The following is a 55,552-nucleotide window of genomic DNA, read 5'->3' as shown; positions in this document are numbered from 1 at the left end:
TGTGGCTTTTACTTTCGGATTTCAAATCGGAAAATGTCATACAGGCGTTAGGTTTAGACGCTAAATCGGTGTCGATTTTTCGCTAACGATTTCAAATGAAGCCCCTTGCCAAAGCGATTTCACGATCGAACCTTGCCGGCGGATCGCCCGATCTCGGACGAGCAGTGGTCGATGGCGCGTCGCATTGCCCGCGAGTTGGACAAGATCCTCGACGGTCGCGGCCCGAGGCAGGCTACCATCACGCGCGCGGCGGCTGAACTGCGCCTAACCACACGGCAAATCTACAATCTCCTCGCCCGATATCGCGCCGATCGGACGGTGACGGCCCTGCTGCCTCGCACTGCGGTCAGTCGGCGCAAACGGCTGTCGGAACAGATCGAGGAGATCATCGCGACCACACTTCGGGAGAAGTGGCTGACGCTCGAGCCGACCGGACTTGCTCCCGTGGTCGACGAGATCCGCGCGCGCTGCGAGGAAGCCGGTCTTGCCGTGCCGTCCTATGTGACGGTCGCTCGACGCATCCCGGTCTTGTTTTCGCCTGAAGAGATCGCCAAGAAGCGTTCGGCCAATCCGAAGCACTTTTTGCGGCTGAAGCCGCGACCCGGCTATATCCATGCGCCGCACCCGCTCGCCGTCTGCCAAATCGACCATACGCCGACCGATATCAATTTCGTGGAGGTTGTTGACGGGGCTGGTGTGTTCGTCGGCCGCCCTTACCTGACTGTCATCACCGACGTGGCGACACGATCCATCCTCGGCTTCTGCCTCACCTTGGAGAAGCCGTCGGTGCTGTCTGTCGCGCTATGCCTCGCCCAGGCCATGTGTCCGAAAGACGCATGGCTTGCCGCGCGCAATCTCAATCACGCCTGGCCGATGTTCGGTCGACCGCGGCTGCTGGTCGCGGACTCGGCGATGGAGTTCAAGGGGCATGCATTCCAACAAGGCTGTGAGGATTACGGCATTCGGATCCGCCCCCGCGATCGTGGCAGGGTCCATCACGGCGGCGTGGTTGAACGGCTGTTGGGCAAAGTCAACGGAGTTCTCGCTACCTATCCGGGCTCCTCGGGGCGTTCCGTCGCCCACCGCGATGAATATCCATCCGAGCGGCGCGCCTGCCTGAGCTTCGCCGATCTCGAGCGCTGCGTCGCGCTGGCCGTGATCGATCACAATCTGCAGGAAAATTCCAAGACCCTGAAGGTGCCGCTGACCGAATGGCAACGCAACGGTTCGGCATTGCCGGTCTTCGGCGACGATCCGCAACGCGTGCTGCTGTCGTTTCTACCAAGAACGGAGAGGCAATTGTCGCCGCAAGGGATCAGCATGTTCGCCCTGCACTATTATTCGGCGTGGCTGGGCGTCTTCGTTCCAGAGCGGGACCGGCTCGGAAAGCTCGAGGTGCGATACGATCCCCGCGACATCAGTCATGTCTATGTCCGCGACCCGGAAACAAGACAGTTTCGGCCGGTCGAGCGACGCGATGGCCAGTTGTCGCCAGTGACCCTATGGGAACATGCGGCCGAGCGCACCCGTCGGCGCACAACCAATCGACGCTCAAACGTCGAGAAGGTGGCGGTCCGCCGCGAGATCGCAGCCATAGCGGAGACCGCAAAGGCTTCCAAGCGCCAGTTGCGCGACGCTGTCCGCAGCGCACATGCCGCCACAGCGGACAAGCCTTATGCGGTCATGCGGCCGCCGGCGCCTCTACCGGCAGAGCATCCGCCGCGCCAAAAGAGCCGGTTGCCGGTCGAGGATTGGTAGCCATGTCGGATCATTTGCTCGAGCATGTCCGGCCATATCTCGGCCGTGATCGGGAAGAGCGGATCGCCTATATCCGCGCACCCCGTTGGATCGGGCATCATGTCGCCCAGGACAGCCATCGGCGGCTGGCCGAGCTCCTGGAACGACCTCCGTCTTTGCGAACCCAGGGGCTGATGTTGGTCGGCCCCTACGCCAACGGCAAGACGATGATCGCCGAACGCTTCGCCGTCGAGCACCTGAGAGCCGCGCCCGCGCAAAAAGTCTGGATGGTCCAGACACGCGAAGGCGCCGGCCTCGGCCATTTCTATGCCAGTATTCTGCAGGCGCTGCGCGCTCCCGGCGGCGATATGTGGGATGTCGGTCGCAAGGCGGAGCAACTCGACCACTTGCTGGAGAGCCTCAAGCCGAAGGTGCTGATTCTCGACGAGTTCCACAATGCGCTGCGGGGCCGTGCCCGCGACGTCGAAGCCGTCTTTGCCTTCCTGCGGCGGATCGGCCGCCAGTACGACATCTCGCCGGTGCTGATCGGCGAGGTGGCCGTCTGCGATTTCATCAACGCCACCAGCGAGATGGCGAGCCGCTTCGAGCTGGTCGCGGTCCCACGCTGGCAGTATGACGAAAACTATCTCATGCTGCTCGACAGTCTCGAGGCCGCATTGCCGCTGGCCAAAAGCTCCGATTTGTCGAACGAGCCGTTGGCGCGTCGGATATTCAGCCTCTCGGAAGGCTTGATCGGCGAGATCGTCACCATCGTCACCAAGGCGGCCGTCGCGGCGATTGGATCCGGAACCGAACGCATCAGCAAGGCCAGCATCGACGAGCTCCGCCACGTGCCGGTTTCTAAGCGGCGCAACGCGGCTCTGCGCGAGAGCCTTCTATGACGACGGTCGACGCGCCTGCACCGACGATCAGCATCCGTGAACACTATCGTGACGTCGCGTCCGACCGCTGGCCGGTCACCGTCGTGCCCCAGGCAGACGAGTTGCTGTCGAGCTGGCTACACCGGCTTGCACATGCCAATGGTGTTCCGCCGCGAGCCTTCGCTCGCGTGCTCCGGCGCAATGCGGTAATGTGGTCGCCAGCCCTTGATTTCCGGCTGCCGGGTGAAATCGCAAAGCTGCTGAGCGCCAACACCGGTATCGCGCCCGATGAGCTGGCGGCGATGATGTTGCCGCACGCCCTGCCGAGGCAGCTTCTGCTGCCGCTTCGCAACGGCGGACATCGGACAGAGTCAACCTGGCTGCAGTTTTGTTCTTACTGTCTCGCCGAGGATGCACAGCCCTATTTTCGGCGGAGATGGCGACTGGCAACCCGGGTTTCATGCTCGAAACATAGCTGTCGATTGCGCGACCGATGTCCGTCCTGCCAAAGCTGCATCGCGGTCTTTGACCAAGCTGAACTGGTGCCGCAACATTACTGTGCCCGCTGTGGCTACGACCTGCGTCGCGCATCGAGAATTGGCATCAGTCCAGCGGCAAGACAACTCGATCGCTGCATCGACGACATCTGTCGATTGGAAGGGATGAGAAATACGCCATCCAGCCGTTCGCTCATTCGACGCCTTTTGAACCTGCCCGATGGCATCTATTCGACGGCGAACCTGATCAGCCTGTCCACGGCGGCACGGGCGCACTGCATTGCGTGGGCAGCAAACCGACCGGACGACGACTGGCTGACGGCCGGCGACGAAACGGCAGCCGCGCAGTGGCGACTTCTGATCTTGGCGGCGAAGGGCCACCGGAGGCTCATCGAGCGTTTTGCGGACTGCCTCGAGAAACGAAGAGAACTCCGGGAACGCCAGGCTAAGACGACTGTCCAGCCAAAGCCCGTGGACGTGGCCGCCCTGCTCGGAGCGTATGCGCGTGTGATGGAGCGTGGTCGACGTCGTCGATCGGCGTGAGACAGGCCGAAACATAGCTCTTGGATGAATCAGTCGTTCTCCGATGCTTCGCTCTCGCGCATCGGCAGTGCATCCCCCTCGAGCGCCTGCCGGCTGAGCAGTCCCGCGTCCTCCAACCGTTCGAGGTCGGGAAGATCGCGTAGCGTCTCGAGGCCGAACGCCGACAGGAAATGCCTGGTGGTCACATAAGTATAGGGCGCGCCGGGTGTCGGGCTGCGCGGCCCGGAGCCAAGAAAGCCGGCGTCGCGCAAACTGGCGATCGTGTCGCGGCTCACCTCTTTGCCGAACATCTTCGACAGCTCGCCGCGGGTCACCGGTTGCAGGTAGGCGATGGCCGCCAGCACCGCGGCTTCGTGCTCGGACAGCGACACCGGAGACGACCGCGTCGGCGCCTGCGACGCGCGGATCGCGGCCGCATAGGCCGAGCGGCTTCGGTGCTGCCAGCCGCCGGCGACCGTAACGATGTCATAAGGACGCGACCGCAGGTCCTCGCGCAGATCATCGATGAGCAGCTCGATGCTGCAGCTCTTTCCGACCACCCGCGCCAGCGTCTCGCGGCTAACCGGTTCCACGGCGGCAAAAATGACCGCCTCCACCCTCAGCATCCATTCGCGCCAGCGCAGCTCCGGCGGTAGATCCTCAAGTTCCCGGTCATAGAGGATTTCATCCTCCGACCTCGATTTCCTTCCTCGATGTGTCCTGGTTGCCCCCGATCCGGTCATCGTCACAATCCAAAAATCCGGAAGGACGTGCGGCCGGAGAGTTCGCGCACCGCGCCAAAACTCTCGAGCCGCTCGAACAGCCGCGTCGCCGCCCAGCGGGAAAGATCGCTGCCGGGCGCGGAAGCCGGCACGGCATCCTCGTCGAGCAGCTTTTCGAAGACGACACCGGCGCCCTTCGTCCGCACCTTCGGCGCCGCCGCCAGCAATGCCTCGGCGCGCCGGCCGATGTCATTGGCCTGCCGCAGGGCCTCGGTCGTCCCTGACACGAGCGCCAGGCACACTGCCCGCGCAAAGCCAGGCTCGCCGGACCGCACCCGTCCGCGGCCGCCGATCGTCTTAAATGCGGCGCCATAGCGTTCGGCCATCAGCAGCGGCACGCCGCACGCCCAGCCGAGTTTTTCCGCCAACAGCCGATCGGCCAACCACCAGGCGAGGATTTCAGCGTCGGGCCGGGCGGCGCAGATTTTCGCCACCAGCTCGGCGACGGCGAAGGGTGCTGTGCGCGGCGACTGCAGCGCGGCGTCGAACAGATCGGCGAGCTCGTCCAGGCCGTCGCGGCGCAAGCCGATCAGTGCCGCCAACCCCTGCAGAACCTTGCTGCCGATCGTCCGCTTCTTCGCCGCCAGCCTTTGGAAGGCCAAAACCATTGTGCCGGCCGGTCCGGGATCGTCGTCGGGTGTGGTGAGCAGCAGCGCATCGCGCAAGGCCGGTTCGCTCTCGGTGCGGCCGATCAGCTGCACCGCCGATTGCGCGCATCTGAGCGCCAGCCGTTGACGCCAGCAGCCGGCCCAAGCGGGTTCGGTGCGCACCAGATCGTCCAAGGATTTCAGGGCGATGCCGGCGGCGAAGGCGGCGTCCGCCTCACCCAGCTCGCCGCCGCGCGGCAAAACCCAGGCCGGCAGGGGCGGCACGGCCGTGGGCGGAACTGGGGTGACGAGAGGCGAGCGGGAGCGCGAATCCATGCTGCCGAGCATAATCGAAGCGTGCAGTTTATGCCATGCGGTTCTGCCGAAACCGCACGGCCCGTCAACACTGTTTTATGTCCGGTAACCTTCCATTACCGGACATAAAGTGATAGCATCCCGAACCATGGAAAATCCCCCGGCAAACACGCCCAAAATCGACGATTCTAGCACCAACGTCGTCGATCCCGGCAGCGAATTGGGCGCTTCACCTCCCGCCCCCGGGCCGACACCCCGTGTCCCGGCGCGGCTGGAAGCCTTGGTCGAGACCGCGACAGCTTATGCCAACGCCGCCAGTTCCGAAAACACCCGCGATGCCTACGCCAAGGACTGGCGGCATTTCACCGCCTGGTGCCGCCGCGAAGGTTTTGAACCGCTGCCCCCCTCAAGCCAGGTGATCGGCCTCTATATCGGCGCCTGTGCTTCGGGCATCTCTGCCGAAAACCCGAAACGCAGTGCCCCTGCCCTCTCGGTGGCGACGATCGAGCGACGTCTCTCCGGCCTCGCCTGGAATTTTACCCAGCGCGGCGTGCCGATGGATCGCACCGACCGGCATATTGCGACGGTGCTCGCCGGCATTCGCCGCAAGCACGCCAAGCCGCCGCGACAGAAGGAGGCCGTGCTTGGCGACGACATCAAGGCGATGGTCAACACCCTCGGCCACGATCTGAGGGGCCTGCGTGACCGGGCCATCCTGCTCCTGGGCTTCGCCGGCGGCCTGCGGCGCTCCGAGATCGCCGGCCTCGACGCTGTCCGCGACGACAAGAGCGATGGCCATGGCTGGATCGAGATTTTTCCCGACCAAGGCGTCCTGGTGACGCTGCGCGGCAAAACCGGATGGCGCGAGGTCGAGGTCGGCCGCGGCGCCTCCAGCGAGACCTGCCCCGTGGCAGCCCTCGAGAGCTGGATCCGCTTCGGCCGGATTGCGCGCGGCCCCCTCTTCCGCCGCATCTTCAAGGACAACAAGACGGTCGACGTCGAGCGGCTTTCCGACAAACATGTCGCCCGTCTGGTCAAGCAGACCGCACTCGCCGCAGGCGTCCGTTCCGATCTTACGGAAGGGGAACGTGCGTTGCTGTTCTCAGGCCACTCGCTGCGCGCCGGCCTTGCCTCCTCAGCCGACATCGAGGAGCGGTATGTTCAGAAACAGCTGGGTCACGCCTCGGCGGAGATGACGCGTAAATATCAGCGGCGGCGCGACCGCTTCCGCACCAATCTGACAAAGGCGTCAGGGCTTTAAGAGGCCCCTCCCCTCGCCCGGCATGAAATCGTTAGGTCAAAATTGCGTGCCGGATTTTCAGCTTAGCGCTTCAATTGAAATCGGGAAGCAAAAGCCACAGCGGCATCCGAAATCGGCCGCAGCAGGCTTGTGATAGGCAATTTGGAAAAATCATAACGCATTGAATTTATGATAAATGATTTGGTGAACAGACGCTATCTGATAGTTAGTGTCCGTCACTGGGTAATGTCACGGACACGTGGCTCACCTCAGATACGTAGGGCATATCGAATTGAACAAAGCGCCCTGGACGGAACGCTTCTTGGCCAAGGAATCCCTGCTTTCCAAGGCATTCAGGCCAGCCCGCTGCTGGAGAAATTGCGCTAGAGACGTTTACAAACGATCGTTTTCTCACGCATTCCTTATCTGTACAAAGCAAGATAAAAAGGCGCGCAAAAAATATGGCAAAACGTCAAGCCGACAATCGGTCGCCAGCGCCGAGACGCCTTATCGGTTACGCGCGCGTCTCTAGCGACGATCAGGTCCACGATGCTCAGATGGACGAGCTGCGCGCCGCCGGCTGCGAGAGAATTTTTCAGGAGCACGGATCGGGTACATCACGAGCGCGGCCCGTTTTGACGCGGCTGCTCGGTGAGCTTACCGCCGGCGACGTGCTTGTCGTCGTCCGTCTGGATCGCCTCGCCCGGTCGGTCAGCCATCTATTGCAAGTGATCGAAGATCTCGAAGAGCGCGGCGTCCACTTCAGGTCCATCCGCGATCCGATCGATACGGCCACACCACAAGGGATGTTTTCTCTTCAGGTTCTTGGTGCCGTCGCACAGCTCGAGCGAGCGCTGATCGCTGAACGAACCAGGGCTGGTATCAAAGCAGCTAAAGCCCGCGGCAAGCTGCCAGGAAACCCCGGACTTCGAGAACGGCGACCAGACGCGATCAGGGCGGTGTCGAAGGCCCGGGAAAAACTCTATCTCGACGAGCTGATCTCATCTGCCCAAACCTGGCTTCCTACCGTTCGGCAAATGCGTCCGCAGCACACCTGGGACAATGTCGTGTGGGTCCTCAATCGCCGCGGCCATGACTGGACGGTGGAAAGGCTGCGTCGCGCCGTGCATCGCATGGTCCGCGAGAAACTGGCCGAACCCGAGCTCCTGGCTCGCTCGCCGCGCCGCGCGCCAGAGGATCATCTCATGAAGCTAGTCGCGGCGATTGCCATTGCCGATCCCGACCTGTCGCTGCGTGACATTGCCACCCAGCTGGATCAGATGGGAGAGCGGCCGGCGCGCGGTGGACGCAAATGGCAGCCATCGTCCGTTCGTCACCTGCTGGATGAGGCGCATCGGTTCGGCCTCATCCGGCATTGAGAGCATGGAGCACGCTTGGGTCCACCACCCCTGATCTCCAAACCACTTCACCGATGCAGGTGACGTAAGCCTTGAGACTCCGTCCAGAACTCGAAAGCCGGCAGCTCGCCAGCGACATCATCCAAAGCCAAGGCTGGAAATCTCTACCGAAATCAGGGCGCGCAGGAAACCGCGCAATCGGCAAGTTGATGCGTTCCTCGAAAGGCAGAAAATCCACGCTGAAACGGTGTTCGTCGTAGGGGAGCCGCAAAGGCTTGGGGCGCGCGCAAGGACGGCATCCTCCCAAGCCAGGTTAGGCGGGATTCTCAGAGCACGATGAATGTCGGCATGATAGCGGCCAACAATCTCCAGGGTAAGCCAGCGCTCAAGCTCGTCGAAGACCATGACAGCATGCTTTTGAGGATCGTAATCGCCGCGGCGACATCGCTTGACGTAGAGCCTGGCAAGAAATGAGCGGCGCCCATCATTGCGCCGATGAGCCGCTCGATGTGCCCGCCAAAATGCGACGGGCGACTGGTCGGTGGATAAGGTTAATGCCGTGCTCAGCCGCCCCCCCACGCGAGGGCTCTTCCCCGCTCCAAGGCCTCGTCGGGATGGTCACCGAGATCGTAGTAAGCGGCGAAGAGATGATCGAAGATCAGTTCAAAATCGCGCCCCGCTTCGACAGAGTATTCAAGACTCCACATGAAGAGCTCTCTGCTTGCGCGCGATCATATCGTCGACCGCGCCTGCCATTGCCTCTTCAGACATAGACGCTCCGCTGAGCCGCCGGTGGATCAGCTCCCGCAGGGCTTCCGTCTCAGCAGGGTGGCGATGGCTGGGTTGGAGCCCCGGGATTTCTCCTCGCACGGATTGCGGTCGGGGTATCTGACTGAGGCGGCTAATCGTGGCGTCCCTCTGCCCGAGGCAATGGAGCAGTCACGGCAACAGTCCCGTCGAGCTATTACAACAACGCGTCGCGGCGCAGCGGGCGCGCCGCCCGCCTGCTCTAGGACCACAACCAACACCAAGATGACGTTCGATTGGGCGTTAAAGGACCTTCTGAACCAGTTGATTCGCCATCTGCCAGCCTGCCTGTCGCTCGACGCGAAGGCGGACTCGTCCGGAGACGGCTCCGAAGCCTTGGCCTCCTTCCTTGCTTCGCCATTTGGCTTCAGCTGCTTCCGTCCTTGACCATCAATATATGCTGCAAGGTGCACCACGATCCTGTGGGTTGCCTGCCGCAACCCGTTGTAGCCTCCAACGAAGTCGACGATGCTGGCCCGGAATCAGAGGGGAACTCACAATGCAATCCGGCCTGGCGACGATTACAATTGCTGACGATGGCCACAGCGAACACGTCGCATTCGAGCTTTCAGGCCGCTCGGGACTTCTCTTTGCACAGCAAGAGCTCCTGGTGCGGGCCAAGAATGCAAAGGCCGTGCGACTAGCATTTCTGACGGCAAGGTCCGAGCATCTGATCCGGATCGGAAATGTAGACGCGAGCTGCGCAAATTTCTCCATCCTCCAGGACCTCAATCCGTCCTGACAGCAATTTCGACGGGCAATTGCTGCGAAGGTCGTCCTGCATCAAAGGCGCTGACGGTTCGCGCCGCGGGGCGCCCAATCGCGATGGTCACGACAGTGCCGCACCGGTTTGTCGATCCGATCTCGGAACAACGACTTTTCACCTCCGTTTCAAAGTTAGTTGCAATCACGCAGCGGTTTTATGGAGGCAGTCATGCATCTGAAATTAGTCGCCACGTCGCTCCTGGCCATCGGACTTGCCAGTTCGGCCTTTGCACAGTCAAACCCGGCTCCGGCGGGCTCCACCATGGACAAGAACCATGGCGCCGCCACAAGCACGACCAAACCCATGAAGATGAAGAAGGTTGATAAGTCGACCACCGGCAGCACGACCCAAAACGTCAACAAGGAAAACTGCAAGTCGATCAAAGGAAAGAATTCGTTGCAGACCCAGGGCGGCAACAGCAACACAGAGAATGCCGAAGACACTTGCGCGGACAATAACAACTGACCTGCCGGTCCGGCTTTTGGAAGGATGGCGTAGTTTGAGACTTCGCCATCCGGTGTCCTTCAATGCCCTCTTGTTGATCCCAGGCTCTGACGGGCGATAGGTCTAGGGTTAGCAGCGGAGATCCTTGGGCAGGCATTGTCGATCGCACGCCCCGCCGGTCGCTGCCGAATTGCTCTCTGAACAATTTTCGGTGGACAACACCGATTTCTTGAATTGCGCGGCCGCGAATCTTTTGACAGCCGTGCAAACACCAAAAATATCTCGCAAAATCAGCAGGTTGATTCGCTTTTGGCGGCTCCGCTGTGCGCACTTCGCCATTGGAAGGCGTTTCTGCCGGAGAACCGGGCATATTAAGCCTTTGTTAACTAAAAACTTCTTGCGCCATTCAGAGAATCGCATCTAAATCACGCTTAAGATGCAAATCGCTTGAGAAAAGCGTTATTCCGGAAAATGGCAAGATATGAACATGGCACCAGTCTTCATCGAAGACCTTGAGTTCGACAAGGAAATCCTTGAACAAGGCGAACTCATCTCCGACAAGCTGAACATGCTTCGGCTGGAACAGTACCCACCGAACGCTATGAAGGGCCTCAGGCACTTCTCGTTGGCCGAGGTTGCCGAGTACCTCGGCGTCACTCAGAATCATATCAAGAAGCTCCATCTCGAAGGCAAGGGCCCTGCGCCTCAGCTGTCGGGCTCTGGCCGTCGCTCGTACACCGCCGAGCAGATGATGGAACTGCGTCGCTATCTCGACAAGCATGGCCGGTCGGATTTCAAGAAGTATGTGCCGCATCGCCGCAATGGCGAAGAGCTGCAAGTCATCTCCGTCGTCAACTTCAAGGGCGGTTCGGGCAAGACGACCTCCGCAGCCCATCTCGCGCAATATCTCGCGCTAACCGGCCACCGTGTGCTTGCCGTCGATCTCGATCCTCAGGCATCGTTCACATCGCTCCACGGCATCCAGCCCGAGCTCGACCGCAATCCATCCTTCTACGAGGCTCTCCGCTACGACAGCGAGCGCAAGTCGATCAAGGAGCTGATCCGGCCCACGAACTTCCCGGGCCTCGACATCGTTCCAGCAAATCTCGAACTGCAGGAATACGAGTATGAGACGCCTCTTGCCGCCTCATCCAAGAACCAGCAGGAAGGCAAGCTATTCTTCACCCGCATTTCGCAGGCCCTTAAGGAAGTCGACGCTGACTACGATGTCGTCGTCATCGACTGCCCGCCGCAGCTTGGCTACCTCACGCTGACGGCGCTCAGCGCTTCTACGGCGGTTCTTATCACCGTCCATCCGCAGATGCTCGACGTCATGTCAATGAGCCAGTTCCTGTTGATGCTTGGCGGCATCCTTGAATCGATCAAGGGGGCAGGGGCCTCGGTCAAGCTGAAATGGTTCCGTTACCTGGTAACGCGTTATGAGCCGATGGACCAGCCGCAGGCGCAGATGGTCGGTTTTCTCCAGGCGCTGTTCAACAAACGCATGTTGAAGAACCAGATGCTGAAGTCCACGGCGATCTCGGATGCCGGCATCACCAAGCAAACCCTGTACGAAATTGAGAAGTCGCAGTTTACCCGCTCCACCTATGAACGAGCGGTAGAGAGCCTGAATGCGGTCAATGGAGAGATTGTTTCCTTGATCCACGGCGCGTGGGGACGGAAGTGACGTTTTTGACAGCCGTGCAAACGATCAGAAAGTCGATTGCTTTCAGGGAGATGAATACCAAAGGCGGAGATGGAAATGGCTAGAAAGAACCTCTTTGCGAGCGTAACGGCGACGCTGGGCGACGATGTCGACCGCGCCGCCGTCACTGCGTCTGAAGCACGCGCCTCCTATACGCGACGAGGGGCGTCACGCTCGATGATCCAATCCCTTGACGAGCTTGCCGAGACCTCCATGCGGGTGCTTGACGGCGAGACCGTCATATCGCTCGATCCAGGCGATCTCGATGGTTCTTTCGTTGCCGATCGAATTGGCGACGACGACGAGGCATATACCGGTCTACGGGAGGCCATTCGCCACTCGGGCCAATCCACCCCAATCCTCGTGCGCCCGCATCCAACCGATGACGGCCGATACATGATTGTGTTCGGCCATCGTCGTGCGCGTGCTGCACGCGAGCTTGGTTTGAAGGTACGTGCCGTCGTCAAGCCGCTTGCCGATATCGAGCACGTTATCGCCCAAGGCCAGGAAAATACGGCCCGCGCCGATCTGACCTTTATCGAAAAGGCGATCTTTGCCAGCAAGCTGCAGCGAAGCGGAATGTCCCGCGACGTCCTTAAGACAGCGCTTACCGTCGATGACAGCCTTTTGTCGCGCATGCTTTCCGTTGCAGAAGTCGTTCCTGACAGCGTGCTGGACGCTCTGGGGGCTGCCAAGGGCGTCGGCCGAGATCGGTGGGAGGAGTTGAAGAAACTCGTTCTCAATCCCGCTGTGGCCCAGCGAGCGTGCCAGACGGTGAAGGAGGACGGCTTTGCCGCCCTCACGAGCGACGACGCGAGATTTCTTTATCTTCTCACGACCCTGAAGAGCTCAAGCAAGTCAGGTCGTCCGTCCAAGCAGAAGCCCGCCGTTTCTGCCTGGGCTCCGGTAGATCAGTCCGTCAGCGTGACGGCAAAACCCAGGGCCAACGGCCTTGTGATGGAGTTTGGAAATCCGAAGGGCAAATCCTTCGGCCTGTGGCTCTCCAGCAATATGGACAGCCTCTTCGAGCAATATTCAAGATCAACCGATAAACAGCAAACAGGAGACTGAACAGCAAAAGAAAAAGGCCCCCTCAACGTTGCCGCCGTGGAAGCCTTCCTCTGAACTAGACACTTAGAGAATCGCATTTCCTCGAATCGCAGTCAAGAGTCTTTGGCACCGTTTTGGTGAGCAATTTTCTTTTGCCTTCTGAAAGGTGAAGGAAAATGCACGGTGAACACATAACGACGCCCTTTGGGCGGCGGCCGATGACGCTTGCGCTCGTGAAACGCCAGACAATCGTTTCCGAAATCAGGCAAGGCAAATCAGCAAACAAGTGGAAGATCTTCCGCGACGTCTCCGAGGCCAAGGTGATGCTTGACCTCAAGGACCGCAGTCTGGCCGTCCTCGATGCCCTCTTGAGTTTCCACCCGGAAAATGAGCTAAGGCAGGACGCACCGCTTGTCGTCTTCCCTTCGAATGCGCAGCTTTCGCTTCGCGCCCATGGTATCGCCGGAGCAACGCTTCGAAGGCATCTCGCTTTCCTCGTCGAGGCAGGTCTCATCCTGCGCAAGGACAGTGCGAACGGCAAGCGTTACGCCCACCGGGGCAGGGGAGGGGAGATCGAAAGTGCCTTCGGGTTCGATCTGTCACCGCTGCTTGCGCGCGCAGACGAGCTTGCAGCGTTTGCCAATCAGGTTGTCGCAGAACGAACGGCGATCCGCAGAGCCAGGGAGAAGCTTACAATCTGCCGGCGCGATGTTCGCAAGCTCATCGCCATGGCCGCCGAGGAAGGTGTCAGCGGCGATTGGGACCGCATCAGCGAAGCCTGCACCGCCCTGCTGAAACCACTGAACCACTCGGCCGGCCTTGAGACCATCAATCGTGTTTTGAACGATATGGGCCTTCTGTTGTCCGAAGTCACCAATATCCTGAAATTCCACTCAGATTCCGATAATCCAAGCACCAATGATGCTCACAGTGAGCACCACACACAGAGTTCTTATACTGAATCTCATATTGAATCTGAACGTGACGGCAAACCTCTCGCTTGCGAACCAGACGCCCATCACGGATCTGAGCGTAGCCGCACCGAGACCGTTCCACTGAGCATGGTGCTCAGGGCGTGCACAGACATAGGCGCCTACGGACCGGGAGGAACCATTGCCAGTTGGCGGGACCTGATGGCCGCATCGGCCGTCGTCAGATCGATGCTCGGCGTCAGCTCTGCCACCTTTGAGGATGCCTGCCATGTGATGGGACCGGAAAACACTGCCATCACTGTCGCCTGTATTCTTGAGCGCGCTCGCCACATCAACTCGGCCGGCGGTTATTTGAGGGATTTAACCCGACGCGCTCGCCAGAAAGCATTTTCGCCCACGCCGATGCTGATGGCCCTGCTCCGCGCGAATTTAGGTACAGAGGGCCGCGCTCGCACAGTCACGTAGAAACCTGGCCATTTCGGTGCCTGTTGCGTCGAGACAAATCATCTTCAGGAACCACGAATGACGTCCAAAAGGCAGCGCTTTTGCCCTTTTGCCGAAGTCATCAACGTATACCTGGGGTTTGGCCACCAACCAGCAACGGAAAAGAATGCTTGGTTAACTTCCGCAATCAGCGCAGCTTCTTGGAATGTCAAGGATGTTAGACCCGACCAGAAAATGCTCACGACCACGTCACGCCAGTCCAGAACCGCCCACAATGTGTGGCTCTTACTTCCCGATTTCAATTGGAGCGCTAAGCTGAAAATCAGACGCGTGAATTTTACCTAACGATCTCGCAACACCGATAGGGGAGGGGCCTTCAAAGCCCCGACGCCCTGGTGAGATTGATCCGGAACCGATCGCGGCGGCGCTGATATTTGCGGGTCATTTCCGCACTGGCATGGCCGAGTTGCTTCTGGACGTAACGCTCGTCTACTTCGGCGGAGGACGCGAGGCCGGCACGCAGCGAATGGCCCGAGAATTTCTCGGCCGGATCACCCTCGCTCTGATCTCCGCAAACACCGGCGGCAAGTGTCGCCTTCTTGACGAGACGTGCCACCTCCCGGTCATTCAATCGGTCCGGCCCAACGTCCTTGCCCTAGCCCTGGACCCGGCGTAAGAGCGGACCTCTGGCGATCCGGGCGAACTTGATCCAGGTCTCGACGGCAACGATCGGGCAGGTCGTGTCGGACGAGCCGTGGCCGATCTCGACCTCTCGCCAGCCGGTCTTCCCGCGCAGGGTGACGAGCAGGCCCTTGTCGAGGATCTCGATCCAGCCGCGGCCGTCTTCCGTCTGGTCGCGACCAAGGTCCAGTCCGACGATCTCCAAGCGGCGCAGGCCGCCGGCAAAGCTGATGAGCAGCATGGCGCGATCGTGCAAGCCCCGCAATGTAGCGCGGTCGAGGGTGTCGAGCATGGCGAGCAAGTCTTCCGGAAGCACGGCTTCCTTCTGCCGGGGAGGGGCAGCATGGGTGTTGCGGATGCCGGCCATGACCGTGGCGATGGCGCGGTCCTTGCGATCGAGTTTCTCGCCGCCACGCTGGGCGTAGTCCAGGACAGCGAAGAGAGACGGCGTTCGATTGTTGTGACCGAGTTGGGCTTGCGGTCGGCCGTTATGGCCGCCTGACGCGCAGGCGGTTATACAGAGGCCGACGACCTGGGGATCCGGGGGAGGGGAGTGCAGTGCCACCAGGATTCGCGTCGACCGTTACACCACCCGGGTGGGAGAGATCGACTTTTTGCAGTTCCGAGCCCGTCGCTGAGCCGCTCACGCCGGTGTCTCCCAGGGATTGATCACAGATGCGTCCGTGTCTTCAAAATCCTTGACGTTGCGCGTGACGAGGATCAGGTCGTGGACGATGGCGGTCGCGGCGATCAACCCGTCAATATCGCCACGCGGCCGGATCGCGGCGATGCGGCCCCATTCGACGGCGATCTGGTCGGTCACCGGCAGGATGCGGTCGCCATGGTCGTGGCGCAGCTTGCGCAGCCATTCGGCGAGGTGAGCGGCGGCCTTCGGATCCGACTTCTGTTTCAGCGCAATGCCGCGCATGATTTCGCCGAGGGTCAGCGCGCTCAGATGGATGCTAAGCGGGTCTACCGAGCGCAGCCAAGCAACCGCCTGCGGCGTGCCGCGTCGCGCCTCCGAAACGATGTTGGTGTCAACCAGATACATCAGAAGGCCACGTCGCGGCTTGGCGTCTTGGCGCGCGCCTCGACCGCATCGGCGAGCTCATCGTCCCAAGCGGGACCGCCAAGCAGATCGTCGACCAGCGTCGGTCGGCCGGCGCGCAGAGCGTCATAGTCGTGGGCGGACAGCACCACGGCCGTGCGCTCTCCACGAAGCGTGACGATCTGCGGCCCCTCGTGTCGTGCCTTCTGCACCACTTTCGAGAAATGGTTCTTGGCGTCCTGCAGTTGCCATTCCATTGCTTTGCTCCAAACTAGCTAGACTGTCTAGCCATATATACCTGTTGTCCGGCGGGTGAAAGCGCAAATTTCCACCGATCGAGGGCGATTTCGGCCTTCATTACGCGGGAGATCACACCACAAACGGGGCATGTCATCGAACTCGGGCCGGGTACCGGCGTGTTTACGACCAAGATGATCGAACGCGGCGTCAGGCCCCAACACCTCACTTTGGTCGAGTACAGTCAAGAGTTTGTTGAACGCCTCAAGGGCCGCTTTCCAGGTGCCCGGGTACTGTCGATGGACGCTGCACGTCTGCAAGATCTTAAATTTCCACCAGAGACGTCGGTGGGCGCCGTCGTTAGCGGCCTTCCGCTACTGACCATGCCGGTAGGCAAGGTGATGGAGATCCTCGAAGGACCTTTCCGGCACCTGCGGCCCGGCGGTGCATTCTACCAGTTCACTTATATGAGCAAGTGTCCTGTCCCCCAGTCAGTTCTTGATCATCTTGATCTGAACGCAACGCAGGTGGACCGAACCTTTCGGAACCTCCCACCGGCCGCGGTCGCGGTTTGCGCTCAGTCAGGCTTGAAGCCTATCACCATCGAGTCCGGCCCCAGCAACGGCTCGACGCGCGTCGCCACGAAACCGGCGTCGCGCATCCAGGCCTGGCAGTCGCCGCCGGTGTAGTCGAACCCACCGGGGGTCTCGATCAGCATGTTCAGGCTCATCAGCAGGCCGAAAGCGTTCAAGCGGCGCTCGTCATCGATGACGGCATCGTAGACGATCACGGCTCCGCCGTTCGGCAGCGCGGCAAAGGCCTTTTCCAAGAGCATTCTCTTCTCGGCAAGGTCCCAGTCGTGCAGGATGTGCCCCATCAAGATCACATCCGCATTCGGCATCGGGCCGTCAAAGAAGTTGCCGCTTTGGAAGCGGATACGGTCGGCGAGACCCTGTCGGGCGACGAACTCGTCGAATATCGGCTGCACGGCGGGCAGGTCGAAGCCGATGGCCTGAAGATGCGGATGCGCTCGCGCGATCACCACCGGCACCATGCCCTGCGCCGCGCCCACATCGACGAAGGTCGTGTATTTCGACCAGTCGAAACGGGCGGCGATCGCCTGCGCCGCACCGGCGCTGATCCCGCTCATCGCTTCGAGGAACCCGCGCAGCCGCGCCGGCTCTGCATAGATCGCGGCGAAGAAGTCTTCGCTGTGCTTGGCTTCATTCTGCGGCTCCCCGGTGAGCAGGGCTTCGGTCAGCGAACCCCAGAAACCGTAGAGCCGGGTATTGGCCATTTCCAGGATGCCGCCGATATAGGAGGGCTTGCCTTTGTCGAGGAAGAGGTCGGTATCGGGGGCATTGCGATAGTGGCCGTCCTCGCGTTCGAGCAGCTTCAGGGCCACCAGGGTGTCGAAGAAGTCGCGGGCCGCGCGAGGATGCAGTTGCAGCCTGGCCTGCAGGTCGCTGAGGTTGGCCGGCCCGGCCGCGAGCGCGGTGAAGACGCCGAGCTCGACCGCGCTGAGCATGGCTTTGGAGGCCCAGAACCCCATGCCGAGCTGCATGATGTTGTCCGGCGTCGTTTCGCCCATCGTACCCCTCCTCCTGATCGTATCGTCGAACAGCATCTGGGATTGGTGCGGAAACCGAGCGGTCCGGCCTGGCATGCCCAGTCCCGTCTCGTCGAGGCACCCTGCAAGGGAAAATAGAGCGTTTTGCGATGCCCTGCAATTAATCAAGAAGCACTACGTGAGCAGTGCGAAAGCTCGTGCATCCAACGAGCCGCGCCTCAACCACTTGCCGCCGTGTCTGTCATGCAGCCGCAATTGCAAACATGTTTCCCTCCGCCCATCCGATTAGCTCGGGTGCAGTACATCCCTACAATCACCGTCGTCCTCAACAACAAGCGTGCTGCCATCAATTTTGCCCCGTTTATTCATCAATGTCGGTTCAATGCTGCAAGAGCGGAGCTTCGCCAAGACAGTGGCTAAGTTGGGCGCCTGGCGAGCAAACCGGCACGGATACGGTCTACCTTCGAGGGGAGAGAGGGAGTGATGTCGGCGTCAGGGTCGAGCTGCAAATCGGATCCTTTGATACGCTGATAGCGTGCCTGAGCGGACAGACGATCTGCAGTGGAGACAGGTTCGATCGGTTTGCCCTGGAGATCAAAACGCATTGAGTCCGGTTGTGCAGTCGCAAAGAAATATCGCTTCGAATGGATGTACGCTCCGGTCGCTTTCCTAAGCGTCGTAACGGAGATATCCGGCTTCAACAGTAGACGGACCTCGTTCCAAAGACCGACTGCAAACGGTTTGATCGGATCGCCGATCGTCGCAGGCAAAACATCAATGGGCTGGCGCAGCAGCGCGTTGATATCTCCTGCCTTGGCAAGATCGGACTCGTTGGCCGCAATCGGTCCACGACTGTAAGTCCACGGCTTGGTCATCGAATGTCACCTCTGGCTTCGTCCTAGTGGGCGATCGTGAAGCGAGTTTGACAAACGAGACGTCCGCTTCACGGCTTCAGTTGGGAAAGGATCAAGGCGCAGTCAAGATCGATGCGGTGCAAGCAAGGCAAGGCATTTCAGTATCCAGCCAAACCTCGGCGTCAGCCCCGTCAATGGGCCTTAGGAAGTCAATTCGTTCCCACGCCAATGACGTCGGCATGGCGCGACTGAGGCCCAAGGACTGGGATCTCTCTGTCCAATTCCAACAGCAGCCTGAAGCAGACGATGGCATCATCCAGGCGGTAAGGCTTCTTCAGGAAACGGCAGCGGCGAGGAAGGCTCGATTGCCTGAGGCTGACGATCCCTGATGTGATGACGATCGCAATGTCCGGCCAGTCACGGTGAATTTGAACCGCCAAGGCGACACCGTCCACATTGCCAGGAATGTTAATCGCCGTGAACACCAGTGCGATATCACCGTGGCGATCGAGACATCGCAAGGCCCCGTCACCAGTTTCAGCTTCAATCGCGCGAAAGCCCGCGGCCCCGATAGCTGCAACCATCGAAGTGCGCAGGATTGCGTCTGCCTCTACGACGAGAATCCTGTGCGAATCTTCTTTCCCGGTTGCTGACTGCTGCAAGGCCACCTCCTTGTCCGGAGCTGGATTTAAACACGATTGATGCGTTGCAACAATATGCTGCCGCATCGCACTTTGCAAAGTCAGTCGGCCGTTGGAGCGCAATCGGCTTGCGGAGCCCTCGTCCCGCCACCGAACGCGTTTTCGAGATGATAGTCTCGTCTTCAGGCCGACGCTGGGCGTCGCGCAGGATATGGATCGAGTCCTGTCCTGTATGCCGACACCTACGCATCTTTGGCTTCTATTGGGCACTCGGGCAGGCTATCCCCGCTGCATTGATCGGCAACGCATCCGCGATCTGATCGAGATGCACCCGGACGCTGCAGCGAGGCGGGAAATGAGCCAAGTTTGTCCGGTCTTTCCCGCTCGCCGGGTCAATGCAAGGTGTCCGGTCTGGCCGGAAGCGAAATTGTTGCCGCTCGCCCGTTTGCTGGCGCACAGTGGCATCCACGGCAGCTTGCGGCGGCAACACGGGAAATTTCATTCCACTCGTGTCATGTTGATCAGCTGCTACCAGACGATCCTCAACCCGACGCGCCCGGAAACGGCGCTGAAGTCTTCGCCCCCAAGGTTGAAATAATAGGATGCATTGGCATAGACCCGCACGTTCTCGGAGAGATCCGCCGTCGCACCTCCGCCCAGTTCCAACATTGTCGCCTTGCGCGTGGCGTCGACCGGAAGTGTGTTGAAGGTTACGACATCTGTCGTTTCGAATTCGTGCCAGAGGTTGGCGAGCAAGAAAGGCGACACTGGCTTGCCTTCGTAGTCGTAGTCGCCCTGTAGTCGCAAGCCCACGCGGCCAGTGAATGCGTCGTTGTTGTCGTAGTTGATCGTACCACCAGGGTCGTGAGCCTCATCGAAATTCAGGTACTGCCAGATAATTTGTCCTTGCGGCTCGATACTCCAATGATCTGTTGCTGTGAACCGAGTTCCTGCCTCCAACGAAGCTGTGACCGCATTGCCGTTGAAGCTGCTGTCATATCCACCTATCGAGTGGGTGTCGGTGTCCAGCCATGAATTCATCAGGACGCCATCAATATAGCTGCCATTGTCCCATGTGCGGGTCCAGTAAGCGGCAAGGCTATAGGCATCGATCGACAGATCGCCGACGTGGATGCTGTTGAGATTCAGCGCGTCCCCAGTGATGTCGCCCCACGCACGAGAATAGCCGGCAAAGACGCCGAACGTATCCAGCACGCCCTTGCCCTCGCGCTCGTAGAACGGTGCCCCAATTTCGAAGCCCAACGCCTGCCCATCGTACGTTTCGTCGAGCAGGCGGGTTAGATCCTGATCGTAGCTCTCGCCAAAGACGCGCGTCCAGACTGCGTTGCCAGCCTCCTCACGGGCCATCCAATCCTGCTCGCCGTGGCGCTCGTGGAAGGTGCCGAGCGTCGTCCTGAGTAGGCCGCGTGACACTGCTGGAACGACCGTCATGATCGGAACCTCGGGTCGGATCGTCGGGCCGGGATCGAAGGTTCCCGGATCGCCGCCATCTCCGTCAAGGTCGTCGCCATCGTCACCGTCGCCACCGCCGCCATTGTCGCCACCGCCGTTGTCGCCACCACCGCCGTCGTCACCCGACTCGTTGCGCAGATACCAGTTGTTTACCGTGCCCGGCACAGACGAGCCCTTGTACAGCAGATACTCGTAGATCCCCGCGCTGACTCGGCGACTTAGAAAGAATGATCCGTTCGCGGTCGTGGCCCCATTGATCGCCTCGACAACCAAGATCCCCTGGTCCGTCTCGTCACCGGCGCCGCCGACATTCGTTTCGACAATTCCAGTCGATCCAGACGCCGTTCCTGAATCGATCACGAGCTTGTCTGCCGCCGAGCTGTCGTTGCCAAGCGTGCTCTGGAGCCACACCTGACCAGAATTGCCGACGTAGTTGCCGACAATCTTGAGCGAGTCCGAGGTGGAGTTCGAACCGGTTGTGAGGTCGATTACACCGGCGTTGGTTACAGTCACACGTGCGCCTGCGGTCGCTGGCGAAATCGTGGACTGGAAGCCGCTGCCATTCAGCACGCTGGTCGAGTCGATCCTCAGTGCGCCGCTGCTGGTACCGCTATCACCGAGGACAAGATTGTTGTTCATCTTGAGGGTCGAGCCCTGCTCGAGCGAGATCAGTTCCCAGTTGATCAACCGGTTCGGATTGCTTCCCTGAGTATTTTGCCAGGTCAGTGTATCGCTACCCTGACCGCCATTGATCTGGATCGTCTTCAACTGCGTATCGGTGAGCCCCTGGAACACCGCCACATCGTTAGCATCGCCCATGTCGATTCCGCCAATCAGACCGCCGGTCCAGAGCATCGAATCGTTATCGGCTCCGGCATTGAGAAATCCCGTGACTTCGCCGCCCGACAACTCGAAGCGGTCTGTGCCTGCGGATTGGTTGACCGATGTGTTCACCCGGCCGCCCAGCATCTGAAAAAGATCATTGCCGGCGCGTTGATCGACGGTGCCATTGATTACGCCCGGATTGTAATTGACGATGGTGTCGTTACCGGTGCCGAGCAGCGTATTGCTCTGAATGGTGCCGTAGTTGTCGATGCGGGTCTGGCTTGCACCGTTGATGAAGACGCCATTGTTGATGAAGGATCCTGCATTGTTCAGGATTGTCGTCGTGCCATCGCCATTGACCGTGATGCCCGGGTTCAATGTGCCGTTGTTGGTAATCGTGTTGTTGCTGTTGCCGGTGAACGAAAAGACCGAGTTGATGGAGGCGTTTGCGTTGTTGGTCACCGAGTAGGTGCCATTGCCGGTGATCACCAGACCGCTATTGATGTTGCCGGAATTTACGAAGGTGATGAAACCGTTGTTGTCGAGCGTGACGCTCTGCAGGTTTCCCGCGGTGGTCACGCCAAGAGTGCCGATATTTGAAAGGGTGAGCGGACCGTTGAAGTTGGTACCGGAGAGGATATCGACCGTGAGCGTGCCGAGGCTGGCGGTGCTGCTGTAGCCGGACGGATTGCCCGTGCAGGTCACCGTCTGACCGGAAGTGGGGCTTGCCGGATCGCAATCCGCGAACGCCGGCAGTGTGATGAAGAAGCTAAGGATGCCGACTAGGGGAGGAAGAGATCGTTTGCGGGGAGAAGGAAAAGATTTGCGACGGTACTTCGATGACCCATGCCATTTCCTCATACTGCGCTTCTCCGGATACGCGTTAAGGGATCCCCAGCAGTAGCTTCATCATTGTACAGCTCGACCTGATTGTGAAGCTTGGAAAAACACTTTGGAGCGAAAGCGTTTTGAACCGTGTTTGACTGTGACCTTTCGACCTCAGTACGCGCGTCTCAGGCGGCAGGGTAACGTCGAAAGTGGAATGACGGTTGAGGCCTGCCCCAAGGAAAGCAATGCAGGTTGCGTAGGCTGCCAATGCCATCGCATGCGCAACCAGAAAATAGCTGAAGCGTCGCGTTAGCGGTTGGTTCAGTTCGCTGTGCGCGCGATATTGTTAGGGTCAGACCGAGTCGCGCTCAGTACGAAGGTTGGATACAACGCGCCGGTTTTGCACCTTGCAGGAGCGGCTCGTGCAATCGCGGACCTCGCGATCGTTGCCGTAGCCCTTGGTCCATACGCGGCTGGCGTCCACGCCCTTCGAAACCAGATAGGCCATCACTGCATCGGCGCGTCGCTGTGAGAGTGTTGTCATTGCTGAAGCAGATCCGGAATCGTCGGCAAATCCCTGCAGCTTGACCAACCATTGCGGGTTGCTGTTGAGCCAGGTTGCCTGCTTATCCAACGTTGCCTTGGCGACTGTATCAAGCGTGGCAGAGTCCTGCGTAAAGTAGGTCCGTCTGCCGACATTCAGAATAAAGTCCTGTTCGCTTCCGGCCGCGACGTTCTCGAAGCCGGGCGCCGGATCGTTGGTCTGTCCGGTCATTGGCGCCACCGCAGGCTCCTCCACCTCGGCGATATCGGTGGTGCTGCAGGCGACAAGCGTCAAGAGAATGGCCGCAGCGACGAGAGGCCTCGAACATCCGACTAAAACAGACATCAGGGTGATACTCCTCATTCGACCGGAGTCGCTTGGTTCGCCTGAGTGGCATTTTGAGCTTGATCGGCAATGTGGGGCAGGACTTGTACCGCGGTGCCGATAGGGCACCGCTGATAAAGATCGATTGCATCTTCGTTGAACATGCGAATGCAGCCGCTGGAGGCATCCTTGCCGATACTGCCTGGCTCCAGAGTACCGTGGAAACGATAGCCGGTATCGACGCCGTCGCGAAGCAAATACATCGCACGCGGCCCAAGTGGGTTCTTCGGTGAACCTCCATCTACCGACTCGGGCAGCTCGGGGTGGCGTTGACGCATCTCCGGCGGCGGCGTCCAGCGCGGCCAAAGCGCCTTCTGGTCGATCGTGGCGCGGCCATACCATTTGAAGCCCTCGCGGCCGACACCGACGCCATAACGAATGGCCGTCTTGTTCTCCATGATCAGATAGAGAAAATGATGCGTCGTATCGACAACAACCGTACCAATCGGCTCGCTGCTGAAATATTTGACAACCTGACGGTGCCACTTCCTGTCGATCTTGGAAAAGTTCGTGCTTCGGAACGTCACACCGTTGTCGATACTGGTTCCGGAAAAATAGGAAGCGGTCGCAGCTAAAGTCGGCTTCTCGACCGTCGCCAAGGTTCCGACCGAAGCCAAACTGCCAAGCAAAATATCCCTGCGTGTCCACCTCATCGGCATCCCCCCGAAAGCCAAGCAGCGAGGCGCTCATGTAAAACAGATTTTTAGTGGCCGACAAGAATAAAAATGCATTGCTCTGCACTCGGTGGACTGACGCTACCGCCCTGTCCCAGTCGCATGCCGGACCTATCCTTGCCGAAGCACCCGCATGCCGGTCGATCTCATCTCATATTCGAAACGATCCTGAGAATAGACGCCGTGCTTCATAAAGAACCGCTTCGACGTCAGAAATTGCGGATCGCTCGACGGTTCGTATTTTCCCGACAAGGCTACAGCACCGTCTATCCGCACGGTGACGTCGAAGCTACCCTTGCCGTCGAAGGCCACCGTCACCGCGAGATCATACGTCGTTCCGTCACGTTTCAGCGGCTGCCCGTCGTAGATCGCGTTGCGCAGTCCCCAATTCTCGAAGCAGCCGCCCATCCCCTTTCCGCGGGTGTAGTCACTGTCGAACCGAAGCGTGTTGCCGCCGGTCCAGCGCAGGCTCATCGGCGGCGAGCAGCCCATCCGTTCGTCATGGACCTGGAAAAGGATGAAGTCGTTGTCCCCAGACGTCTTCATCGACACCTTCGTCTCGAATTCGTAGGTGATCCTGCTGGTCACCGAGATGTTTGTGGAGTTCAACTCCGCCCGCTGGTGGAATATTCCGCCGCTGCAATGGTTAGAGCTGTTGTGAAAGACGTAGGTGTCCTTGACATGTTTGATGGCGCCGGCATCTACGCCGCAGGACGTCTGCCAACCCAGGGAAACTGGTCGACCCTCCGCCGCCTTGCCGATGCTCGATTGAGTGCCAATAGTTGCAATGGCAACGGCAGTAAACGCCGCTACTGGTCGCTTCACGGTGGTCTCCATCGCGATCGGCTCAGAAAAGGATCAACCTTTTCTACCACTCGGCGCCCCGGACCGGAAGGTGCCGGGCGCAGGCAATACAGAGGACGTTCTTCACCGCCAGTGTATTTTAATCGCGACCAAGTCCGGCGCGCAAATCCCGACAGACGAACAGAAATCGCTGGGGGATATCCTTCCCGCCGTCGCGCTTGTCACAGGATTCGCATAGCACGGAACCACAACTGATAGAGGCATCGTAGTTTACGGTATCATACCGGAAATGGCTTGCATCTTCCTGCGTTGTCCGCTCACGTGGATCTATATGGAAACGTGAGTTCGGCAGCTACGGCGTGATTGCGATGGGGAAGACGAATCAGTAGATTGGCATTTGGCGTCCCTCGCGTGCAACGTTGACACTTATCCCATGCTGACGGAACGCCCGGGGGGACACGATGATGCGACGAGCTAAATACAGTGCTGTGCATGCGCCGATCTACTCTCTCCTTGCATTGTGTCTGCCGGCCGGAATCGCGCTAGGGCAGGAGGTCGCGAAACCGGCTCAGAAACCCTCTGAGACCAGCAAGGCGGAGGAGCGTTGGATCCCGAAACTGCGGCTCGGAGATGACAGCGCCTACCTGGAATTTTACGGCCAGATCAACAAAGGCTTGCTGGTTTACGACGACGGCGGTTCGACTGACAACTACTTCCCCGTCGATAACGGCAATTCTTCGACACGCGCCGGCTTTCGCTTTTACTCCAAGATGGAGAACAACTGGTCGGTGGGCGGAAATCTCGAATGGGAATGGACGCCCTATTCGACAACGAACGTCAATCAGCTCAACAAGGGCGACTACGATTGGGAGGCACAGCTTCTGCGAAAAGCAGAAGTCTATATGGAGTCGAAGGACTACGGGAAGTTCTGGTTCGGTCAGGGTAGCATGTCGTCTGATGGAAGCGCCGAAGTCGATTTGTCCGGTACCTCGGTCGTCGGCTATTCGCTTATCTCGGACATGGCCGGCGGACCGTTCCTCAGATTTGATGATGGAACGCTCTCTTCAATACGCGTCAAGGACGCTTTCACAAACTACGATGGTCTCGGCCGAAAACTGCGTTTCCGCTACGACACCCCCTCCTTCGGCGGATTCAGCGTGTCGTCGTCCTTCGGGACGCAAGTTGTACCTGAGCCGACTGACGTCGCTGTGTGGGACATTGCGTTGCGATACGACCAAACGATCGAGGACGTCAAAATCAGCGGCGCACTGGCGTTTTCGAGGCCGGGCGATGGCAATTCGATCTATGACGCCTCGGTTTCACTGTTACATCAGCCAACGGGCCTGAGCCTTACCCTTGCAGCCGGCTACTCGGACAAGGAAACCATCGATGGACACTACGGCTATGCCAAGGTTGGTTACCAGACGGATATCTTTGAAGTCGGCAAGACAGCCTTCTCCGTCGACGCCTATTTTGGTCGGGACATCAAGGGCAAGGGAACGGATAGCGACTCCTACGGTGTGCAAGTCGTACAGAATCTCGATTATTGGCAGACCGAGCTTTTTGTCGGCGCACGCACATATTCGTACGACGACGAAGTCGCAAGTGTCCAAGACAGTTATGCTGTGCTCGCAGGCGCCAGACTGAAATTTTAGCGATATCGCACGCTCGCCGTTCGAGCGCGTCCGGCTCAAAGCGGCTAAGAGCTGCGCGGTTGGATCCAGCGGTCTCGAAACTCTATGATGTTAAGCAAAGATCCGGTGCTTGAACGTCATCAAGCGCAACATGCACAGACGAGTTGCGCTTAATGTCCGGTAGCTGCGATCGATAGGCGCGACTTACGGATTCCCACGTCAGCAAAAACGCGTCAGATCCGAGGGCTGACCCGGAACGTGACAGCCGAACTTGGCCGGCGATCATCGCTGGTTACAAGGTCGCCCGTGCAAATAGGTTGGTTCAACGCGGACGTTACTATTGTCGCAAGCCAACTATCCCCCTATCGGCCCGGTCTTGTCCCTCAAGACCCAGTTGGCCGGTCCCCGCGTGCAGCATTTTGCAACTAAGTTCGCTGTACTACATTGAATGCTGTACTTGGTTTCAAGTGTTCGGATACGCGGGCACTCCCTTCTACTTTTAGCATCGTTCAGACAAAGAGCGGGCAACTGCGGTACTGAAAAAGCATAACTATTTTTAACCCGTCATTTGTACTTGTGCCGTAGCGTGTCGCTCAAGCTGAGCGAGGATGGCATGCACGGTCTGGGCAATGATGTGGCTAATTTTTCCGGTCGAGATTTCATTCGGCGTATCGTCTATCCCATGGCGGCAGTCATGGTTGTGGCAATCATGGTCGTGACCGCCGTCCTTGTCTTGTCGGCACGCCAACAAAACAAGCTGGAAGTCGAAGCGTCCACGAGACTTGCGACAACCGCACTCCAAGTAAAGGCCCGAGAGGTCGGACGGGATCTGCGCAACTATACCATTCGTCAGGATGTTTACGAAAACGTCAGCAGGAGCGGCAACATTGCCTGGGCCGCGACGGACGGGAATATCGGCCCGAATATTTACAAGGACCTCGGCTACGAACTGGTATTTGCCGTCGCCCCAGGCAACCGCACGATCTATGGGCTGATCGATGGAGAGCCGAAGGATGTCGACGCGCTGAAAGTGATGCCACGCGGACTTCGGGATCTTCTGAATGTCGCCTCCATTCAGGCCGACCCAACGACAAGCTTGATCAAGTCCGGGAGCGATATCTATGTGGTGGCGGCAAATGGAATACTTCCGCCCTCCATTGACCGTTCGAACGTAAAGCCAAGAGACCTCACCATGTTGGTTTTCGCCGAACGACTGGACCAGAAGTTTCTCGATCGGATGGGACGCGACTACCTGCTGTCCGATCTGAAAATCTCGCTTGATCGAGTGGACGATGCCGAGGCCTCGATCCCACTCCTGACTCAGGATCGCGTTTTCCTCGGAACGATCTCCTGGTCTCCGCCAAAACCTGGCGAGCAGCTCCTTCGCTTCATCTTGCCACCACTCGGCATCGCCCTTGTCGTGCTCGCGGCATTTGCCGTTCTGGTGGTCAGAAATGCTCGCCGTTCGACCTCGGCTCTGGAGGCCTCGGCGAAAACTGTCGAAGCCTATGCACAGACGCTCAAAGAAAGTGAAATCAGGTTCAAGGACGTCGCTGAAGCCTCCTCTGACTGGATATGGGAAAGTGATGAGGATCTCCGACTGGTATACTTCTCGACGCGCTTCAGCGACGTGACGGGACTTTCGCCAGAAGCCATTCTCGGCAAGACGTTCGAACAATTCTTCTCCAGCGACTCGGATGGAGATGGCTGGAGGCAACTGGCAGGTAGCAGCGATCAGCGCGCCTTCCGGGATCTGCGTTGTGCTTATCGCGACGCCAACGGCAATGGGCGCATTTGCCGGCTGGCGGGGCGCCCGATCGTTGCTTCGTCAGGAAAGTTCCTGGGTTTTCGAGGAACGGCGACTGATATCACCGAGGAGGTGGAAGCCCAGGAGCGAGCCAGCCATCTTGCCCATCATGACGCACTCACGGGACTACCCAACAGAGCGCTCTTTCGCGAACGGCTGAACATCGCACTAGCCGCGACCGCGGAACAGACTGCACGCGTGGCAATCATCTGTCTCGACCTCGATCACTTCAAGGAAGTAAATGATACGCTCGGACATGGGGCAGGGGATCTGCTTCTCCAGCAGTTGTCGAACCGACTGCTCGGATGCGTGCGCAAGCACGATACGGTCACCCGTCTCGGTGGCGACGAGTTTGCAATCATTCAAATGGGCGTTGCTCAACCCCTTGAAGCGGAGGAACTTAGCCGAAAGCTGATCGACGTGGTGCGCGCACCCTTTACGATCGAAGGGCAGGATCTGCACGTTGGTGTCAGCATCGGCATCGCCATTGCAGACGCCACAGAGACCGATCCCGAGCGCCTGTTGAAGAATGCCGACATTGCTCTTTACAGAGCCAAGCAGAGCGGGCGTGCTACCTACCGGATATTCGAAGCGCAAATGGACGCCGAACTCCAGCAGCGCAAGGCATTGGAATACGACCTCAGGCAGGCGGTTCTAAAGGACGAGCTGGAAGTCCACTATCAGCCCCTCATCGATATCGGGAAGCGTCAAGTCGCTGCCGTGGAAGCGCTGGTAAGGTGGCGTCATCCAGCCCGCGGCTTGGTATCGCCTGCCGATTTCATACCGTTGGCCGAAGAGACTGGCCTCATCGTTTCGATCGGCGAGTGGGTTCTCGAGACGGCCTGCCGCCAGGTGCTCGATTGGCAAAACCTTCGAGTTGCGGTCAATCTCTCTCCGGTCCAGTTCCGAAACAGGGAGTTGGTTGAAACCGTCCGCCAGGTTCTGGTGCGGACCGGTTTGGCGCCGGAACGGCTCGAACTTGAAATCACAGAAAGCGTGCTGATCAATGATGCGTCGGCTGCGCTCGAGATCCTCAACGGTCTGAAGAACCTCGGCGTGAAGATCGCCATGGACGATTTTGGAACCGGTTATTCGTCACTGGGCTATCTGAATTCGTTTCCGTTCGACAAGATCAAGATAGACAAATCCTTCATCGGCGACATGGACAGCAAGGACAAGTCCGGGGCCATTGTGAAATCCGTGATCGGCCTGGGGCAGAGCTTGAACATGGTTACGACAGCCGAAGGCGTCGAGACACCGGAGCAAGCGGAGTTCCTGAGGCAAGAGGGTTGCGACCAGGTCCAAGGTTATTATTTCAGCAAACCCGTGACAGCGCCCGAACTGTCCACGTTCATCGAGCGATGGGATGGCGCCAGAGCCTGGGGCGACGTCGCTGCCTGACCGAGTGTATCGGCGGCAAAAGTTTCCCCGCACGTTCCAATAGTCAATCTGGAGGCGCGCATAGCAGCTATTCGGCTTTTGCGTTTGCCTCACATTCCTGTTTGCTTATTTTGCATCTCCCGCCAGGTCTGCGTTGCCTGGCTTTGGTCCGAGGTAGAGATAATCGGAGGCATGATGCAAAACATGATTGTCGCGGACAATCACATGGCGTCCGTTGAAAACGGCACCAAGACGATTGCGGTTCGCGTTGGATACTGCACGGTTAAGCCGGGGCCCCTCGAGATCAGATCCGCGAGTGGATGTTGGCCAACGACCCCGGTGCACGTCGTTTCCGTCCAGAGGAAATCGATCTCGGCACTGAGTTCGGACGAGCTCAGCCAAAGCGGTTTTTCCAACGTCAATACACTGGTCAAGCAGCTACAGCCCGCTCATCCCTGTCTTTCGACAGATTCCGATGTCACCGTGATCAATTGGAAGGTGGCTAGTTAGCGGTCAATTTGCGGGGGATCCCCGAGACGTTCCGATCAGTGCGTCCGGCGTCGAGGTTTCAGTCGCATGGGCGTGGAGGAGGCCCCCCTCTCGACGCAATGGCGTGCCCTTGCCAGTCCAAGCAATACAGAGCCGCGGCTTCTGGCTTGAAATGCGAGCGTTTCTTGTGACAGAACGCTGGGGAAATCACGAAGGAAGCCGAACGTGAAACTGGACATCGAAGCTGTCGCCGAAGAGGCCAAGACTTGGCGCCGCCATATACATCAAAACCCGGAACTGCTTTTCGACTTGCCTGAGACGGCGGCCTTCGTTGCAAAGAAACTAAATGAGTTCGGTTGCGATGAGGTTGTCACGGGGATCGCGAAGTCGGGTGTCGTGGCCGTCATCAACGGCTCAAGAGGTCCGGGCAAAACGCTTGGCTTTCGCTGCGACATGGATGCTCTTCCCATGTCGGAGCAAACCAATCTGCCTTACGCATCAAAAGTGCCGAACCGCATGCATGCCTGCGGTCATGATGGCCACACTGCAATGCTGCTTGCTGCGGCGAAGTGCCTGGCCGCAAGCCGCGATTTTCCAGGTGCGATCGTGTTGATCTTCCAGCCCGCCGAGGAAGGCGGTGGCGGTGCCCGCGTCATGATTGAGGAAGGTCTCCTGGAGCGCTTCGGGATCGAAGAAGTCTACGGTATGCATAATGAGCCAGGCGTCGATGTTGGTTCATTCGCCATACGCAGCGGTCCTTTCATGGCAGGCGCCGACCGGTTCCTGGTGACGATCAACGGCAAGGGGGGACATGCGGCATCCCCGAACCTCACCCGGGACCCGGTGTTGGTAAGTGCGCATATGATCACCGCGCTGCAGTCGATTGCGTCCCGGTATACCGATCCCTTCGATCCGGTTGTCGTGTCGGTCACCTTCATGAACGGAGGCAACGACCAGGCTCTTAACGTGATTCCTGCATCCGTTAAGATAGGCGGCACAATTCGAACAATGCAGCCTGAAACGCGCAAGGCAGTCGAGCAACGCTTCCGCGATATCGTGGGGATGGCAGCCAGGCTCTTCGAAACGGAGGCGGAGATCACCTGGATTCCAGGATATCCGGTTACCGTCAACGACGAGGAGAAGACCCGCGTGGCCGTGTCGGCTGCCGCCAACGTCGTAGGGGCGGGTCGTGTCGAGACGGCCTATGCGCCATCGATGGGGGCTGAAGACTTCTCATACATGCTTGAGCAACGCCCGGGCGCCATCATTCTTGTCGGGAATGGAGACAGTGCCTACCTTCATCACCCTGCATACAATTTCGACGATAGAGCAATCATATACGGCGTCAAATATTGGTTGTCGTTGGCAAATCAGGAGCTCGGGCGCCTTTAGCGTCACGAAGGTCGTGTCAGACGTGCAAACAAAAAGGCCGGCACCTCCCTCGGCGCCGACCTCTCGTAATCTGCCTCAACAACAACTGCCAGTACATCCGTGGTCAGCCGTCAGAGACATGATGGGTTGAATGTAAACTTTTGCGGAGAAGCGTCAAGTACAGCTTACGGAGCATGCTGCCGCCGCATGACGCGGTCGAGCTGTCACCAGTATCCAGCAAAAGCCAGAATGAACGCGCCAATCGCAATAACTGCCAATGCTGGCCAGTTTTTGGAGATACCAAGGAACCTCAGACCCTGGCCCCGTGGTTCGAGCGTGCGGCCACCATCCAACGTTCGATGCGGATCACTCAGCCGTCTATCCAGCGTTGGCCGGAAAAGGACGAGTGTTCCGGCGACAACAAGAGCTGCGCCAATCAAGATTGCCCACATCACCGCCTCCGCGATCTAGGGGACCGTGTATGGCTAAACCTGATCCAGGCTTGATTGTTCCTTAATCTGTATCGGGGAGGATGATCGAAGCCTCTGCCAGTTTTTCCCGCGCAACGCGTTCCAACGCGGCTCCTTCGCGCTCGCCTTGCTTCCAAAGTGCCAACAGCAATGTGGCGATCTGAAGTACTGCTTTCCTGTCCCTGGCAATTCCATTCTCGCGACAGATCGTCTTGAGGACAGCATTCACGACGGAGAAATCGACACGGTCCATTAGCCACCCGCGCCGGGAGGAACGTCGTTCGTCAGAAGTTCCTTACGCTTGCACGTATCTTCGGCAGCCGCGTCGATCAATGCGCCAGCCTGCTGCGTAAGCCCCACCCCCGCTCCGCGAGATCCAAAATAGGCGCCATCGAGGGCGGCCAAACCAGCCGAAGTATTAGTCGCGGCGTTCTTCATGATTTTCTCCACGTCGCCTGCGCTGGCCTTCTTTCGACTGAACTGCGCGCCGAGAGCTTTGCAACAGTGCCAGGCCCACTTGGCCGATGCCGAGTAACGGGGGCGCCGCGGTATGGTGGTAAAGCAGTGAGATCGAAGTGGTTCAAGGTTGCAAATTTCGCTTACGCGTCCTCTGTGAGAAAATTCAAAAAGCAAAGCCCGACGGACGGGGTCGTCGGGCTTTTTTGCATGGACCTACAGACGGTGTGGACTTGACAGCAGAACGCTGCATTTCGAGAATTAGCGCTATGCCCGAAAGTTTCAAGCGCGTCCAGATGCCCATTCAGGACCTCGGTCTGCATGTTGTGGAAGTAGGAGGGAGGTTCAAGAGAGGGCGAGAACCTCCCCCTGCACTTCTGAAGAGAACTCCTCTGCGGCGGGGATCCGCATGATTGGAGTTAGGCCTTTACCTTTGTCTTTTCCCTAAGGTTTCGACATTCCTAATATACGCTTACCCGCAGAAGCGGTCCATTTGCTCAAAAGCATTAAGTCCCCGGTGGAAACTTGCCCGAAAATTTCGAACAGGTGGAATTAGGCACTGACGTCGACGTCACTGAAGAGCGGAAAGGTCGAACAGGGCAGTTCAGCCATCTATTCTCCTTCCCTTGTGCCGAAAGAGTGTGGATGCAATAGCCCGCTTTTCCAGATGGGAACCCTTGGCGAAGGGCGAAGCCTCTGTCGGAGCTTAGTCTCAGTCACGCCTCGATGACACCGTTGTCTTCGCCATCCCAATATTTTAGCCGGTCCGCATGAACTTTGATCAGAAGAAGTCCCGGGGTCTCAACGCCTTGTGGAAACCAGCGTTCCAGATCTTTCACCCAGTGGTCAGCGAATATGCCGCGATCGCGGACAAGTGACGCTTTGCCCTCAATCGAGATGAACATGCCGGGCCTGCCGAGGATGCTCGGCGCTTCGCAAAAGGCGAGCGTCACGCAAGGATCGCGATCGATGTCAGTGATTTTTGAGGTGTTGTCATAAGAAAAGAAATAGCTATCGCCATCATACTCGGTGTCTCCATTGTTGCTCATGGGGCGATTTGCGATTGCTCCGCTCGATGTCTTCGTCGACATCATGCAAAAATCGATCTTGCGCATCTTTTCGGATAAATCGGCGAGTGACTTGCCTGCCATTTCAAAACTCCTATGCAGAGCTGCGGATGGGCGGATCTTTGTCCGTGAGATGGAAACGGTCGTTGTAGAAAAAGGTTCGCCGCCACTGAGGAAAGGAGTGCCGAGAGCCTTCGCTCGTCTGCTCCTGCAGCGGCCACACAATATGATTGTGCGCACTACCGGCGCCGCCGTGTAGCCGCATCGTTCAACAGCTTGTTCCTGCGGTTGATAGTGCGGCCGCGCTCCTGCCGGGTTCTGTAAATGCTGTCCAAGCCCGCCGGAGTTGGCCCATCCCGAGCTACAGGTCGAACGGATTCCTCGTCTGCCATCCTTCGCCGGGCGGCAGGGGGGCGGCGGAACCCCCGATTGTCTGCCGCTCCGGCATGCGGGATCGATGAGACTTAATGGCCCTGCAAAACAAGGGTCTGTACCGGCAGCAACAGCGCTTGCAGCCGTAAGATCATCGCGTGGACGAGCCCGACAGTGTCCACGACATGCAGGAAGATCGAGCGCAGGGTGCCGATGTTCTTGTCGGCAAGCGCATCATGGTTATTCGTGTAGGCGTTGGCGATGCAGCTGCTTCCCGGGGGAACGCCGTTGAGGCCGCCGGTAAAGAGTGGCTCCATGAAGACGGTCAGGGTCCCAGGCTGCGATACCTGCCGGACGTCGAGCAGTTGGTCCGTCGGCCGATATTGACCTGCGGCGATGACGTCCTGAACCTCGGTTACAACCATCGGAATGATGGTGAACGGCCGGCCGATGCAAGTCGCCTCGGCAATCATTCCCGTCTTCAACACCTGCGCCTCGATCTGTCCGAAGCCGGCGATCAGGACGTTTTTGCCCGCACTTTCTGGGACCAGGATACCGGCGGGACGAAGCAGGGGGTTGACCACGTCGCCGCGACGCAGCGCAAATTGCTGCACTGTCCCGGTGACGCCGGCCCTGACGACGGTCTTGTCGAGATCGACCTGCGCCTGTTTTTCGGCCGCCTCAGCGCTCGCCTTCTGAGCCGGCAGAAGTTCTTCGATCTGCGTTTGCAAGGTCTGCTTTTTGGCGATGTCTGAATCGAGCGCACCCTTTCGACTTTCGATGTTGGTTTCAAGCCTTTCAACCTCGCGCCTGGCCACGGCGTCGTTCTTCAAGAGCTGCGCCTTCATCTCGTATTCGTCGACGGCCGTTTGGTAGTCTCCCTGGGCTTGCTTGATCTCGCCGTCGGCGCTTGCGAGCTCGCTCTGAGCCACTTTCATTGCGGCGTCGACTTCGGCGATCTTGCGCCTGGACGCATCGAGTGCGGCCTGCTGGGTGTCACTGTTGAGCCTGAACAACGGATCCCCGGCCTGGACCCTCTGGTTGATCCCGACATAAACCTCTTCCACGCGCCCGCCTGTTTCCGGCAGAATTGTTACGGTGCGGAATATGGCGGTGACATTCGACGTCGATGGATGGAAGTAGAAGATCATGGTGATCAGCGAGATCGTCAGCAGGAGACAAGCAGAAATGCCCCAGCGCAGCTCGTACCACACGCTATAGAGGGTGATTTCGCGGCCGATCCGCTTTCCTTGGCCGTAGCGTCGGTAGAGATAGTCTGGAAAGATCGTCAGCAGGGAACACAGGAGTAGTTCGAACATGGCTCAGATGCCCTCTCCGTCGGAGTCCACCTTCGATTCTGACACGATCGGTTCTTCTCGAACCAGCGCCGGATCTCCGGTCGACTGAACGTCACGGCCGGAAAGTTTCCCCAGCGACCGGGCAATAGAGTAGAGCGGTGTCGAGAAGTCCGGAAATTCGATGAAAGCCAGCAAGAGACCGGCAATCCAGAAAAGATGGTTGTGCGTGAACAGCGAAATCAGACCCAGCACCGCCACGATTTCCAGCTGGATCTTGCTGGTCTTATGCGCCATTCGCTCTGGAAGCGCATGTAGCTGAAAATAGAGATTGCCAATAAGGAGAACCATGACCAGGAGAAAGATTGCGACCGCCACGAAAAGATAGTCGGTCTGCCCAGGTGCGGTAATGAAGACTGGCAGGTGCTCAATCGCGGCAGGATGGATTGCTTGGTCCATGTCGGAAGTTCCATCAAAGGATCGTTGTTCCTGTCGTACAGGTAGAGACATAGCAAATTCCAGCGAAGCGCTGAACAGGGAATTTTTCGACCACGACCGACGGTGTTTTCCGGAACTTTCTGGCTGGTCTGTTCCTCGCGTTCGCAGACCACTCCAGGCGCCATGTGGCTCTAATGCCGGCGGAGGTCTAAGATGGAGCGGGCGCAGGGGACGGAGCCATGAAATACTTTACGATGGCCGACTACGTGATCGAAGGCGTCTTCGACACCATGAAAGAGGCTCTTGCCGACGTCGAATGTCGCAAAGCGCTTGGCTACACTGCCCGTATCAAATTGATACCGGAGGACACGCCGGAAGTCCGCGAGGAACTGGCTAAGGAGCAGAGGCGGTGCTACGAAGAGGCGGAGCAATTGGCGAATGGGCAGATCAAGATAGCGCAACGCCGAATAATGCAGCGTAAGGCACAAGCCAAGGCAAACAAGATCGGGCTCGGGTTTGGGATGTTCACCGGCGTCACCGTCCTGATTTTCATTTTGCTCTAGACGGATACTGAGCGGCTTCGTCCAGCAACTTGACCACGCGCGGTTCTGGAAAAGTCGGTCGTGGACCAATAACAGCGCAGCGCCCGGCGTGGGCCGCCAGGCTATTTGTTCAGGTCTTTGGCCATCTGCAAATGGTGCACCAGCGCAGGGCGAGTGGCTTGCGCCCATGCTTTCAGGTCGGGATTGTCCCCCTCTTCGCCATACCGCTTGAAAAGATCGACGGCGTCTTCATGCGCTTCTGCCTGGTCCGAGTGGTATTGCTTCGTAAATTCCGCACCGGAAAGCCCCTTCAGGGTATTCAACTTGTCCATCTGCGTTAATGTCATCGCGGTGGGAAGCAATGCCTTGACTTTGCCGCCGACAACAAGACCCTTCAACTCGTCCGTGGTCTTCTGGTGATCCGTGATCATTTGTTCGGCGAAGGATTTTGTCGCCGCGTCGGAGGTTCAACGGCAAGCTTGCTTGATTCAATCTCGAACATGTCGCTGGTCGCGGCCACGGTCACGAAATCTTCCGTCTTTGGAGCAACGCCGATCAGCGAATTCACACCCGATTTTTCTGCGGCCGATTGTGCAAAGGCTGGCGCCACGGTGAAAGCAGCGAGTACAAAGGACAGGGTGGCGGCGGTCTTCATGGACGATATCCTTAAGTCTGTTGGCTAGACATCGGTTTGCCTTGAATTCAGACCCCTGTTGCTCGGCGCGCCAGCGATCATTCTTGATGTTCAAGACAATGGTCTCACGCAAAAGCCTATATATCAGTCGGTTTCGGGCGTCTGACGAAGGCCGCATGACAGCCTCCGTCAGCCGAGTGCTGATGCTATTGATTGTCAGGGCAGGCTTCGCTCACCGAAGCCCCACCGCTGCCGCCCTGGGTGGCAACCGAGCCGGGAGCTGACTGCGGCGGGCAGCGGGAACGATCGACAGTTCCCGTCGAATTGGTGTTACCGCCACTCGTGCTGTTGGTGGCGCCCGGGTCAATGACCGTCGGGGTGCTGGTGCCGGTTCGTGTCTGCGTATCACCGCTTGCACCGCCGCCTGCGTCCTCGCCAGTCGTCTTGTCGCCAGCCATGTTATTGGGAACGGGATTGGACTGAGCGAATGCTGATGTTGCCATTCCGACGGAAAGGACGGTTATGGCCAGAATTTTCAATCGCATGGATAGTCTCCTCGTGGTGTTTATGATCACGAGGTCGGAACCTTAAGAAGAAGGTGTTGTTCCCTGCGGCCAGCAATTTTATCTGGGCGACTGCAACTGACCGGTGAGTGTGGGCCGGCCAATTTCATAGGGTTGCGACAGTATCTCCGCCCAAGGCTTAGCCGCTTGGCGCCAGAATATGAGCGATGAACTCGAAGTCCTCGGGCGAATGGTGTTGGTCGCTGCCCGGGACAATCACGCTGAAGAATTCCGGGGTAGGGCCGAAGACCGACGATACTTGTACGACTTGGAGAGTTCCATCGTCCGCCGACTTCGCCCGAACCCAGTAATGTTCATCGGCAATCAAACCGTCGATCATGTTTCCTCCCTCTAGGCATAGCATACCTAGCGCAAAGCGCAGGAGCGAAAATGCATCGTTCGGGATCGTACAGAAGCCCTTGACGGATTCTTGGTTTTCTATCCTGACATTTTTCAGGAGCGATGCTCGGAAGGGGGATGTCAGGCGCCACCTTTGGTCGTCAGTCGTGACGGATACCACCTCGATCGCCCGATCTGGCAGCCGGGCCTGAAATTCCGGCCGCCAATGGAGTGGAACTGGCGACCACTTCACGAGAACTGGTAATCGAAACCGCAAGAGCGACCAATATGTCGTCTTCAGCAACTTGGTTGCTTACGCAGAGGCAACCGAGGAATCGAGAAGGCAGATCCCGGCCACGCCGGCTCGTGAAAATGAAGGGGATGCCACGTTCCACAAGTCTATCGGCGAAAGAAAAAACTCGCAATGCATCGAGATTGATACCGAGCACCGCGGCGTCGATATGTGCCTCATCGAGGGCTTTGAAACCCTCTCGCAGGTCATCAAAGGGTCCCACGACCTCGCTTCCCTGACTACGAAGTGCCGAACCCAAGGCTCCGGCCTGCGGGTAATTCCTGTCCATCACCAGCACATATTTGCCCAGTAGGTCGGCAAACAACATGGTCGGCTCCTCCACCAAACGTTGCCATACTATTCACCCTGACTTTGCCTTGCAGGTCAATCAGCAATCCCTAAAGTAATGGAGAGGTCTGACAGCGTACCGTTCCCATCGGGAGAGCTCTAGCTCATCCGCCGACACCAGGAGGAGCGTCGTTTTCCAGGAATTCCTTATACTGCACAGTCTGGGTAACGTTGACGTCGATTGCGGCGGACGGCTTTGCCATGAGCCGCACGCCCGGGCCCCCGTCGACGGATCCTTCGCCAAACACCATGACGCCTGCTGCAGCAATTGCATCGGCGATTGCCCGAGCCGACGGGGTGTCAGGAAGGAGACCCTGTTGTGCTTCCATTCCATTGACGATCGCGACAGAAATTCCGGCAGCTTCAGCCAGATCCTCCGGGCGCCATCGCAAGAGCGCTCGTGCTGCCCCAATTTGCTCACCTGAGATCATCCCAAACTCCGAAGTTGCGGGCGGTTGGCAACCGCGATCCTGGACGGGTAATCGTCCATGCGCGATTGCCCATGTCTTGCATCACGTCGTGGACTGATAAACCGCAGCCGATGGCCTATTGTTCCCGTGTCCTGCATCGTGGCGCCGCCTCGGAAAATGGTGTCGATCCGGGCGCAGCGGAACTTTGGACCGCCGCGCGGGTTAGGCCCGAATTAGTCCGCCCCTTCCGGATCACGAGAGTTGGACGCCCTATGTCAGAGAAAATCCTTGCCGCGCCCGTTGATGACCTTGCCCGTCGCCTTGGGGCGATGATCGATGACGAACTGTTTGCTGTCATGGAACTGCTCGAAAAGGCAAGCGAGAACCCTCAGCAACGGGATCTCGACGAAGTCCTGGCGAGAATTGCGCTGACGGAAAGCGAAATTGAGAAGCGGTATCCAGGAATGCTTCTGCTTCCTTATCGCGATTGGAAGCAGCAAAAGGCCGCTTCCTGATCAATCCCACCCTGAAATCTTTGTACCATAGCGTACGCTCAACGGCATCCGGTCAAGAAATACACCTCCTTGGCGCCGATACAGCCTATCGGTTTGATAGCGCACATAGAATTTCCTTTCCAGCGCGCTAGTTACGCGCTGGTTTGAGGGAGGCTCTGTGGTGACCAGTTCAGGTGAACATAAGCACGCAATCGATCCTGTGAGCCATACTGTCCTTACGGACGACGCGCCCTTGGCGGTGGAGGATTTCGCAGCGCTGCTCGATGTCCTTCTGTCGGTCCGGCGAGGTGATTTTTCCGTTCGCATGCGCCCGGATCTGACAGGCAAGACTGGCAAGATCGCCGATGCCCTCAACGACATCATCGCTGCCAACCAACGCCTGGCTCAACAGCTGGATCACGTCGGCGAGGTCGTCGGGCGGGAAGGCAGGACAAGCACACGCGTGCGCCTTGGTTTGTCGGATGGCTCGTGGGCGGCAATGGAAGGATCTCTCAATCACCTCATTGATGACCTGTTGTGGCCAACCACTGCCGTCACCCGCACGATAACGGCCGTCGCCAAGGGCGACCTGTTGCAGACCGTTCCGCTCGATGTCGAGGGCCGTCCACTCAAGGGCGAGTTCCTTCGATCGGCCGACATCGTCAATACGATGATCAAGCAGTTGAGCCTCTTTACATCCGAGGTCACGCGCGTTGCGCGCGAGGTCGGTACTGATGGAAAGCTGGGAGGGCAGGCGCAAGTGCCGGAGGTAACCGGTGTCTGGAAGGATCTGACCGAGAGCGTCAACTCCATGGCATCGAACCTGACGGCCCAGGTGCGCAATATTGCCGACGTCACAATCGCTGTCGCCAATGGCGATCTCTCAAAGAAGATCACAGTGGACGTCAGGGGCGAAATTCTGCAGCTGAAGGAAGCGATCAATACCATGGTCGATCAGCTGCGTTCCTTTGCCTCCGAGGTGACCCGCGTTGCACGTGAGGTCGGTACGGAAGGCAAGCTTGGCGGGCAGGCCCTGGTGCCGGGCGTCGCCGGGACCTGGAAGGACCTGACCGACAGCGTCAATGCAATGTGCGGCAACCTGACAGCGCAGGTCAGAAATATCGCCCAGGTGACCACAGCTGTGGCGCGTGGAGATCTTTCGCGCAAGATCACCGTTGACGTGTCGGGCGAGATCCTGGAGCTGAAGGAAACCATCAACACCATGGTGGATCAGCTGAACGGGTTTGCGGGAGAAGTCACGCGCGTCGCGCGTGAAGTGGGAACCGAGGGCCGTCTTGGCGGCCAGGCGCAGGTGCCTGGTGTCGCCGGCACCTGGAAAGATCTGACCGACAACGTCAATTCCATGGCCTCGAATCTGACTGCTCAGGTCAGAAACATTGCCGAGGTCTCGACGGCGATCGCAAGCGGCGACCTGTCGAAAAAGATCACGGTCACCGTTTCGGGCGAAATTCTCGAACTCAAGGAAACCATCAACACGATGGTCGACCAGCTTAACGCGTTCGCTTCCGAAGTAACCCGCGTTGCGCGTGAGGTCGGAACCGAAGGGCGCCTTGGCGGACAAGCCAATGTCCGCGGTGCAGCTGGCACCTGGAAGGATCTGACCGAAAACGTCAACTCGATGGCCGGAAATCTCACAGCCCAGGTCCGAAACATCGCCGAGGTTTCAACCGCGATCGCCAATGGCGATCTGTCAAAAAAGATCACCGTCGACGTCAAGGGCGAGATTCTCGAACTCAAGGAAACGATCAACACGATGGTCGACCAGCTTAACGCGTTTGCCTCAGAGGTAACCCGCGTTGCAAGAGAGGTTGGTACCGAAGGCAGGCTTGGGGGCCAGGCCAATGTTCGCGACGTCGCAGGAACCTGGAAGGATCTGACAGATTCGGTCAACTCCATGGCGTCGAACCTTACTGGCCAGGTGCGCAATATCGCTGAGGTGGCGACCGCCGTTGCCCAGGGCGACCTGTCGAAGAAAATCACCGTTCCGGTCTCCGGCGAGATTCTCGAGCTGAAGGAAACCTTGAATACCATGGTCGATCAGCTGAACGGGTTCGCCGGCGAAGTCACTCGCGTTGCGCGCGAGGTCGGAACGGAAGGCAGGCTCGGTGGCCAGGCAAATGTGCTTGGCGTTGCCGGCACCTGGAAAGACCTGACAGACAGCGTGAATTCGATGGCTGGCAACCTGACGGCGCAGGTGCGCAATATCGCCGAGGTCTCGACAGCGATCGCCAATGGCGACCTGTCGAAGAAGATTACCGTTTCCGTGTCCGGGGAAATCCTTGAACTAAAGGAAACCCTCAACACAATGGTCGATCAGCTGAACCGTTTCGCCTCGGAGGTCACGCGTGTCGCCCGTGAAGTCGGGACCGAGGGCAAGCTCGGCGGACAGGCGCAGGTTCCAGGCGTCGCCGGCACCTGGAAAGATCTGACCGAGAACGTCAACTTCATGGCCTCCAATCTGACCGGTCAGGTGCGCAATATCGCGGAAGTCACGACCGCGGTCGCAAGAGGCGACCTGTCTCGCAAGATCACCGTCGACGTCAAGGGTGAGATCCTGGAGCTCAAGAATACCATCAACACGATGGTGGACCAGTTGAACGCCTTCGCCGGAGAGGTGACGCGTGTCGCCCGTGAAGTCGGGACCGAGGGCAAGCTCGGCGGACAGGCCCAGGTCTCGGGTGTCGCCGGCACCTGGAAGGACCTTACCGACAGCGTCAACTCCATGGCCGGGAATTTGACCGCCCAGGTTCGCAACATTGCCGAAGTTGCAACGGCGATCGCCAACGGTGATCTGTCGCGCAAGATTACCGTCGATGTTCGCGGCGAGATCCTGCTCCTCAAGGATACGCTCAACACTATGGTGGATCAGCTGCGCTCCTTTGCCGGCGAAGTCACGCGCGTGGCCCGCGAGGTGGGAACGGACGGCCGTCTTGGCGGCCAGGCCGTGGTTCCAGGTGTTGCTGGAACCTGGAAGGACCTGACCGACAACGTCAACCTTCTGGCAGCCAACCTGACCACCCAGGTCCGCAACATCGCCGAAGTGACGACTGCTGTCGCCCGCGGCGACCTGTCTCGCAAGATCACTGTCGATGTGAAGGGCGAAATCCTCGAACTCAAGAACACCATCAACACCATGGTCGACCAGCTGAATGCGTTTGCCGGCGAGGTGACGCGTGTGGCGCGCGAGGTCGGGACTGAAGGCAAGCTCGGCGGCCAGGCGCAGGTGCAGGGTGTCGCTGGCACCTGGAAGGACCTCACCGATACCGTCAACGTCATGGGTGCCAATCTCACCGAACAGGTCCGCGGCATCGTCAAGGTCGTGACGGCTGTCGCAAACGGTGACCTCAAGCAGAATTTGACCGTGGCTTCAAAAGGCGAGGTCGCCGCGCTGGCAGAGACGATCAACAATATGACGAACACCCTTGCAACCTTTGCCGATCAGGTGACGAGCGTTGCCCGCGAAGTTGGCGTCGAGGGCCGCCTTGGCGGCCAGGCGAATGTTCCAGGCGCTGCCGGCACGTGGAAGGATCTGACGGGCAACGTCAACCTCCTTGCCGCCAACCTGACAACACAGGTGCGCGCCATCGCAGAAGTGGCCACGGCGGTGACAAAGGGGGATTTGACGCGTTCGATCAAGGTCGACGCGCGAGGCGAGGTCGCCGAACTTAAGGACAATATCAACACGATGATCGACAACCTGCGTCTCACCACGGAGCGCAATACCGAGCAGGATTGGCTGAAGACGAACCTTGCACGCTTCACCAACATGCTGCAGGGCCAGCGCGACCTGACCCTGGTTGGCAAAATGCTGCTTTCGGAGTTGGCGCCGCTGGTCGGGGCACATCAGGGGGTCATCTATCAGGTCGACGCGGAGACGGATCGTCCGGTCTTGTCGCTTCTTTCCGTTTATGCGCAGGGTCTGGAGACAGAACACCCGAAGCGGCTTGAATTCGGGCAGGGCCTCGTCGGGCAATGCGCCAGTGATGCAAGGGCGATCGTCATCACCGATTTGCCAAGCAATGTCGTTCCGATCAGTTCGGGTGTATTTTCAACATTGCCGCGCAGCGCCGTGGTCCTTCCGGTTCATTTCGAGGGTCAGGTCAAAGCCGTCATTGAACTGGCCTCGGCCGGGACCTTCAGCGAGCTGCAACTGTCGTTCCTGGATCAGTTGACGACCTCGATCGGTATTGTCCTCAACTCCATTGAGGCGACGATGCAGACGGAGGGCTTGCTCAAGCAATCGCAGCAGCTGGCGGGAGAGCTTCAGACCCAGCAACGCGAATTGCAGCAGACAAACGAGCAGCTCGAACAGAAGGCACAGCAACTCGAGGAGCGAAACGTCGAGGTAGAAGGCAAGAACCAGGAGATCGAGCAGGCGCGCCGGGCGCTTGAGGAAAAGGCCACGGAACTGGCCCTGACATCGAAATACAAGTCCGAGTTTCTCGCCAACATGTCACACGAGTTGCGGACGCCACTCAACTCCATCCTGATCCTTGGCCAGCAGCTCGGTGACAATCCGGAAGGCAACCTTTCGGGCAAACAGGTCGAATTTGCAAAAACGATCCATGCCGCCGGTACCGACCTTCTGAACCTGATCAGCGATATTCTCGATCTGTCCAAGATCGAGTCGGGAACAGTATCGGTCGATGCGGAAGAGATAAGGATCAGCAGCCTCCTGGAAGCCATGGCGCGACCCTTCGGGCACGAAGCCGACAATCGCGGACTTTCGTTCGCCGTGGAGATTGCGGCAAACGTTTCCGACCGCATCATGACAGACGCCAAGCGCCTGCAGCAGATCCTGAAAAACCTTTTGTCGAACGCGTTCAAATTCACTGCCGAGGGTGGGGTGACATTGAAAGTCGCCATGGTCGACAATGGCTGGTCGCCAGACCACCCATCCCTGAAAGCCGCTGCATCGGTAATCGCATTTGAGGTGACGGATACCGGCATTGGCATTGCACTCGAAAAGCAGCGCATCATCTTCGAGGCATTCCAGCAGGCCGATGCGTCGACGAGCCGTAAGTACGGTGGTACGGGCCTTGGACTTGCAATCAGCCGTGAGCTCGCAAATTTGCTTGGCGGAGAAATTCAGCTTCGCAGCAATCCGGGAGCAGGCAGTGCATTCACGCTTTTCCTGCCGCTCACCTATGCCGGGTCAACGACGGCAAGGGTAGTGGCCGAAGAGACCAATGTCGTGCAGCTTGCCGAGGTCGCGGCCGTCAGACGGGGCGACAAACCGGCTGAACGCTTGCTGGACGATCGTGACGAAGTCGCGGCCAGCGATCTGGTACTCCTCGTGGTCGAAGACGATCCCCATTACTCGCGTGTCCTGATGGATCTTGCCCACGATCGTGGCTTCAAGGTTATCGTCGCCCAACGCGGCAGTGAAGCGCTGGCGTTGGCGCAGGAGTATCAGCCGACGGCAATGTCGCTCGATATTTTCCTGCCTGACATGCTCGGCTGGAGCGTTCTCAGCCAGCTCAAGCAGAACGTCAAAACGCGGCACATCCCCGTTCAGATTGTCAGTCTCGACGACGACAGGCAGCATGGGTTGACACGGGGGGCATTTGCATTCCTCAAAAAGCCGGCCACGTCAGAGGGGCTTGGCGAGGCCTTGTCGCGGCTGAAAACCTATGCGCAGTCACGGCGCCGGCGACTGCTCGTCGTCGACGACAACGAGGCCGAGCGCGCAAGCGTGGCAGCGCTCCTTGGCCATGACGATATCGAGATTGAAAGCGTCGGGTCAGGCGGCGACGCCCTGGCTTCCCTGAAGCGTGATCCGGCCGATTGTGTCGTTCTCGATCTCACCCTGCCCGACATGTCAGGCTTTGACGTCCTTGAGAAGATGCGCGCCGATGGTGATATCGCCGAAGTTCCCGTGGTTGTCTTTACCGGTCGGGAACTTTCTCCGGACGACGACAGCCGTTTGCACAGCATGGCGCGCAGCGTCGTCGTCAAGGGCGTTGAATCGCCCGAAAGGCTGTTGGACGAAACGGCGCTCTTCCTGCACCGCGTTGTCGCTGACTTGCCGAGCGAAAAGCAGAGAATGCTCCAGGAGCTTCATAGTTCAGACGAGAGTCTGGTTGGCGAGACGGTGCTGCTTGTTGATGACGACGCGCGGAACATCTTTGCTCTCAGCAGTGTTCTCGAGCGCCGGGGCATGAGGGTTCTGACAGCAACCACCGGAAGCGAGGCGATCGAAATTCTGGAAAGGGAAGCGTCGGTTGCCATCGTTTTGATGGACATCATGATGCCTGGCATGGACGGTTACGAAACAATGATGGCGATACGTGCCAAGCCGGGCTTCCAGAGGCTGCCGATCCTGGCGCTGACCGCAAAGGCGATGAAGGGCGACCGCGAAAAATGCCTGGAGGCCGGCGCCTCCGACTACCTGGCAAAGCCGGTCAATACCGAGCAATTGCTGTCTGCTTTGCGTATGTGGCTGCATCGGTGAGGGAGGCGGGATTGGAACGATTGAACATCCTTCTCGTGGACGATCAGCCGGCGAAGCTCTTGAGCTATGAGGTCATCCTCAAGGATCTCGGTGAAAACCTGATCAAAGCTCAGTCCGCCAGGGAGGCCCTTGAACAACTTCTTCGCAACGAGATAGCGGTCATTCTTGCCGACGTGTGCATGCCCGAACAGGACGGTTTCGAGCTTGTCAGCATGATCCGCGAACATCCGCGCTACCAGAATACCGCGATCATTTTTGTTTCGGCGGTCATGATGACCGAGCCTGATCGGTTGCGAGGATACGCTGCAGGTGCTGTCGACTATGTCTCCGTTCCAATCGTGCCCGACGTCCTGCGGGCCAAGGTGCGGGTCTTTGCTGACCTTTATCGCAAGACCAAGGAGCTCGAGCGGCTGAACAGCGAGTTGGAACTAAGGGTCAGCCAGCGCACCGCCGAACTCGAGGCTTCATCGGAGCAACTGCGCCGGTTGAATGAGGAGCTGGAACATCGCATCGAACAAAGGACACGCGAGCGCGAGGAGGCTCTCGCGCAATTGTTCGAAGCTCAAAAGATCGACACAATCGGTCAGCTGACGGGCGGTGTCGCACATGATTTCAACAACCTCCTGATGGCAATCCTTGGAAGTCTAAGCCTCTTGAAGAAGCGCTTGCCCGAGGACGATCGCAGCGAGCGACTGCTCGGCAATGCCATCCAGGCTGCTGAACGTGGTTCGGCCCTGACCCAGCGCCTGCTTGCCTTCGCCAGGCGTCAGGAGTTGAAGCCGACCACTGTCGATTTCGAACAGCTGTTTGCCAACATTGAAGATCTCCTCGTCAAGGCCGTGGGCCAGGGGATCGACATCAAACTGGACGTCGCCCCGGATCTGCCAAGCATGCTTGTCGATGCCAACCAGCTCGAACTTGCTCTTTTGAACCTTTTCGTCAATGCACGCGACGCCATGGATGGGGCGGGCTCGATCATCCTCCAGGTAGATGCGGCCGATCACCCGGGATCACTAAGCGATGGGCGCTATGTGTGTATCCGCGTCACGGACAATGGCCCTGGAATGGATGGACCGACGCTTGCGCGGGCAACTGAGCCGTTCTTCACGACGAAGGGGCCAGGAAAAGGCACTGGTCTCGGACTATCGATGGTCCAGGGTCTTGCCGCCCAATCCGGCGGGGCGCTCGAACTGGCAAGCAGGCCGGGGGCCGGGACATCCGTGAGTGTCTGGTTGCCGGTTGCCGGCACGTCGAGCGATCTGGTGGCTGGTGGGCGTGTTGACGATGCCTCCGATGTCCCGACGGTGACAGGAGAGCTTACTGTCCTTGTGGTGGACGACGATCCATTGGTCAGTATGGGAACCGTGGCGATGCTTGAGGACCTCGGTCACATCGCCGTTGAAGTGACCTCGGCATCGCAGGCCTTGCAGCTTCTCGGGGAAGAAAAGCGTTTTGATATTGTGATCACCGATCATTCCATGCCCGGTATGACCGGAGCCGAGCTTTCCCGAATTATACTCGACTCCTACTCGAGTCTTCCGATCATACTGGCATCCGGCTATGCCGAGTTGCCCGACGATCAGGGGCTAAATGAACTGATCAGACTGACCAAACCGTTCTCGCAGGACCAGCTGAAGGAAGCCCTCCAGCAGGCAAAAACTCCCCAAGTGTCGACCGTGCAGTCGAACCGCCATTGATAGTCGCTCAGGAGAACAAACGGGTCGCTCGGTTCGGCGTCGAGCGGCGATCTACCGATCGGGAATTGACGCGGTTGTGGACGCGTCAATGTCATGATGCCCGAATGGATTGATAGCGACGAGTATCGACAAGACACCAGCCAGTAGCCAGACACCGATAAGAGCGGGCTTGAGCGTCATAGAAACACCTTTGGGCGCGAACGCCAGACAAATCGCGCGATCTCTGTTTGACAGCCAACTCTTAGAAAAAAGTGAATTGCCGGTTTCGCTTCGCGATTTCGGCGGTGCCTGGCGACCAGCAGCGTTCATGTGTCTCGTTCGGACATGCTGCGACGATTACCGATCATGGATTGGGAACGATCAATTCTCGTTGGCCTGGCCGGCTGACTTTATCCGTTCCTGGAACAAAGGGCTGCAAGCGAGGCCAAAAGGATCAGAGGGGCAAGCCGGATCACGGGCCTGCGGGGCGTCGAAACCGTGGTCGCCATCTTGTCCACGGCATGTGCGACCTCGTCGATCTCGAGCCGCAACCGCGCAATTTCCTCCTGAGCAAAGACAAGAGCTTGTTCGCGTCCCGCCTTCTCAAACCGAGCCCGCGAAGGAGGATTGGCCGTCTGAAGGTCCTCGTCGTCGACTGGCGACCAACCGTCTCTGTTCGTTGAACCTTGCATTGAACTCCCCTTGCCTGGAAACGGCCCGCTTCATAAATCCGAGACGGCTGTTCACTGAAACTCGGGTCTAGTCCCGACGTTGAGTGTCATCAGATATTTCCTCCAATGCGACACCGGCTATTTCCTCCTGTCGGACTGCAATGTCGCCAAGGGAGAGGATCCCGGAAACGGTTCCGGCTGCATCGAACACGACAAGCCGACGCATCTGAAGCTCCGACATCCGTCCGGCCGCTTCCAGGAGATCGTCCTCTTCCAGACAACCCTCTATTCCAGACGTCATGATCCTGGAAACGGGTTGATCACAGGATATTCCCTCGGCCACAGCCCGTATGACGATGTCGCGGTCGGTTACGACACCAATGGCGTCTCCGTCAATGATCGGGATTATCCCGGTATCCACTTCCGACATCAGCTGCGCGACACGGCGGATTTGAGCGCCGGGGTCGGCTGTGACGATTTTTGTGGTCATCACCTCTCGTACTTTCATCGGTTTTTCCTCCTGCTCGACTGGGACAACCTCTAATCTTGAAGGTTGTTCCCTTTGGCACGCCAGCAGACTTGTGTCGGAAGACGACGCGCTCGCTCCGATGCAAATTGGATTTGGTGAGATGCTTCAAAGCCCATGTGCTTTTGTCGCAGGGCATCGCTCGGCAAACCTTCCTAGCGCAAGCCGGCTCAAAGGGACCGGCGCACAAGCGTGCCTGTCTGACACGGCGTCTGCATGTCGACGGTCTGCCAGCGTACGCAAAAACATAGGCAACAACAGGATGTTATACAGCCGCGATACGCAGCCGAAGCTGAATCGTGCGGCGACGATCCTGTCGTTCGTGTTCCCTCTCATTCTGAGTCCAATGTCCGTCGCTGATCGATCCACCATGCAAAATCGGCTCCTGGCCCGCCTCCCTGATGAGGAGTTCCGCGCCATCGTGCCATCACTTGAGGCAGTTCATCTTCGTCAGGGCTTCGTCATTGTTAAGGCCGAGAGTCTCATCGAGCATGTCTATTTCCTTTGCAGGGGATCGGCTCAGTCATTACAGTGTCCTCAGGCCGCCAAAGAGCTGAAGCGGGGATGTTTGGACGCGAGGGCTTTTCGCCGACGTCGGCAGGCGTCGGCGGCACGATCAGCGTCCACGAGGTATTGATGCAGGTTGAAGGATACGGATATCGAATGACATTGGATGCGGCACTGCAGGCGATTTCTCAAAATCCTGCTTTCGCCAATCTTCTGGCGCGCTTTATCCAGGCGTTTGCATCGCAGATCTCGTTCACTGCCCTGTCGAACGCAAATTACCAGATTGACGTGCGATTGGCACGCTGGCTACTCATGTCGCATGACCGCGTTGACGGTGATGAAATCGCCCTGACCCACGACTTTATCTCTTTGATGCTCTCTGTCAGGCGACCAAGCGTGACAACTGCGCTCCATGTCCTCGAGGGAGAAAGGTTCATCCGATCCGAGCGCGGACGGATATTGATCCGTGACAGGCGTGGAATGGAAGAGTTTGCAGGAAATGCCTACGGCAAGCCGGAAGAAGAATACCGACGCCTGATTGGCGAGCTCTAATCAGGCGCTTGGGCCCTTATGTCTTTGTATCAGAACAGGTTTTTCATCAGCCGGCGATATTCCTCTTCCGGCTTGCCATACGCGTCGCGGGCGAACTCCTCCATTGCAGGTCGGTTGCGCATGATGATATTGCTCCGCTCCGACTTGATGAAGCCGTTGCCCTCTAGGATGTGCAATGAGGTGGTGACGCTCGGCCGTCGAACCGAGAGCATCAGGGAGATAAATTCATGCGTAAGCCCGATTTCATCACCCGGCACACGGTCGTGGCACATTAGAATCCAGCGGGCCAGTCGCTCGGTAACGTCGTGGATTGCGTTTGAAATGGCGGTGTAGGTCAGTTGGACCGAGAAGGCCTCAATCGAGCGGATCATCACTTTGGAAAAATTCCGGTTTTGGTCCATCCATCCGCGAAAACGGCCATAGTCCATGCGATAGCCCTCCGAATCGAGAAGTATCACCACTTCGTGGGGGCTGTTTTCCGTGCTCGCCACGGCAGAGGTTGGAACATAGCCATCAGAGCCGAATATTCCTGCTTCGGCCCGGTTGCCCTCGGGTGTCGACGCGATAATCGATCCGATACCTGACGTGAGAAAATAGATGTAATCGATAGGCTGCCCTGCATGGGCAACGACAGTACCTTGCGAAAGCTTGAGGAATTCAAGATCTTGCGCAATCTGGCCGTAGTCGCTTTCAGGCAGGATGCTCAGCAGCTTGTTTGTCACCGAGGACTGAGCTGGCGAAATCATGGCCTTTCCTTTCCGTCCGGCAGGAATGATCGCACCGGGTCTGGCGCCTCCGCCTGATGTGCTAACCGGAAAAGGGCATGCAAGGTTCCCTGTCGCTGATATAGGCGCGTCAAGTCTAAGCGATTGAAGGTAGAGTGCTGAAGGTTCTGCAAATTTCCTAAGGGAAGGCGGCCATGGCAGACTGGTGATGTTCAACGTCACCCATTCCCCGGAGGGAGCGCCACCATGACCAAGACCGATGGTAGGACAGCCAGTGCTGCAGTGAAAGAGATTTTGCTATCGAGCCCCGACGGCCTGCGTGAAGTGATCCGCGCAGTGATGCAGGAGGTTCTGGAAGCGGAGATGGACGAGGCCCTTGGAGCTGGCAAAAGCGAGCGCACGCCGGACCGGCTCGGGTACCGCTCAGGCCACTACGGCCGAACGTTGATCACCCGCGTTGGCAAGCTTGAACTGCGTGTTCCGCAAGATCGCTCGGGACATTTTTCCACCGAACTGTTTGAACGATATCAGCGTTCCGAGCGAGCCTTGGTGGCGACCTTGGCGGAGATGTATGTGCAGGGGGTGTCGACCAGAAAGGTCAAGGCGATCACTGAGGAACTTTGCGGCCATGCTTTCTCGGCATCTTCAATTTCGGCAATCAACAAGCGATTGGACGAAAGCCTGAAGGCGTTTTCTGAGCGGGCGCTTCTCGAGCCCTTTGCCTACCTGATCCTCGATGCGCGCTATGAGAAGGTCCGTGAGGCCGGCGTGGTGATGAGCCAGGCGGTTCTGATTGCAGTCGGCATCGATTGGGACGGACGGCGGCAGATTCTGGCTGTCGAAATGGCGGCCCGCGAGAGCCGCTCGGCGTGGAAGGACTTTCTCGTCAAGTTGAAAGGGCGCGGTCTGCGGGGTGTGGAACTGGTGGTATCAGACGATCATGCCGGCCTCGTGGCGGCGATCGCGGAGACACTTCCAGAGGCCGCCTGGCAGCGCTGCTACGTGCACTTTCTGCGCAACGCCCTCGATCATCTGCCCCGAAAGCATGGCGACGACTGCCTGCAGGAGCTGCGGTGGCTCTACGACCGGCGCGACCTCGACGAAGCCAAGACCGATCTCTCTGCCTGGCTCACCAAGTGGTCGGCACGCTATCCGCGCTTGACCAGCTGGGTCGAGGAGACAATCGAACAGACGCTGACCTTCTTCCGATTGCCACGCCAGCATCACAAGCACTTGAAATCGACCAACATGCTTGAACGCCTCAACGAGGAAATCCGCCGCAGGACCTATGTCGTGCGCATCTTTCCAAACGCAGAGAGCTGCTTGCGCCTCGTCAGAGCCCTCGCCGTTGAAACCCACGAAAACTGGATGGAGGCCAATCGCTACATCAACATGGACGATCTACGAGAGCACAAAAAACTCGCTATGCGCCAAGCCGCATGACCGCCCAATTTGCTGAACTTGACGCACATAACCCGATTGAAAGTGGCAGTCGGCTCGAGATCATTGCAACCGTCCGGCGTTTTTCTGGCGCGTTTGTACGGTTTCGACCGCTGACGAGAAGTGACCAGCGCTACATATGGTTGGGTGGCGGAGTGAAAATGATGAACATCATGATCGTTGAAGACGATTACGTCATTGCCAAGGACCTCCAATCCATTGCCGAGGCGGCGGGCCATCGAAGCGTCGGTCCGCTGCAGACAATGGAGCAGGCTCTCGCCTATGCAGCCACCGCCGACATTGCTCTCGTCGACCTCAAGCTTGCCGACGGACCGACCGGAGCGTCTCTCGGGCGGAAGCTCATCGACAGGTTCCGACTGGAGGTCATCTATGTAACCGGGAGGCCGGAAGGTGTGGGAGCCGGCCTGGACGGTGCGAGCGAAGTGGTCATGAAGCCATTTAGCGAAGAACAGATCGCTGCAGCCATCGCACGTGCGGCCCTCAGGCGTGCCACCCGCTATGACCGGATTCGATAGTAGAATTCTTTGCTTCTAAGGAATGACGGACGCTGCGAGTATAAGCAGACACATGTCCCGATTGTCAGGGGGTTTTTGTGATAAAGGATAACATACGCCGTGCGATCAACATGCACGCACTGCCCGTCACTCGAACTAGATCAACGGCGCCACAGCACCGACCCTCGGTATTGTTTTGACCGGCTCAATATCCATCAATCGACGGTATTCTCGCTCGGGAGCGCCATATGCGTCCCCTGCATAGTCTTCAAGACCGCTTCGATCCCGCACCACAACCAAGGCGCGCTCTGATCGAATAAGACGTTGCCCCTCCAACATGTGCAGCGCAATCGTTACCGAGGGCCTTCGTACAGCGAGCATCAACGAAAGATAGTCATGCGTCAAAGCGATCTTTGAGCTTTGCATCCGATCCTGAGACATCAATATCCATCGCGCCAGCCGGACGTCGATCGTATGGGCCGCATTGGAAAGTGCGGTAAAGGCAACTTGGTGGTTGAACGCCACGAGATAGCGAAGCAAAAGGTGCCTCAGCGCCGGACTGCTGTCGACAGGACCGTGCAACGCCGTGAGCTTCAGCCGCAGGCCATGCCCCGCGACCTGGATGACGATATCGAATGGGCCCTCACTTGCCTTTACAAGCCCTCCTATGGGCGTAAACCCCTCCCGCCCCACCATTCCTGCCTCTGCCCGCCGGCCCTTGGGAGACACGGCAATGACGGAAGCAATGCCATTGCAGGGAAAATAAACATGGTTGAACGACTGCCCCGCCGTGGCGAGGTGAAAGCCTTGGGGAAGATCAACTTCCTCGAGGCCCGTCGAGATCAGATCATAGTCTTGATCGGAAAGGCCGTTAAGAAGCCTGTTACTGCTGCGGTTTGCAGTCATGACGGAGCCTCCGGCGCTCATTCCGCTTTAACACGGTATGATGCTAGGTCGCCCGGAACGCGCGATGAAGAGCGCCGTGGAAGACGACGGATCAAGTGAAACAGGCTCGTGCCCTAAAAGTTCCGATCATCCGCGAGAGCGGGTCTCGTCCGGGGCTTAATGGTGCTTTGTGGAAAATAGAGCGAGTGCAATATCACCCAATGCATGGAGGTCTCCGCAAAGGTGGAAACCGCCGAAGCTATCCTTGACGCCGGCGTCGACGTGGGAGGTCGCAAACACGAATGGAATTCTGAAGCTATACAACCGATCCGCTATGAGAAAAGCTGCCTCCCCGTCCAACCTGATATCCAGGATGGCGGCGTCGGTTATCTCAGGGTCAATCATGCCGATAGCAAACGGGGCGGTCGCCCCCGTGATCCTCGCGCCAGCTGCCTCCAGGAGCCGTCGAGCTTCGTCCGCCACGAAGTAATCCTCTTCAACGATCAAGATTCTTTTGCCGGCGAACAGGTTGATTGGAAATGCATGGTTATTCAGGTCCTTTTTGGCCACGATTTACCCCTCATGAGTCATTCTTGCCTTTAGACTCTTGATAGTGTCGGGTCCCTGCCGAGATGCGGTTCGCCCGTAAACCATTTCCTCTCCATAAAGTCGATTTTCGTGAGCTGGTCCAGTCACTTCCCGGTTGTGCGAATCCAAACAATGAAGGCAATCTTTTGTTCCGGCCTTCTATATGGCACTTGCGGCCGCAGTGCCTGTGAAGTGTTGGACCTCGACCTCTCCGGTTCACTGCATCCTTTTCCGGGTAAGTGCGTTATCGAGTGGCAATGCTCGCAAAGGCCCTGAGGCGTCTGCCATGAAATCTTCAAGCACAATGACACTGCTCATTCTGTCGATGGCTCTTTTCGGCCTGCTCACTACGGCGCGAAGCGGGGCGAACGGCGCCGTACAAACCGCTGAGGAAGATCATGGGAGGGGGAGAAACGCCAAGGTTCCGGAGGCCATTCCAATGAAAGGCCTCCGCGACGTCTTTTGGCGCGTGGTTCATGAGGTTCTTGATGACCGCGTGACACTGATCGCGGCCGGCGTGACCTTCTATCTCCTCCTGGCGCTCTTTCCCGCGCTCGCCGCCCTTGTTGCCATCTATGGTCTGATTGCAGACCCGGCGACAATGGCTGATCACTTGCGCGAACTCTCGGCATTGTTGCCGCCAGGCGCGTTCGATCTCATCGCCGATCGGATCAGGAGCCTCGTTGAAGCGAGAAGCAGCACGCTGGGGCTGACATTCTTTGTCGGCCTGGCAGTCGCGGTTTGGAGCACTCACAGCGCAACGCTTGCCATTTTCGACGCGATGAATATCGCTTATGAGGAAACGGAAAAGCGCGGTCTGATCAGGCTGAACGTCATTGGCCTCTGCTTCACGCTTTGCGCAATGCTGGCTGCAACCTTGATGATTGGACTGGTCGCGGTGATGCCCGTCTTGTTGTCCTATCTGTGGCTCGATCAATTCAAGGAAAATCTGGTCCTTTTGCTGCGCTGGCCTTTCCTCCTCCTGATTGCGGCGATCGCAACAACTGCCGTATACCGGTTCGGACCAAGTCGCGAACCGGCAAAGCTTCGGTGGATGACTTGGGGGGCCGCTCTCGTGACGCTGGCCTGGTTTTTAATGTCAACCGGCTTCTCGTTCTATCTCGACCATTTCGCCAACTATGACGCAACCTATGGTACTTTGGGGGCGCTGATGGGTTTCCTTGTCTGGACCTGGCTGTCGCTTGTCATATTGATCGTCGGCGGCGAATTGAATGCAGAACTGGAGCATCAAACCGCAAGGGATACGACGACCGGCGCCGCGTTGCCCATGGGAGCCCGCGGTGCCTATGTTGCAGACACACTGGGAAAGGCGGCCGATGAGTGACTTGTCTGAACCGGCGGGCTGAAACAACCAGATCCCCCGCGACATCAAGAAACTGTGACGATTGCTGGAAACCTTCGACAACGCTGGTGGTTTTGTCATCCGCATAGGAGATCACCATGACGTTTGCCATCGTCACCACATTGATAATAGTGCTCGTTGCGAGCGCTCGATACCTCACCTGCGCCCTGGTCGGATATATAGACTATTTTCTCGAAGAGCGACGTAAGCTTTCGGCGCTGAAAAAGGCTACACGGCGACGCCCCGATCGATTTCGGCAATAATCACTGGCCAAAAATGGATAGTTTAGCGTTCTGTCTTCTGCGCCGACTTCTCGCCTCAAGCGGGCGTGCCGGATCTCAAGACAACGAGGCTTCGCGGTGAGAGGCGGTATTCGTCGGCGTCAATCGTTTCTTCACGGGCGTCGGGATCGGCTGTCGTCAGAACTGTTGTCCAGTCATCCTTATCTGCAGGAAGTTTGAAGTTCACGTCACCGTCGTGAGGATTGAACAGAAGAAGGACGTCATTCCATCCTTCGTCGGAATAATCGGATTGTGACAGCCTCAGACCAATGGTCGTGCTTCCAGGATCGGACCAATGTTCCTCGGTCTGCACTCCG

50 protein-coding genes and 4 pseudogenes (1 of these 54 only partly in view) are annotated in these 55,552 nt (G+C 58.4%); 24 read left to right on the top strand and 30 right to left on the bottom strand.

All coding sequences use genetic code 11. The annotated features are described in order from the left end of the window. Nucleotides 1-171 precede the first annotated feature (171 nt). From AS026_RS24160 to AS026_RS24150, 3 genes are read left to right on the top strand one after another with little or no spacing between them, the layout of a single operon-like run. Nucleotides 172-1,758: a Mu transposase C-terminal domain-containing protein gene (locus AS026_RS24160; protein ID WP_235777076.1), complete on the top strand. Its 1,587-nt coding sequence runs from the start codon at nucleotides 172-174 to the stop codon at nucleotides 1,756-1,758. A gap of 2 nt (nucleotides 1,759-1,760) precedes the next feature. Beyond that, nucleotides 1,761-2,639, top strand: a complete 879-nt coding sequence (locus AS026_RS24155) for a TniB family NTP-binding protein (RefSeq protein ID WP_028746973.1) — start codon at nucleotides 1,761-1,763, stop codon at nucleotides 2,637-2,639. Continuing rightward, nucleotides 2,636-3,658 carry a TniQ family protein gene (locus tag AS026_RS24150; RefSeq protein WP_028746974.1) on the top strand — a complete coding sequence of 341 codons (1,023 nt, stop codon included), beginning with the start codon at nucleotides 2,636-2,638 and terminating at the stop codon, nucleotides 3,656-3,658. The genes AS026_RS24155 and AS026_RS24150 overlap by 4 nt, the downstream gene beginning before the upstream one ends. A gap of 29 nt (nucleotides 3,659-3,687) precedes the next feature. Here the strand turns inward: AS026_RS24150 and scpB are convergent, their stop codons facing one another. Together scpB and AS026_RS24140 are read right to left on the bottom strand one after the other, a co-directional pair. Beyond that, nucleotides 3,688-4,380: an SMC-Scp complex subunit ScpB gene (gene scpB / locus AS026_RS24145; protein WP_051321166.1), complete on the bottom strand. Its 693-nt coding sequence runs from the start codon at nucleotides 4,378-4,380 to the stop codon at nucleotides 3,688-3,690. Nucleotides 4,381-4,382: 2 nt separating this feature from the next. Continuing rightward, on the bottom strand, nucleotides 4,383-5,342 hold the full coding sequence (locus tag AS026_RS24140) for a DUF1403 family protein (RefSeq protein WP_028748909.1): 960 nt from the start codon (nucleotides 5,340-5,342) through the stop codon (nucleotides 4,383-4,385). A 127-nt stretch (nucleotides 5,343-5,469) separates the two neighbouring features. On the opposite strand from AS026_RS24140, the gene AS026_RS24135 reads away from it, so the two are divergent. Further along, nucleotides 5,470-6,582, top strand: coding sequence for a tyrosine-type recombinase/integrase (locus AS026_RS24135; RefSeq protein WP_028748910.1), 1,113 nt, complete (start codon nucleotides 5,470-5,472; stop codon nucleotides 6,580-6,582). Between the two features lie 440 nt (nucleotides 6,583-7,022). Then, the gene (locus AS026_RS24130; protein WP_062372074.1) at nucleotides 7,023-7,940 is read left to right on the top strand and encodes a recombinase family protein; all 918 of its coding nucleotides are present in this window, start codon (nucleotides 7,023-7,025) and stop codon (nucleotides 7,938-7,940) included. A 572-nt stretch (nucleotides 7,941-8,512) separates the two neighbouring features. Here the strand turns inward: AS026_RS24130 and AS026_RS42440 are convergent. After that, nucleotides 8,513-8,626 (bottom strand): annotated as a pseudogene (locus AS026_RS42440) (type II toxin-antitoxin system RelE/ParE family toxin); the annotation flags it as partial. A 118-nt stretch (nucleotides 8,627-8,744) separates the two neighbouring features. Here AS026_RS42440 and AS026_RS43630 point away from each other — a divergent pair. From AS026_RS43630 to repC, 6 genes and pseudogenes are all read left to right on the top strand, one after another. Next, nucleotides 8,745-8,932 (top strand): annotated as a pseudogene (locus AS026_RS43630) (integrase); the annotation flags it as partial. A gap of 293 nt (nucleotides 8,933-9,225) precedes the next feature. Further along, nucleotides 9,226-9,468: a hypothetical protein gene (locus tag AS026_RS24120; RefSeq protein ID WP_062372070.1), complete on the top strand. Its 243-nt coding sequence runs from the start codon at nucleotides 9,226-9,228 to the stop codon at nucleotides 9,466-9,468. A gap of 192 nt (nucleotides 9,469-9,660) precedes the next feature. Further along, entirely contained in the window at nucleotides 9,661-9,957 is a 297-nt protein-coding gene (locus AS026_RS24115; RefSeq protein WP_018116748.1) for a hypothetical protein, read from the top strand. A gap of 460 nt (nucleotides 9,958-10,417) precedes the next feature. Beyond that, complete coding sequence (gene repA, locus AS026_RS24110) at nucleotides 10,418-11,623, top strand: plasmid partitioning protein RepA (protein WP_018116749.1); 1,206 nt, start codon at nucleotides 10,418-10,420, stop codon at nucleotides 11,621-11,623. Between the two features lie 75 nt (nucleotides 11,624-11,698). Next, nucleotides 11,699-12,712 (top strand): plasmid partitioning protein RepB, encoded by a 1,014-nt coding sequence (gene repB / locus AS026_RS24105; protein WP_062372068.1) that lies wholly within the window; start codon nucleotides 11,699-11,701, stop codon nucleotides 12,710-12,712. Between the two features lie 155 nt (nucleotides 12,713-12,867). Next, nucleotides 12,868-14,088 carry a plasmid replication protein RepC gene (repC, locus tag AS026_RS24100; RefSeq protein WP_062372066.1) on the top strand — a complete coding sequence of 407 codons (1,221 nt, stop codon included), beginning with the start codon at nucleotides 12,868-12,870 and terminating at the stop codon, nucleotides 14,086-14,088. Nucleotides 14,089-14,443: 355 nt separating this feature from the next. Here repC and AS026_RS38895 read toward each other — a convergent pair. From AS026_RS38895 to AS026_RS24075, 3 genes and pseudogenes are all read right to left on the bottom strand, one after another. Continuing rightward, nucleotides 14,444-15,295: pseudogene (locus AS026_RS38895) on the bottom strand (tyrosine-type recombinase/integrase); the annotation flags it as partial. Between the two features lie 96 nt (nucleotides 15,296-15,391). After that, complete coding sequence (locus tag AS026_RS24080; protein ID WP_018859804.1) at nucleotides 15,392-15,799, bottom strand: type II toxin-antitoxin system VapC family toxin; 408 nt, start codon at nucleotides 15,797-15,799, stop codon at nucleotides 15,392-15,394. Then, on the bottom strand, nucleotides 15,799-16,053 hold the full coding sequence (locus tag AS026_RS24075) for a type II toxin-antitoxin system Phd/YefM family antitoxin (protein WP_018859803.1): 255 nt from the start codon (nucleotides 16,051-16,053) through the stop codon (nucleotides 15,799-15,801). Before AS026_RS24075 ends, AS026_RS24080 begins: the two co-directional genes overlap by 1 nt. 33 nt (nucleotides 16,054-16,086) lie before the next feature. Between AS026_RS24075 and AS026_RS40420 the strand changes: the two genes are divergently transcribed. Beyond that, the gene (locus AS026_RS40420; protein WP_342587575.1) at nucleotides 16,087-16,722 is read left to right on the top strand and encodes a class I SAM-dependent methyltransferase; all 636 of its coding nucleotides are present in this window, start codon (nucleotides 16,087-16,089) and stop codon (nucleotides 16,720-16,722) included. On the opposite strand, the gene AS026_RS24070 is transcribed toward AS026_RS40420, so the two are convergent. From AS026_RS24070 to AS026_RS24040, 7 genes are all read right to left on the bottom strand, one after another. Next, complete coding sequence (locus AS026_RS24070) at nucleotides 16,611-17,624, bottom strand: methyltransferase (RefSeq protein ID WP_062372055.1); 1,014 nt, start codon at nucleotides 17,622-17,624, stop codon at nucleotides 16,611-16,613. The two genes, AS026_RS40420 and AS026_RS24070, sit on opposite strands and share 112 nt — an antisense overlap. A 395-nt stretch (nucleotides 17,625-18,019) precedes the next feature. Further along, on the bottom strand, nucleotides 18,020-18,478 hold the full coding sequence (locus tag AS026_RS24065; protein ID WP_062372052.1) for a ProQ/FINO family protein: 459 nt from the start codon (nucleotides 18,476-18,478) through the stop codon (nucleotides 18,020-18,022). A 188-nt stretch (nucleotides 18,479-18,666) separates the two neighbouring features. Beyond that, complete coding sequence (locus AS026_RS24060; protein ID WP_245307608.1) at nucleotides 18,667-19,221, bottom strand: response regulator; 555 nt, start codon at nucleotides 19,219-19,221, stop codon at nucleotides 18,667-18,669. 405 nt (nucleotides 19,222-19,626) lie between these two features. Then, the gene (locus AS026_RS24055; protein WP_062372049.1) at nucleotides 19,627-22,257 is read right to left on the bottom strand and encodes an autotransporter family protein; all 2,631 of its coding nucleotides are present in this window, start codon (nucleotides 22,255-22,257) and stop codon (nucleotides 19,627-19,629) included. A gap of 319 nt (nucleotides 22,258-22,576) precedes the next feature. After that, nucleotides 22,577-23,131 carry an OmpA family protein gene (locus AS026_RS24050; protein WP_062372047.1) on the bottom strand — a complete coding sequence of 185 codons (555 nt, stop codon included), beginning with the start codon at nucleotides 23,129-23,131 and terminating at the stop codon, nucleotides 22,577-22,579. Next, nucleotides 23,128-23,805, bottom strand: coding sequence for a L,D-transpeptidase (locus AS026_RS24045; protein WP_062372103.1), 678 nt, complete (start codon nucleotides 23,803-23,805; stop codon nucleotides 23,128-23,130). The genes AS026_RS24050 and AS026_RS24045 overlap by 4 nt, the downstream gene beginning before the upstream one ends. Before the next feature lie 132 nt (nucleotides 23,806-23,937). Beyond that, on the bottom strand, nucleotides 23,938-24,651 hold the full coding sequence (locus AS026_RS24040) for a hypothetical protein (RefSeq protein ID WP_082728590.1): 714 nt from the start codon (nucleotides 24,649-24,651) through the stop codon (nucleotides 23,938-23,940). A gap of 443 nt (nucleotides 24,652-25,094) precedes the next feature. Here AS026_RS24040 and AS026_RS24030 point away from each other — a divergent pair, with 443 nt between their 5' ends. From AS026_RS24030 to AS026_RS24015, 4 genes are all read left to right on the top strand, one after another. Beyond that, nucleotides 25,095-26,285 (top strand): porin, encoded by a 1,191-nt coding sequence (locus tag AS026_RS24030; RefSeq protein WP_082728589.1) that lies wholly within the window; start codon nucleotides 25,095-25,097, stop codon nucleotides 26,283-26,285. A 592-nt stretch (nucleotides 26,286-26,877) separates the two neighbouring features. Then, on the top strand, nucleotides 26,878-29,472 hold the full coding sequence (locus AS026_RS24025; protein ID WP_062372037.1) for a bifunctional diguanylate cyclase/phosphodiesterase: 2,595 nt from the start codon (nucleotides 26,878-26,880) through the stop codon (nucleotides 29,470-29,472). A gap of 174 nt (nucleotides 29,473-29,646) precedes the next feature. Beyond that, nucleotides 29,647-29,961: an ASCH domain-containing protein gene (locus tag AS026_RS24020; protein ID WP_062372035.1), complete on the top strand. Its 315-nt coding sequence runs from the start codon at nucleotides 29,647-29,649 to the stop codon at nucleotides 29,959-29,961. A 204-nt stretch (nucleotides 29,962-30,165) separates the two neighbouring features. Continuing rightward, on the top strand, nucleotides 30,166-31,332 hold the full coding sequence (locus AS026_RS24015; protein ID WP_062372033.1) for an amidohydrolase: 1,167 nt from the start codon (nucleotides 30,166-30,168) through the stop codon (nucleotides 31,330-31,332). A 203-nt stretch (nucleotides 31,333-31,535) separates the two neighbouring features. Here AS026_RS24015 and AS026_RS43625 read toward each other — a convergent pair whose 3' ends face one another. From AS026_RS43625 to AS026_RS23985, 6 genes are all read right to left on the bottom strand, one after another. Then, a complete protein-coding gene (locus AS026_RS43625) occupies nucleotides 31,536-31,763 on the bottom strand; it encodes a hypothetical protein (RefSeq protein ID WP_062372030.1) in 228 nt (75 codons plus the stop codon). A 61-nt stretch (nucleotides 31,764-31,824) separates the two neighbouring features. After that, nucleotides 31,825-32,034 (bottom strand): hypothetical protein, encoded by a 210-nt coding sequence (locus AS026_RS24005; protein ID WP_245307607.1) that lies wholly within the window; start codon nucleotides 32,032-32,034, stop codon nucleotides 31,825-31,827. Further along, a complete protein-coding gene (locus AS026_RS24000) occupies nucleotides 32,034-32,219 on the bottom strand; it encodes a hypothetical protein (RefSeq protein WP_062372027.1) in 186 nt (61 codons plus the stop codon). The genes AS026_RS24005 and AS026_RS24000 overlap by 1 nt, the downstream gene beginning before the upstream one ends. Nucleotides 32,220-32,953: 734 nt before the next feature. Next, on the bottom strand, nucleotides 32,954-33,388 hold the full coding sequence (locus AS026_RS23995) for a pyridoxamine 5'-phosphate oxidase family protein (RefSeq protein WP_062372025.1): 435 nt from the start codon (nucleotides 33,386-33,388) through the stop codon (nucleotides 32,954-32,956). Between the two features lie 380 nt (nucleotides 33,389-33,768). Then, nucleotides 33,769-34,995, bottom strand: coding sequence for an HlyD family secretion protein (locus AS026_RS23990; RefSeq protein WP_062372022.1), 1,227 nt, complete (start codon nucleotides 34,993-34,995; stop codon nucleotides 33,769-33,771). A 3-nt stretch (nucleotides 34,996-34,998) separates the two neighbouring features. Continuing rightward, nucleotides 34,999-35,430 (bottom strand): hypothetical protein, encoded by a 432-nt coding sequence (locus AS026_RS23985; RefSeq protein WP_062372020.1) that lies wholly within the window; start codon nucleotides 35,428-35,430, stop codon nucleotides 34,999-35,001. Nucleotides 35,431-35,648: 218 nt separating this feature from the next. On the opposite strand from AS026_RS23985, the gene AS026_RS23980 reads away from it, so the two are divergent. Further along, nucleotides 35,649-35,972, top strand: a complete 324-nt coding sequence (locus tag AS026_RS23980) for a hypothetical protein (RefSeq protein ID WP_062372017.1) — start codon at nucleotides 35,649-35,651, stop codon at nucleotides 35,970-35,972. Between the two features lie 101 nt (nucleotides 35,973-36,073). Here the strand turns inward: AS026_RS23980 and AS026_RS23975 are convergent. The 5 genes and pseudogenes from AS026_RS23975 to AS026_RS23955 form a co-directional block, all read right to left on the bottom strand. Further along, nucleotides 36,074-36,606, bottom strand: a pseudogene (locus tag AS026_RS23975) (DUF4142 domain-containing protein). A 185-nt stretch (nucleotides 36,607-36,791) separates the two neighbouring features. Next, nucleotides 36,792-37,130, bottom strand: a complete 339-nt coding sequence (locus AS026_RS23970; RefSeq protein ID WP_062372015.1) for a hypothetical protein — start codon at nucleotides 37,128-37,130, stop codon at nucleotides 36,792-36,794. Nucleotides 37,131-37,287: 157 nt separating this feature from the next. Continuing rightward, the gene (locus AS026_RS23965) at nucleotides 37,288-37,488 is read right to left on the bottom strand and encodes a hypothetical protein (protein WP_062372013.1); all 201 of its coding nucleotides are present in this window, start codon (nucleotides 37,486-37,488) and stop codon (nucleotides 37,288-37,290) included. A 160-nt stretch (nucleotides 37,489-37,648) separates the two neighbouring features. Next, entirely contained in the window at nucleotides 37,649-38,107 is a 459-nt protein-coding gene (locus tag AS026_RS23960) for a response regulator (RefSeq protein ID WP_062372011.1), read from the bottom strand. Between the two features lie 124 nt (nucleotides 38,108-38,231). Further along, the gene (locus tag AS026_RS23955) at nucleotides 38,232-38,558 is read right to left on the bottom strand and encodes a hypothetical protein (RefSeq protein WP_063805943.1); all 327 of its coding nucleotides are present in this window, start codon (nucleotides 38,556-38,558) and stop codon (nucleotides 38,232-38,234) included. A gap of 251 nt (nucleotides 38,559-38,809) precedes the next feature. On the opposite strand from AS026_RS23955, the gene AS026_RS23950 reads away from it, so the two are divergent. From AS026_RS23950 to AS026_RS23940, 3 genes are all read left to right on the top strand, one after another. Next, a complete protein-coding gene (locus AS026_RS23950) occupies nucleotides 38,810-39,052 on the top strand; it encodes a hypothetical protein (RefSeq protein ID WP_062372008.1) in 243 nt (80 codons plus the stop codon). Nucleotides 39,053-39,251: 199 nt separating this feature from the next. After that, the gene (locus AS026_RS23945) at nucleotides 39,252-45,506 is read left to right on the top strand and encodes a HAMP domain-containing protein (RefSeq protein ID WP_082728588.1); all 6,255 of its coding nucleotides are present in this window, start codon (nucleotides 39,252-39,254) and stop codon (nucleotides 45,504-45,506) included. 11 nt (nucleotides 45,507-45,517) lie between these two features. After that, nucleotides 45,518-47,203 carry a response regulator gene (locus AS026_RS23940; RefSeq protein WP_062372005.1) on the top strand — a complete coding sequence of 562 codons (1,686 nt, stop codon included), beginning with the start codon at nucleotides 45,518-45,520 and terminating at the stop codon, nucleotides 47,201-47,203. A 389-nt stretch (nucleotides 47,204-47,592) separates the two neighbouring features. On the opposite strand, the gene AS026_RS23935 is transcribed toward AS026_RS23940, so the two are convergent. Together AS026_RS23935 and AS026_RS23930 are read right to left on the bottom strand one after the other, a co-directional pair. Beyond that, a complete protein-coding gene (locus AS026_RS23935; protein WP_062372002.1) occupies nucleotides 47,593-47,874 on the bottom strand; it encodes a hypothetical protein in 282 nt (93 codons plus the stop codon). Nucleotides 47,875-47,941: 67 nt separating this feature from the next. Continuing rightward, entirely contained in the window at nucleotides 47,942-48,361 is a 420-nt protein-coding gene (locus AS026_RS23930) for a CBS domain-containing protein (protein ID WP_062371999.1), read from the bottom strand. 582 nt (nucleotides 48,362-48,943) lie between these two features. On the opposite strand from AS026_RS23930, the gene AS026_RS23925 reads away from it, so the two are divergent. Next, nucleotides 48,944-49,438 carry a helix-turn-helix domain-containing protein gene (locus tag AS026_RS23925; RefSeq protein ID WP_082728584.1) on the top strand — a complete coding sequence of 165 codons (495 nt, stop codon included), beginning with the start codon at nucleotides 48,944-48,946 and terminating at the stop codon, nucleotides 49,436-49,438. 29 nt (nucleotides 49,439-49,467) lie between these two features. Here AS026_RS23925 and AS026_RS23920 read toward each other — a convergent pair whose 3' ends face one another. Then, complete coding sequence (locus AS026_RS23920) at nucleotides 49,468-50,184, bottom strand: Crp/Fnr family transcriptional regulator (RefSeq protein WP_062371997.1); 717 nt, start codon at nucleotides 50,182-50,184, stop codon at nucleotides 49,468-49,470. Between the two features lie 225 nt (nucleotides 50,185-50,409). On the opposite strand from AS026_RS23920, the gene AS026_RS23915 reads away from it, so the two are divergent. Together AS026_RS23915 and AS026_RS23910 are read left to right on the top strand one after the other, a co-directional pair. After that, nucleotides 50,410-51,606: an IS256 family transposase gene (locus AS026_RS23915; protein ID WP_062371994.1), complete on the top strand. Its 1,197-nt coding sequence runs from the start codon at nucleotides 50,410-50,412 to the stop codon at nucleotides 51,604-51,606. 158 nt (nucleotides 51,607-51,764) lie between these two features. Next, on the top strand, nucleotides 51,765-52,139 hold the full coding sequence (locus AS026_RS23910) for a response regulator (RefSeq protein ID WP_425349829.1): 375 nt from the start codon (nucleotides 51,765-51,767) through the stop codon (nucleotides 52,137-52,139). A gap of 135 nt (nucleotides 52,140-52,274) precedes the next feature. Here the strand turns inward: AS026_RS23910 and AS026_RS23905 are convergent, their stop codons facing one another. Together AS026_RS23905 and AS026_RS23900 are read right to left on the bottom strand one after the other, a co-directional pair. Continuing rightward, complete coding sequence (locus AS026_RS23905; RefSeq protein ID WP_062371991.1) at nucleotides 52,275-53,024, bottom strand: Crp/Fnr family transcriptional regulator; 750 nt, start codon at nucleotides 53,022-53,024, stop codon at nucleotides 52,275-52,277. A gap of 156 nt (nucleotides 53,025-53,180) precedes the next feature. After that, entirely contained in the window at nucleotides 53,181-53,573 is a 393-nt protein-coding gene (locus AS026_RS23900; protein ID WP_062371988.1) for a response regulator, read from the bottom strand. 343 nt (nucleotides 53,574-53,916) lie between these two features. On the opposite strand from AS026_RS23900, the gene AS026_RS23895 reads away from it, so the two are divergent. Beyond that, nucleotides 53,917-54,936, top strand: coding sequence for a YihY/virulence factor BrkB family protein (locus tag AS026_RS23895; protein ID WP_245307611.1), 1,020 nt, complete (start codon nucleotides 53,917-53,919; stop codon nucleotides 54,934-54,936). A gap of 336 nt (nucleotides 54,937-55,272) precedes the next feature. Here AS026_RS23895 and glgX read toward each other — a convergent pair whose 3' ends face one another. Continuing rightward, nucleotides 55,273-55,552, bottom strand: partial view of a glycogen debranching protein GlgX gene (gene glgX, locus AS026_RS23890; RefSeq protein ID WP_062371983.1) — the final stretch only. The gene runs 1,799 nt beyond the window's last position; 280 of the gene's 2,079 nt are visible here — the last part of the coding sequence; the start codon falls outside the window, past its right edge — the gene reads right to left on this strand; its stop codon occupies nucleotides 55,273-55,275.

The sequence above is a fragment of the Rhizobium altiplani genome, assembly GCF_001542405.1.
GTDB classification, from domain to species: domain Bacteria; phylum Pseudomonadota; class Alphaproteobacteria; order Rhizobiales; family Rhizobiaceae; genus Rhizobium; species Rhizobium altiplani.
The sequence above is the reverse complement of the archived record's forward strand: the minus strand, read 5'-3'. Positions and strand labels throughout refer to the sequence as shown.

Coding starts and splice junctions, on each gene's coding strand:
- AS026_RS24160 (WP_235777076.1), top strand. CDS start 172: ATGGCGCGTCGCATTGCCCGCGAGTTGGACAAGATCCTCGACGGTCGC.
- AS026_RS24155 (WP_028746973.1), top strand. CDS start 1,761: ATGTCGGATCATTTGCTCGAGCATGTCCGGCCATATCTCGGCCGTGAT.
- AS026_RS24150 (WP_028746974.1), top strand. CDS start 2,636: ATGACGACGGTCGACGCGCCTGCACCGACGATCAGCATCCGTGAACAC.
- scpB (WP_051321166.1), bottom strand. CDS start 4,380: ATGACCGGATCGGGGGCAACCAGGACACATCGAGGAAGGAAATCGAGG.
- AS026_RS24140 (WP_028748909.1), bottom strand. CDS start 5,342: ATGGATTCGCGCTCCCGCTCGCCTCTCGTCACCCCAGTTCCGCCCACG.
- AS026_RS24135 (WP_028748910.1), top strand. CDS start 5,470: ATGGAAAATCCCCCGGCAAACACGCCCAAAATCGACGATTCTAGCACC.
- AS026_RS24130 (WP_062372074.1), top strand. CDS start 7,023: ATGGCAAAACGTCAAGCCGACAATCGGTCGCCAGCGCCGAGACGCCTT.
- AS026_RS24120 (WP_062372070.1), top strand. CDS start 9,226: ATGCAATCCGGCCTGGCGACGATTACAATTGCTGACGATGGCCACAGC.
- AS026_RS24115 (WP_018116748.1), top strand. CDS start 9,661: ATGCATCTGAAATTAGTCGCCACGTCGCTCCTGGCCATCGGACTTGCC.
- repA (WP_018116749.1), top strand. CDS start 10,418: ATGAACATGGCACCAGTCTTCATCGAAGACCTTGAGTTCGACAAGGAA.
- repB (WP_062372068.1), top strand. CDS start 11,699: ATGGCTAGAAAGAACCTCTTTGCGAGCGTAACGGCGACGCTGGGCGAC.
- repC (WP_062372066.1), top strand. CDS start 12,868: ATGCACGGTGAACACATAACGACGCCCTTTGGGCGGCGGCCGATGACG.
- AS026_RS24080 (WP_018859804.1), bottom strand. CDS start 15,799: ATGTATCTGGTTGACACCAACATCGTTTCGGAGGCGCGACGCGGCACG.
- AS026_RS24075 (WP_018859803.1), bottom strand. CDS start 16,053: ATGGAATGGCAACTGCAGGACGCCAAGAACCATTTCTCGAAAGTGGTG.
- AS026_RS24070 (WP_062372055.1), bottom strand. CDS start 17,624: ATGGGCGAAACGACGCCGGACAACATCATGCAGCTCGGCATGGGGTTC.
- AS026_RS24065 (WP_062372052.1), bottom strand. CDS start 18,478: ATGACCAAGCCGTGGACTTACAGTCGTGGACCGATTGCGGCCAACGAG.
- AS026_RS24055 (WP_062372049.1), bottom strand. CDS start 22,257: ATGAGGAAATGGCATGGGTCATCGAAGTACCGTCGCAAATCTTTTCCT.
- AS026_RS24050 (WP_062372047.1), bottom strand. CDS start 23,131: ATGAGGAGTATCACCCTGATGTCTGTTTTAGTCGGATGTTCGAGGCCT.
- AS026_RS24045 (WP_062372103.1), bottom strand. CDS start 23,805: ATGAGGTGGACACGCAGGGATATTTTGCTTGGCAGTTTGGCTTCGGTC.
- AS026_RS24030 (WP_082728589.1), top strand. CDS start 25,095: ATGCGACGAGCTAAATACAGTGCTGTGCATGCGCCGATCTACTCTCTC.
- AS026_RS24025 (WP_062372037.1), top strand. CDS start 26,878: ATGCACGGTCTGGGCAATGATGTGGCTAATTTTTCCGGTCGAGATTTC.
- AS026_RS24020 (WP_062372035.1), top strand. CDS start 29,647: ATGCAAAACATGATTGTCGCGGACAATCACATGGCGTCCGTTGAAAAC.
- AS026_RS43625 (WP_062372030.1), bottom strand. CDS start 31,763: ATGTGGGCAATCTTGATTGGCGCAGCTCTTGTTGTCGCCGGAACACTC.
- AS026_RS24005 (WP_245307607.1), bottom strand. CDS start 32,034: ATGGACCGTGTCGATTTCTCCGTCGTGAATGCTGTCCTCAAGACGATC.
- AS026_RS24000 (WP_062372027.1), bottom strand. CDS start 32,219: ATGAAGAACGCCGCGACTAATACTTCGGCTGGTTTGGCCGCCCTCGAT.
- AS026_RS23995 (WP_062372025.1), bottom strand. CDS start 33,388: ATGGCAGGCAAGTCACTCGCCGATTTATCCGAAAAGATGCGCAAGATC.
- AS026_RS23990 (WP_062372022.1), bottom strand. CDS start 34,995: ATGTTCGAACTACTCCTGTGTTCCCTGCTGACGATCTTTCCAGACTAT.
- AS026_RS23985 (WP_062372020.1), bottom strand. CDS start 35,430: ATGGACCAAGCAATCCATCCTGCCGCGATTGAGCACCTGCCAGTCTTC.
- AS026_RS23980 (WP_062372017.1), top strand. CDS start 35,649: ATGAAATACTTTACGATGGCCGACTACGTGATCGAAGGCGTCTTCGAC.
- AS026_RS23970 (WP_062372015.1), bottom strand. CDS start 37,130: ATGCGATTGAAAATTCTGGCCATAACCGTCCTTTCCGTCGGAATGGCA.
- AS026_RS23965 (WP_062372013.1), bottom strand. CDS start 37,488: ATGATCGACGGTTTGATTGCCGATGAACATTACTGGGTTCGGGCGAAG.
- AS026_RS23960 (WP_062372011.1), bottom strand. CDS start 38,107: ATGTTGTTTGCCGACCTACTGGGCAAATATGTGCTGGTGATGGACAGG.
- AS026_RS23955 (WP_063805943.1), bottom strand. CDS start 38,558: ATGATCTCAGGTGAGCAAATTGGGGCAGCACGAGCGCTCTTGCGATGG.
- AS026_RS23950 (WP_062372008.1), top strand. CDS start 38,810: ATGTCAGAGAAAATCCTTGCCGCGCCCGTTGATGACCTTGCCCGTCGC.
- AS026_RS23935 (WP_062372002.1), bottom strand. CDS start 47,874: ATGCAAGGTTCAACGAACAGAGACGGTTGGTCGCCAGTCGACGACGAG.
- AS026_RS23930 (WP_062371999.1), bottom strand. CDS start 48,361: ATGAAAGTACGAGAGGTGATGACCACAAAAATCGTCACAGCCGACCCC.
- AS026_RS23925 (WP_082728584.1), top strand. CDS start 48,944: ATGTTTGGACGCGAGGGCTTTTCGCCGACGTCGGCAGGCGTCGGCGGC.
- AS026_RS23920 (WP_062371997.1), bottom strand. CDS start 50,184: ATGATTTCGCCAGCTCAGTCCTCGGTGACAAACAAGCTGCTGAGCATC.
- AS026_RS23915 (WP_062371994.1), top strand. CDS start 50,410: ATGACCAAGACCGATGGTAGGACAGCCAGTGCTGCAGTGAAAGAGATT.
- AS026_RS23910 (WP_425349829.1), top strand. CDS start 51,765: ATGATGAACATCATGATCGTTGAAGACGATTACGTCATTGCCAAGGAC.
- AS026_RS23905 (WP_062371991.1), bottom strand. CDS start 53,024: ATGACTGCAAACCGCAGCAGTAACAGGCTTCTTAACGGCCTTTCCGAT.
- AS026_RS23895 (WP_245307611.1), top strand. CDS start 53,917: ATGGCTCTTTTCGGCCTGCTCACTACGGCGCGAAGCGGGGCGAACGGC.